This is a genomic window from Ruegeria aquimaris (assembly GCF_025751555.1).
Classification (GTDB): domain Bacteria; phylum Pseudomonadota; class Alphaproteobacteria; order Rhodobacterales; family Rhodobacteraceae; genus Ruegeria_B; species Ruegeria_B aquimaris.
The window spans coordinates 221,536-272,712 of record NZ_JAOWLB010000005.1 but is presented as its reverse complement, the minus strand read 5'-3'; the positions used below and the strand labels follow the sequence as shown (position 1 = coordinate 272,712).

General features: G+C 62.9%; 44 protein-coding genes and 1 pseudogene (1 of these 45 only partly in view). 29 read left to right on the top strand and 16 right to left on the bottom strand.

Annotated features, from left to right (window positions below):
* Positions 1-239 precede the first annotated feature (239 nt).
* Positions 240-1,160 carry a helix-turn-helix transcriptional regulator gene (locus OE747_RS10275; RefSeq protein ID WP_263828509.1) on the top strand — a complete coding sequence of 307 codons (921 nt, stop codon included), beginning with the start codon at positions 240-242 and terminating at the stop codon, positions 1,158-1,160.
* Between the two features lie 125 nt (positions 1,161-1,285).
* Positions 1,286-2,485, top strand: coding sequence for an MFS transporter (locus tag OE747_RS10270; protein WP_263828508.1), 1,200 nt, complete (start codon positions 1,286-1,288; stop codon positions 2,483-2,485).
* A gap of 364 nt (positions 2,486-2,849) precedes the next feature.
* Here the strand turns inward: OE747_RS10270 and OE747_RS10265 are convergent.
* Positions 2,850-3,244, bottom strand: a pseudogene (locus OE747_RS10265) (ATP-binding protein); the annotation flags it as partial.
* A 169-nt stretch (positions 3,245-3,413) separates the two neighbouring features.
* A complete protein-coding gene (locus OE747_RS10260; RefSeq protein WP_263828507.1) occupies positions 3,414-5,696 on the bottom strand; it encodes an adenosylcobalamin-dependent ribonucleoside-diphosphate reductase in 2,283 nt (760 codons plus the stop codon).
* 131 nt (positions 5,697-5,827) lie between these two features.
* Here OE747_RS10260 and OE747_RS10255 point away from each other — a divergent pair, with 131 nt between their 5' ends.
* Positions 5,828-6,259, top strand: coding sequence for a DUF1489 family protein (locus tag OE747_RS10255; RefSeq protein ID WP_263828506.1), 432 nt, complete (start codon positions 5,828-5,830; stop codon positions 6,257-6,259).
* 3 nt (positions 6,260-6,262) lie between these two features.
* Here OE747_RS10255 and OE747_RS10250 read toward each other — a convergent pair whose 3' ends face one another.
* On the bottom strand, positions 6,263-7,135 hold the full coding sequence (locus tag OE747_RS10250; protein ID WP_263828505.1) for a LysR family transcriptional regulator: 873 nt from the start codon (positions 7,133-7,135) through the stop codon (positions 6,263-6,265).
* A gap of 102 nt (positions 7,136-7,237) precedes the next feature.
* Between OE747_RS10250 and OE747_RS10245 the strand changes: the two genes are divergently transcribed.
* The 6 genes from OE747_RS10245 to OE747_RS10220 all read left to right on the top strand — a co-directional run bounded on the left by OE747_RS10245 (position 7,238) and on the right by OE747_RS10220 (position 14,956).
* Entirely contained in the window at positions 7,238-8,689 is a 1,452-nt protein-coding gene (locus OE747_RS10245; protein WP_263828504.1) for an aldehyde dehydrogenase family protein, read from the top strand.
* Positions 8,686-9,666, top strand: coding sequence for a dipeptidase (locus tag OE747_RS10240; protein ID WP_263828503.1), 981 nt, complete (start codon positions 8,686-8,688; stop codon positions 9,664-9,666). Before OE747_RS10245 ends, OE747_RS10240 begins: the two co-directional genes overlap by 4 nt.
* Positions 9,667-9,671: 5 nt before the next feature.
* The gene (locus tag OE747_RS10235) at positions 9,672-11,360 is read left to right on the top strand and encodes a hypothetical protein (protein ID WP_263828502.1); all 1,689 of its coding nucleotides are present in this window, start codon (positions 9,672-9,674) and stop codon (positions 11,358-11,360) included.
* A complete protein-coding gene (locus OE747_RS10230; RefSeq protein WP_263828501.1) occupies positions 11,357-11,989 on the top strand; it encodes a DUF3726 domain-containing protein in 633 nt (210 codons plus the stop codon). The genes OE747_RS10235 and OE747_RS10230 overlap by 4 nt, the downstream gene beginning before the upstream one ends.
* Before the next feature lie 12 nt (positions 11,990-12,001).
* Entirely contained in the window at positions 12,002-13,015 is a 1,014-nt protein-coding gene (locus tag OE747_RS10225; RefSeq protein ID WP_263828500.1) for an Ldh family oxidoreductase, read from the top strand.
* A gap of 105 nt (positions 13,016-13,120) precedes the next feature.
* Positions 13,121-14,956 carry a BCCT family transporter gene (locus OE747_RS10220; protein WP_263828499.1) on the top strand — a complete coding sequence of 612 codons (1,836 nt, stop codon included), beginning with the start codon at positions 13,121-13,123 and terminating at the stop codon, positions 14,954-14,956.
* Between the two features lie 81 nt (positions 14,957-15,037).
* On the opposite strand, the gene pdxR is transcribed toward OE747_RS10220, so the two are convergent.
* Complete coding sequence (gene pdxR / locus OE747_RS10215; protein WP_263828498.1) at positions 15,038-16,447, bottom strand: MocR-like pyridoxine biosynthesis transcription factor PdxR; 1,410 nt, start codon at positions 16,445-16,447, stop codon at positions 15,038-15,040.
* 89 nt (positions 16,448-16,536) lie between these two features.
* Here pdxR and OE747_RS10210 point away from each other — a divergent pair, with 89 nt between their 5' ends.
* On the top strand, positions 16,537-17,244 hold the full coding sequence (locus tag OE747_RS10210) for a GNAT family N-acetyltransferase (RefSeq protein ID WP_263828497.1): 708 nt from the start codon (positions 16,537-16,539) through the stop codon (positions 17,242-17,244).
* Here OE747_RS10210 and OE747_RS10205 read toward each other — a convergent pair.
* A complete protein-coding gene (locus OE747_RS10205) occupies positions 17,241-19,268 on the bottom strand; it encodes a molybdopterin-dependent oxidoreductase (RefSeq protein ID WP_263828496.1) in 2,028 nt (675 codons plus the stop codon). The genes OE747_RS10210 and OE747_RS10205 overlap by 4 nt on opposite strands.
* A gap of 315 nt (positions 19,269-19,583) precedes the next feature.
* Between OE747_RS10205 and OE747_RS10200 the strand changes: the two genes are divergently transcribed.
* Positions 19,584-20,648, top strand: coding sequence for a Hint domain-containing protein (locus tag OE747_RS10200; protein WP_263828495.1), 1,065 nt, complete (start codon positions 19,584-19,586; stop codon positions 20,646-20,648).
* 23 nt (positions 20,649-20,671) lie between these two features.
* Here OE747_RS10200 and OE747_RS10195 read toward each other — a convergent pair whose 3' ends face one another.
* Positions 20,672-22,039, bottom strand: coding sequence for a class I SAM-dependent methyltransferase (locus tag OE747_RS10195; protein WP_263828494.1), 1,368 nt, complete (start codon positions 22,037-22,039; stop codon positions 20,672-20,674).
* A gap of 284 nt (positions 22,040-22,323) precedes the next feature.
* On the opposite strand from OE747_RS10195, the gene rpsD reads away from it, so the two are divergent.
* Both rpsD and rpiB read left to right on the top strand, forming a co-directional pair.
* On the top strand, positions 22,324-22,944 hold the full coding sequence (gene rpsD, locus OE747_RS10190) for a 30S ribosomal protein S4 (protein WP_164133047.1): 621 nt from the start codon (positions 22,324-22,326) through the stop codon (positions 22,942-22,944).
* A 130-nt stretch (positions 22,945-23,074) separates the two neighbouring features.
* Positions 23,075-23,524 carry a ribose 5-phosphate isomerase B gene (rpiB, locus tag OE747_RS10185; RefSeq protein ID WP_263828493.1) on the top strand — a complete coding sequence of 150 codons (450 nt, stop codon included), beginning with the start codon at positions 23,075-23,077 and terminating at the stop codon, positions 23,522-23,524.
* Here rpiB and OE747_RS10180 read toward each other — a convergent pair.
* A complete protein-coding gene (locus tag OE747_RS10180) occupies positions 23,521-23,979 on the bottom strand; it encodes an Lrp/AsnC family transcriptional regulator (RefSeq protein WP_263388809.1) in 459 nt (152 codons plus the stop codon). The genes rpiB and OE747_RS10180 overlap by 4 nt on opposite strands.
* A 103-nt stretch (positions 23,980-24,082) precedes the next feature.
* On the opposite strand from OE747_RS10180, the gene OE747_RS10175 reads away from it, so the two are divergent.
* The 4 genes from OE747_RS10175 to OE747_RS10160 all read left to right on the top strand — a co-directional run bounded on the left by OE747_RS10175 (position 24,083) and on the right by OE747_RS10160 (position 28,427).
* Entirely contained in the window at positions 24,083-25,498 is a 1,416-nt protein-coding gene (locus OE747_RS10175; RefSeq protein WP_263828492.1) for an aminotransferase class V-fold PLP-dependent enzyme, read from the top strand.
* Between the two features lie 66 nt (positions 25,499-25,564).
* Entirely contained in the window at positions 25,565-26,650 is a 1,086-nt protein-coding gene (gene hisC, locus OE747_RS10170) for a histidinol-phosphate transaminase (protein ID WP_263828491.1), read from the top strand.
* Positions 26,647-27,567: a prephenate/arogenate dehydrogenase family protein gene (locus OE747_RS10165; RefSeq protein ID WP_263828490.1), complete on the top strand. Its 921-nt coding sequence runs from the start codon at positions 26,647-26,649 to the stop codon at positions 27,565-27,567. Before hisC ends, OE747_RS10165 begins: the two co-directional genes overlap by 4 nt.
* Positions 27,564-28,427, top strand: coding sequence for an extensin-like domain-containing protein (locus OE747_RS10160; RefSeq protein ID WP_263828489.1), 864 nt, complete (start codon positions 27,564-27,566; stop codon positions 28,425-28,427). The genes OE747_RS10165 and OE747_RS10160 overlap by 4 nt, the downstream gene beginning before the upstream one ends.
* A gap of 9 nt (positions 28,428-28,436) precedes the next feature.
* Here OE747_RS10160 and OE747_RS10155 read toward each other — a convergent pair whose 3' ends face one another.
* Positions 28,437-29,438: a DUF2125 domain-containing protein gene (locus tag OE747_RS10155; protein WP_263828488.1), complete on the bottom strand. Its 1,002-nt coding sequence runs from the start codon at positions 29,436-29,438 to the stop codon at positions 28,437-28,439.
* A gap of 65 nt (positions 29,439-29,503) precedes the next feature.
* Between OE747_RS10155 and OE747_RS10150 the strand changes: the two genes are divergently transcribed.
* From OE747_RS10150 to OE747_RS10140, 3 genes are all read left to right on the top strand, one after another.
* Positions 29,504-30,034, top strand: coding sequence for a gamma-glutamylcyclotransferase (locus OE747_RS10150; RefSeq protein ID WP_263828487.1), 531 nt, complete (start codon positions 29,504-29,506; stop codon positions 30,032-30,034).
* A 71-nt stretch (positions 30,035-30,105) separates the two neighbouring features.
* On the top strand, positions 30,106-31,287 hold the full coding sequence (locus OE747_RS10145; RefSeq protein ID WP_263828486.1) for a biopolymer transporter ExbB: 1,182 nt from the start codon (positions 30,106-30,108) through the stop codon (positions 31,285-31,287).
* Between the two features lie 3 nt (positions 31,288-31,290).
* On the top strand, positions 31,291-33,612 hold the full coding sequence (locus OE747_RS10140) for a peptidoglycan -binding protein (RefSeq protein ID WP_263828485.1): 2,322 nt from the start codon (positions 31,291-31,293) through the stop codon (positions 33,610-33,612).
* Positions 33,613-33,615: 3 nt separating this feature from the next.
* Here OE747_RS10140 and OE747_RS10135 read toward each other — a convergent pair whose 3' ends face one another.
* The 3 genes from OE747_RS10135 to gloB form a co-directional block, all read right to left on the bottom strand.
* Positions 33,616-34,575, bottom strand: coding sequence for a M23 family metallopeptidase (locus tag OE747_RS10135; protein ID WP_263828484.1), 960 nt, complete (start codon positions 34,573-34,575; stop codon positions 33,616-33,618).
* A complete protein-coding gene (gene clpA, locus OE747_RS10130) occupies positions 34,575-36,902 on the bottom strand; it encodes an ATP-dependent Clp protease ATP-binding subunit ClpA (protein WP_263828483.1) in 2,328 nt (775 codons plus the stop codon). Before clpA ends, OE747_RS10135 begins: the two co-directional genes overlap by 1 nt.
* Positions 36,903-37,076: 174 nt before the next feature.
* Positions 37,077-37,844: a hydroxyacylglutathione hydrolase gene (gene gloB, locus OE747_RS10125; protein ID WP_263828482.1), complete on the bottom strand. Its 768-nt coding sequence runs from the start codon at positions 37,842-37,844 to the stop codon at positions 37,077-37,079.
* A 60-nt stretch (positions 37,845-37,904) separates the two neighbouring features.
* Between gloB and OE747_RS10120 the strand changes: the two genes are divergently transcribed.
* Positions 37,905-38,657 (top strand): class I SAM-dependent methyltransferase, encoded by a 753-nt coding sequence (locus OE747_RS10120; RefSeq protein ID WP_263828481.1) that lies wholly within the window; start codon positions 37,905-37,907, stop codon positions 38,655-38,657.
* Between the two features lie 72 nt (positions 38,658-38,729).
* Here the strand turns inward: OE747_RS10120 and OE747_RS10115 are convergent, their stop codons facing one another.
* The gene (locus OE747_RS10115; protein WP_263828480.1) at positions 38,730-40,310 is read right to left on the bottom strand and encodes a calcium-binding protein; all 1,581 of its coding nucleotides are present in this window, start codon (positions 40,308-40,310) and stop codon (positions 38,730-38,732) included.
* Positions 40,311-40,759: 449 nt separating this feature from the next.
* Between OE747_RS10115 and OE747_RS10110 the strand changes: the two genes are divergently transcribed.
* The 6 genes from OE747_RS10110 (at position 40,760) to OE747_RS10085 (ending at position 46,094) form a co-directional block, all read left to right on the top strand.
* A complete protein-coding gene (locus OE747_RS10110; protein WP_263828479.1) occupies positions 40,760-41,320 on the top strand; it encodes a F0F1 ATP synthase subunit delta in 561 nt (186 codons plus the stop codon).
* Positions 41,321-42,859, top strand: a complete 1,539-nt coding sequence (gene atpA / locus OE747_RS10105; RefSeq protein ID WP_234139805.1) for a F0F1 ATP synthase subunit alpha — start codon at positions 41,321-41,323, stop codon at positions 42,857-42,859. It abuts the gene before it with no gap.
* A 15-nt stretch (positions 42,860-42,874) separates the two neighbouring features.
* Complete coding sequence (locus tag OE747_RS10100; protein WP_234139804.1) at positions 42,875-43,750, top strand: F0F1 ATP synthase subunit gamma; 876 nt, start codon at positions 42,875-42,877, stop codon at positions 43,748-43,750.
* A 19-nt stretch (positions 43,751-43,769) separates the two neighbouring features.
* Positions 43,770-45,194, top strand: coding sequence for a F0F1 ATP synthase subunit beta (gene atpD / locus OE747_RS10095; RefSeq protein WP_263828478.1), 1,425 nt, complete (start codon positions 43,770-43,772; stop codon positions 45,192-45,194).
* Positions 45,195-45,206: 12 nt separating this feature from the next.
* Positions 45,207-45,617 (top strand): F0F1 ATP synthase subunit epsilon, encoded by a 411-nt coding sequence (locus tag OE747_RS10090; RefSeq protein ID WP_164133027.1) that lies wholly within the window; start codon positions 45,207-45,209, stop codon positions 45,615-45,617.
* Positions 45,618-45,743: 126 nt separating this feature from the next.
* Positions 45,744-46,094 carry an H-type lectin domain-containing protein gene (locus tag OE747_RS10085; RefSeq protein WP_263828477.1) on the top strand — a complete coding sequence of 117 codons (351 nt, stop codon included), beginning with the start codon at positions 45,744-45,746 and terminating at the stop codon, positions 46,092-46,094.
* Between the two features lie 49 nt (positions 46,095-46,143).
* On the opposite strand, the gene OE747_RS10080 is transcribed toward OE747_RS10085, so the two are convergent.
* Entirely contained in the window at positions 46,144-47,163 is a 1,020-nt protein-coding gene (locus OE747_RS10080) for a ribose-phosphate pyrophosphokinase (RefSeq protein ID WP_263828476.1), read from the bottom strand.
* 107 nt (positions 47,164-47,270) lie between these two features.
* On the opposite strand from OE747_RS10080, the gene OE747_RS10075 reads away from it, so the two are divergent.
* Positions 47,271-47,873, top strand: coding sequence for a 2-hydroxychromene-2-carboxylate isomerase (locus OE747_RS10075; RefSeq protein ID WP_263828475.1), 603 nt, complete (start codon positions 47,271-47,273; stop codon positions 47,871-47,873).
* On the top strand, positions 47,870-48,685 hold the full coding sequence (locus OE747_RS10070) for an alpha/beta fold hydrolase (protein WP_263828474.1): 816 nt from the start codon (positions 47,870-47,872) through the stop codon (positions 48,683-48,685). Before OE747_RS10075 ends, OE747_RS10070 begins: the two co-directional genes overlap by 4 nt.
* 92 nt (positions 48,686-48,777) lie before the next feature.
* On the opposite strand, the gene OE747_RS10065 is transcribed toward OE747_RS10070, so the two are convergent.
* The 3 genes in view from OE747_RS10065 to OE747_RS10055 are tightly spaced (each overlapping or abutting the next) and all read right to left on the bottom strand, a layout consistent with a single transcriptional unit that may run on beyond the window.
* On the bottom strand, positions 48,778-49,815 hold the full coding sequence (locus OE747_RS10065) for a threonine aldolase family protein (protein WP_263828473.1): 1,038 nt from the start codon (positions 49,813-49,815) through the stop codon (positions 48,778-48,780).
* The gene (locus tag OE747_RS10060; RefSeq protein ID WP_263828472.1) at positions 49,815-50,285 is read right to left on the bottom strand and encodes a YcgN family cysteine cluster protein; all 471 of its coding nucleotides are present in this window, start codon (positions 50,283-50,285) and stop codon (positions 49,815-49,817) included. Before OE747_RS10060 ends, OE747_RS10065 begins: the two co-directional genes overlap by 1 nt.
* Positions 50,282-51,177: the 3' portion of a bifunctional riboflavin kinase/FAD synthetase gene (locus OE747_RS10055; RefSeq protein ID WP_263828471.1), read on the bottom strand. Its footprint extends 37 nt past the window's final position; only the last 896 of its 933 coding nucleotides appear in the window; its start codon lies off the right edge, out of view — the gene reads right to left on this strand; the stop codon is at positions 50,282-50,284. Before OE747_RS10055 ends, OE747_RS10060 begins: the two co-directional genes overlap by 4 nt.

Sequence of the window (51,177 nt, the reverse complement as noted above, 5' to 3'; positions counted from 1 at the left end):
TTGCCAAGGCGCCGGTCACGACCGAGGTGGTCCGCTTTTACTCCGCCCAATGGCCGGAAATTGCGCCGCCGTTGACATTTGCGCGGGACATCGTTCCCGAACGTCTTGGGGATGCGGCCTCACCTGATCACACGCCCATGGGCCGCAATACAAGCTCCGCAGCTTGACACGAGATGCGCGGCCCGGGCGCGACCGACCCTGAGCGATCTGGCCGCACTCAACGACAAGAAATCAAAGACATGTTTGCCCAACGTCACCCGGCGTATTACCGTAATGTACCGGCGGTCGGCTTCCGTCCGTCAACAACGGGAAATGGGCGCGCCATGTCGAAAGCAATAGGGGTGGACAGCGTAATCGATGCGCAGCTCGCAAAGGTCGTTGCCACCATTGGCGAATCCGGTTTTTTCGAAAAACTGGTCCGGTTTTGCGAACCCCTTTCAGGATGTTCCTCGACTGTCGTCGCTCAGTTCAAGACCGGCTCACGGCCACGCCATCTGTTCAACACGCTACGCTCACAAGATGAAGTGACAACCGTCAGGCCATATATCGACGGCCCCTATCTGCTCGATCCGTTCTACAGTCTGATGACTGAAGGTGCGCCCGACGGGGTCTACCGACTGTTTGAGATAGCGCCGGACGAATTTTCAGAAACCGAATATTACAATGTGTATTTCCGGCGCACACGGCTGCGCGAAGAGATCGGCCTGCTGATCCGGCTTGATCCGCAATCCCATCTTCTGGTTTCCTTTGGATCTCGGGAAAGCGACGGCAGCGACCCGGATTCGACCACGCTCAAACTACTTGAACCGCTGATCGGCGCCCTGTGCCGCAAACATTGGGAAGTCTGGCGCGCGCGCGAACCAGAGGGAGATGCGACTTTTGCCGCTTCGCTGGACAACGCCTACCGGAATTTCGGGCGCGATCTTCTCACCGATCGCGAGCGCGAGGTGATGATGTTGCTGCTCAAGGGCCATTCCAGCAAATCCATGGCGCGGGTATTGAATATCAGCCCGGAAACCATCAAGATCCACCGCCGAAATCTCTACAACAAGATTGATGTCGGCACGCAATCCGAGCTGTTTTCGGTTTTCCTGGAATCACTTGCGACGATACCGGTCGGGTCCGACGAAGACCCGCTGCAACGATATCACGGTGTTTGATCCCGCCTAACCCTTTGAGGGGAATGTCGAGGCAACCGCCAAATTCTAATCTGGGCCCAATACGCAGCCATGCTCCACAGGAACGGTTGTGTTGCGTACTATCTCGAAAATGGGGAGGAGCCCAAATGACCATGACCCAAACGGACACGCGGAGTTCGACGTTCCGCGACATCAATAAGCCCGCTTTTATGATCGCCGCCGCGGTCATCGTGATGCTGGCACCAAATGGTTTCAATTTCCTGCCGTTCATGCTTGGCGCCGCGGCCGAGGTCTTTGCCCTCACGCCAAGCCAGATCGAAACCATCACGCTGGCGGAACTGATGGGAACCAGCGCCGCCTCTCTGGTGTTTTCGCTTTATTTGATGCGTCGTTCAAACTGGCGCAAGCTGCTCTTTCTGGCTGGCACAGCACTTGTCGTGGGCAATCTCCTGAGCATCTACGCTACCAGCTATTCGGACCTTCTGGCCTATCGTGTGATCGCAAGCCTTGGCCAGGGTATCGGCTATGCGCTCGGCCTTGTCGGCATGAGCGTCACCGCGCATCCAGGCCGAAACTTTGGCCTGATGATGGGCGCGCTCAACATCTGGCTGCTTTTCTGGTTAATCATGGTGCCGGAACTGATGGCCGCCTATGGCTTGACCGCGTTGTTCCTGTTCTACGCCGGTGCCTCGGTTCTGGTGATCATCGCGGCCTATTGGTACCCCGACAACGGCCGGCTTGAACGCGACGCCCAGACCATCGAAGCTAATGACGGCGTAGTGCACACGTTCCGCACCTACATGTTCGGCGCCCTGCTGGTTCTGGGATCCTTCTTCATCTACAGCCTGAGCCTCGGCATCATCTATCCTTATGTCGAGATTCTTGGCGGCGCCATCGAAGGTGTCAACGCGGACAGCATCGGACTTGCTCTGGCCGGCGGCACGATCCTGGCCATTGTCCTTTGCTTCGGCGCGGCATGGCTGGATGAGCGCGTGAACCACGCCGCCTTCATCGGTATCGTTGCCGTCGCAAACGCCATCGTCGCCTGGCAGATGGCCGAGGCGCAGGACGCAACCACCTACTTGGTGATGGCCGGTCTCTATGTCGGTCTGTGGAACCTATACTATGCCCGTGCCTTCACCGCGATCGCGAATGCCGACCATTCCGGCTATGCCTCGTCCTTCGGTCCGGAAATTTCGGCAGCCGGTATCGCAATCGGCCCGATGATCGCCCAGGCCGCGACCATCTCTGGAGATTTCGCAGGACAGGTTATGGTCGGTGTCTATGCCATTGTCATCGGCGGCGTGGTCTGCATCTTCGGTATGACCCGAAAACCGAAAGTCTAAAGCCGGTTTTCACTGCGCCTTGGCTTTCCAAGGCGCAGTGAATTTCTGCGTAAAACTTATTGCTCACGATCTGACACATGCTCACCACCTCTCCAAGCATGGCCATCTTCAACGCCGGAGAATTAGTTGTTTCCTTTTCCAGCAACGCGCCCACGTTTGATGAGAACCAGTGCGATTAATGCCAGAATGAGACACTCTTCAACTCACAGGAGGGTTTCAACGATCCCTTGAATTGGTGGCCGGGGGATGGCCGGCGTGATCCCAATCTTCATCCGAAAGGTCATGCAGGTTGGGCTTCCCTCCGGCAACATGCCGGGATGATCAGCGAGCCAAAGTGTCCGTCAGGACCAAATCAGGTCTGGCTTCAGGAATTCTCTTTGAGCTGTTTTGCCCTGCTTTGCGCCAGGCGGTAGCTGTCACCGTTCATCTCAAGGATACTTACATGATGGGTCAGCCTTTCCAGCAAGGCTCCGGTCAGGCGCTCTGATCCGAATGTTTCGGTCCACTCGTCGAACGGCAGGTTGCTGGTGATCAGGATGGAACCGCGCTCGTATCGCTGAGAGATCAGCTCGAACAGCAGTTCTGCACCGGTCTTGCTGAGGGGCACGAAGCCCAGTTCGTCGATGATCAAGAGCTTCTGTTTTACCAGCTGCTTCTGGAGCCGCAGAAGCTGGCGCTAATCACGGGCCTCCATGAGTTCATGGACGATGGGGCCGCCGTGGTGAAGCGATCGGTCAGCCCCTTCTGGCAGGCGGCCAACTCTTCATGGATGGCCTCGAAAACAGCGCACGAAATCACTTCGCCGAAAGTCGTTCCAATTCAGCGACTTGAAGACCTTTGGCAAAACTTCCCCGGCTTCGTGGCAAACCGAAACCGGGGATTTGGCATAACTATGCCCGTATCGACATCTGGCCTGCCGGTTGGCATCCTAGCCGCACTTGGAATGACCGCAACTGCGGCAGGTCATGCAGCCCTCGATCATGACCATGTCGAACTGGCCGCAGCTGGGGCAGGCCTTGCCGCGCGGCGCATCGCCGTTCACCACCTGCGCCTGCGGGTCCGATTTCAGGCCCATGCCCTCGCCTTCGAGAAAGCCGATGGCGATCAGGTGCTGTTCGATCACGCCGCCAATGGCCGCCAGGATCGAGGGGATGTACTTGCCCTTGACCCAGGCACCGCCGCGTGGGTCGAACACGGCCTTCAGTTCTTCGACCACAAAGCTGATATCGCCGCCGCGCCGGAACACCGCCGAGATCATCCGGGTCAGCGCCACGGTCCAGGCAAAATGCTCCATGTTCTTGGAGTTGATGAACACTTCGAACGGTCGGCGGTGGCCGTTGATGATGATGTCGTTGATGGTGATATAGAGCGCATGCTCGCTGTCGGGCCATTTGATCTTGTATGTGTTGCCTTCGAGATGTTCGGGCCGGTCCAGTGGTTCGGACATATAGATGACGTCGCCACCTTCGAATTCATGCGGGGCATGGGCGCTTTCACCCGGCGCCTTGTCGGAACTTTCCGAGACAGTGAGGACCGAACCGGTCACATCATTGGGCCGGTAGGTGGTGCAGCCCTTGCAGCCCAGATCCCAGGCCTGCATGTAGACATCCTTGAAATCGTCGAACGAGATGTCCTCGGGGCAGTTGATGGTTTTGGAGATCGAGCTGTCGATCCATTTTTGCGCCGCCGCCTGCATCCGCACGTGATCGGCAGGCGCCAGCGTCTGGGCGTTGACGAAGTAGTCGGGCAGGGGGGCGTCGCCGAACTTGTCGCGCCACATCTGCACGGCGTAATCGACCACCTCTTCCTCGGTCCGGCTGCCGTCCTTTTGCAGCACTTTGCGGGTATAGGCATAGGCAAAGACCGGCTCGATCCCCGACGACACGTTGCCGGCATAAAGCGAGATGGTCCCGGTGGGCGCGATCGAGGTCAACAGCGCGTTACGGATGCCGTGTGTGCGGATCGCCTCGCGCACATCCGCGTCCATGGCGCGCATGGTGCCCGAGGCCAGGTATTTCTCGGCATCGAAGAGCGGGAAGGCGCCTTTTTCCTTGGCCAGCTCGACCGAGGCCAGATAGGCGGCGCGTGCAATGGCGTGCAGCCAGTCCTCGGTCTGCTTGGCAGCCTCGTCGCTGCCATAGCGCAGGCCCAGCATCAAGAGCGCATCGGCCAGCCCGGTCACGCCCAGCCCGATCCGGCGCTTGTTCTGCGCCTCGGCAGCCTGTTCCGGCAGCGGGAATTTCGAGGCATCGACCACGTTGTCCATCATCCGCACGGCGGTGGCGACCAGCTTTTGCAGCGCCTCGGGGTCAAGCTCTGCCGCGTCGTCGAACGGGTTCGTCACCAGCCGCGCCAGGTTGATCGAGCCCAACAGGCAGGCGCCATAGGGCGGCAGGGGCTGTTCGCCACAGGGGTTGGTGGCGGCGATGGTCTCGACATAGTTCAGGTTGTTGGCCGCGTTGATCCGGTCGATGAAGATCACGCCCGGCTCGGCATAATCATAGGTGGCCTGCATGATCTTGTTCCACAGGGTGCGGGCCTCGACCGTGTGATAGACCTTGCCGTCGAATTGCAACTCCCACGAGCCATCGGCCTTGACCGCCTCCATGAAGGCATCGGTCACCAGCACCGACATGTTGAACATGCGCAGGCGGGCGGGGTCGGATTTGGCGGCGATGAACTGTTCGATATCGGGATGGTCGCAGCGCATGGTCGCCATCATCGCGCCGCGGCGGGAACCGGCGGACATGATGGTGCGGCACATGGCATCCCAGACATCCATGAAGCTGAGCGGCCCCGAGGCGTCGGCGGCCACGCCTTTTACATCGGCGCCGCGCGGGCGGATGGTCGAGAAATCATAGCCGATGCCGCCGCCCTGCTGCATGGTCAGCGCTGCCTCTTTCAGCATCTCGAAGATGCCGCCCATGCTGTCGGGGATGGTGCCCATCACGAAACAGTTGAACAGCGTCACCCGCCGCGCGGTGCCCGCACCGGCGGTGATGCGCCCTGCGGGGAGGTATTTGAAGTCCTCCAGCGCCTCGTAAAACGTCTGTTCCCAATGGGTTGGGTCTTGCTCTACCTTTGCCAGATCGCGGGCGATCCGTCGCCAGCTGTCCTCGACCGTCTGGTCGATCGGGGTGCCGTCCGCCTGTTTGAAACGGTATTTCATGTCCCATATCTGCTCGGCGATGGGGGCGGCGAAACGGCTCATCGGATGATTCCCTCGTGCTGGAAGAGACATCCAGACTAAACCAAATGTGAGCATGGCCACAACAGCTTGATGCCCGGGTGGGGTGAGCTACAATATCAAGGCGGGACTCTGGACGACTCTGTGGGAAAGCTGTGGATAACTACGTCAATCTGATCAAGCTCAGCGTCGGGACGGAAAGCGTCGACAACCTGGCCGAATGGCAGGCGATGCGGCGGGCGCAGACGCCGGACGGGTTGCCGCGTCATGTCACCCGCATGTGGCCCAAACGCGAGAGCGAGATTCTAGCGGGCGGGTCGATCTATTGGGTGATCAAGGGGGTGATCCAGTGCCGTCAGCGGGTGCTGCGGATGGACGAGGTCACCGGACAGGACGGCACCCGGCATTGCGCGCTGGTGCTCGACCCCGAACTGCATCGCACCCATAGCACCCAGAAACGCCCGTTTCAGGGCTGGCGCTATCTGAACCCCGCCGACACGCCGCCGGATCTGCCCAAGGGGCGCGCGCAAGACGATGCGCTGCCCGAGGACCTGAACCGTGCCTTGGCCGAGATCGGGGTGATCTGAGCCTCAGCCGGTCCAGGGGCTGTGCCGCAGAATTTCGGCGAATTCCTCGACCAGCTGCGGAAACCGGGTTCGGGTGTGGATCAAGAGTGACACGCTGCGCTGCTGCTCCAGCCCGGCGATGGGGCGGAACGCCAGCTCTTTCGGCTGCACCTGCGCGACCGAGCGTGGCAGGATCGTCACCCATTTCCCCGTGCGCACCATCGCCAGCAACGAATGGGTGTTGTGCACGGTGATCCGGGCGCGGGGCAGGGCGGCGCTTATCTCGGGCGCCTCGATCAATGCGCACAGGTTGTTGCGGATGAAGCCCGAGGCAAGGATGGCGTCGATATCAGGCGGCTGTGGCTGTTGCGCCAGCGGATGACCGGGTGCGCAGAGCAGGCCAAAGGCATCCTCGAACAGGATCTCGCTTTCGACCCCGTTCAGAACCGGCCGGCCGGAGACAATGCCAAGATCGGCCTGCCCTTGCAGCATCGCGTCAACCACCCGGCCGCTGTCCATATCGCGCAGCTCCAGCTCCAGCGCGGGGTGGCGTTGCATCATCGTTTCGATCGCGTTTGGCAGCGCCAGGCCCGAGGCCGAGGGGATCGACGCCAGCCGCAGCAACCCCTGCGGTGCCCGCGCCGCCGCCTCGATCGTCTGTATGGTATCGTCGAACTGGCGCAGCTGCTGCTGGGCAAAGCGGAACACCTCTTGTCCCAGCGGGGTCAGCCGGTTCTTGCGCTCGCTTTCGAACAGGCACTGGCCCAGATGTTCCTCCAGCTGTTTCAGGGTCATTGACAGGGCCGACTGGGTCCGCCCCATCCGCATGGCCGCATCGGCCAGATTGCCCGTTTGCGCCACGGTACTGAAACAGCGCAGCATCTCGATCTTGATCATGATTTCAGAAATCCTGAAATTTCCTTAAGCAATTTAAGTTTGACCGATATGACGGGTGGAGTCCACCATGACCCAATTCATTCGAGGAACTGGGCCAGAGGCATGTCGGACGTAAAACTCAATCTCATCGCGGGCGAATGGCTGGCGGGCGAAGCTGAAATCGAAAACCGCAACCCGTCGGACCTGAGCGATCTGGTTGGCATGTTCGCCCAGGCCAGCGCCGATCAGCTTGACGCGACGCTGCACCAGGCCCGGCGCGCGCAGGCGGAATGGGCGACCTACGGGATGGAGCGCAAGCAGGCGGTGCTGATGGCCATCGGCACCGAACTGATGGCCCGGGCCGAGGAACTGGGCACGCTGCTCAGCCGCGAAGAGGGCAAACCGCTGGCCGAGGGCAAGGGCGAGGTCTATCGCGCCGGTCAGTTCTTTACCTATTACGCCGCCGAATGCCTGCGCCAGCTGGGCGAGAATGCCGATTCTGTGCGCCCGGGCGTCGAGATCGACGTGCGCCGCGAGGCGGTGGGCGTGGTCGCGGTGATCAGCCCGTGGAACTTTCCCACCGCCACCGCCTCGTGGAAGATCGCGCCGGCGCTTTGTTATGGCAATGCAGTGGTGTGGAAACCGGCCAATATCACCCCCGCCAGCGCCGTAGCGCTGACCGAGATCATTGCGCGTCAGGACATCCCCAAGGGCCTGTTCAGCCTGGTCATGGGCTCGGGTAGCAGCATCGGCCAGCGGCTGGTGGAAAGCCCGCTGGTCAACGCGATTTCCTTCACCGGCTCGGTGCCGGTGGGCAAGGGTATCGCATCCGCCGCGATCCAGAACCTGACCAAGGTGCAGATGGAAATGGGGTCCAAGAACGCGCTGGCGGTGATGGACGATGCCGATCTGGATCTGGCGGTGTCGCTGGCGCTTGGCGGGGCCTTTGGCGGCACCGGGCAGAAATGCACCGCAAGCTCGCGGCTGGTGGTCCATGCGGCCATCCACGACGCCTTTGTCGAGAAGCTGGTGGCGGGCGCCCAGGCGATGAAGGTGGGCCATGCGCTGGCCGAGGGCACCCAGATGGGCCCGGTGGTCAGCGCCCAGCAACTGTCCGAGAACCTCGCCTATGTCGATCTGGGCAAATCCGAGGGCGCCGAACTTGCCTGCGGCGGTCAGCGGCTGGAGATGCCGCAGGACGGTTTTTACATGTCTCCGGGCGTGTTCCTGAACACCACCACCACCATGCGCATCAACCGCGAAGAGATGTTCGCGCCGCTCACCAGCGTGATCAAGGTCGGCAGCTTCGACGAGGCGCTGAGTGTGGTGAACGACACCAATTTCGGCCTGACCTCGGGGATCGTGACCCGCAATCTGGCGCGTGCCACCCACTTCCGCCGCAATGCACGCACCGGGGTGGTGACGGTGAACCTGCCGACAGCAGGCACCGATTACCATGTGCCGTTCGGGGGGCGCGGTGACAGCTCTTACGGGCCGCGGGAGCAGGGCCGCGCGGCGGCCGAGTTCTATACCACGGTCAAGACGGCGTATATCAGCGCGGGGGCACCACAATGAGCTATCGCATCGACGGCCTGCAATATGCCAACTGGTCGGAAAAGATATTTCGCCAGCTGCGCGCGGGCCATGTCGATGCGGTGCATGTCACCATTGCCTATCACGAAAGCTTTCGCGAGACGGTCCTGAATTTCGAGAAATGGAACCGCTGGTTCGAGCAGTATCCCGACCTGATCATCAAGGGGCAATGGGCCGGCGATATCGACATCGCGCGCGAGACCGGGCGCACCGCGATCTTCTTCGGATTTCAGAACCCCAGCCCGATCGAGGACGATATCGGCCTGATCGAGATCCTGCATACGCTGGGCGCGCGTTTCATGCAGCTGACCTACAACAACCAGTCGCTGCTGGCGACCGGCTGTTACGAGGCCGAGGATACGGGCATCACCCGCATGGGCCGTCAGGTCATCAAGGAGATGAACCGGGTGGGGTTGGTGGTGGACATGAGCCATTCCGCCGACCGCTCGACCATCGAGGCCGCCGAGATATCGGAGCGTCCCATCGCCATCACCCATGCCAACCCGCATGACTGGGCGCCGGCCCTGCGCAACAAGCGTGATGACGTGATCCGTGCGGTGACCGAAAACGGCGGCATGCTGGGCTTTTCGGTCTATCCCCATCACCTCAAGGACAAGTCCGACTGCACGCTGGACAGCTTCTGCGAGATGATCGCGCGCACTGCCGAGCGGTACGGCGTCGACCATCTGGGGATCGGCACCGACCTGTGCCAGGACCAGCCCGACAGCGTGGTGGAATGGATGCGCACCGGGCGCTGGTCCAAGGAGATCGACTTTGGCGAGGGGTCCGCCAGCGCGCCGGGCTTTCCCCCGATGCCGCACTGGTTCCAGGACAATCGCGATTTTGGAAATATCGAGAACGGGTTGCGCGCGACCGGCCTGAGCAAGGACGAAGTGGCCGGGATCATGGGCGGGAACTGGTACAGGTTCTTTGCCCAGAACTTCGTCCCGCAAGGATAAAAGAGATGGACACCGCCCCGAACAGGCAAATCCAGCGCAGGGATCCGGCAACAGTCATGCGGCTGTCGCGGCTGGGGTCGTTGCATCAATGCCGCCTCAGCTTCATGCGCATCCTGACCCGGCGCATGGCGCACGAGAACTGGAGCTTCTCCCGCCCCGTGTTCCGCATCGACGCGGCGGGCGTGGGGTATGCCGTCTATACCGCGCAGGGGCCAGATCGCGCCTATTCGCTGGTGGCCTTTGCCCATGACCTGCCGCCGGAAATGCGCTCGGACCGGGTGATCGCAACCGCCTGGGATGCCACATTTACCCTGTTCGACGGGATCCCGACCGAGGACGACATCAACCGGCTGTCGCAGAACGTGCCGCTGCAAGAGGCGGGCCGGGTCAGCGAGTGCGAGATTTCGGTCAGCCGGGCCAACCGGTCTGTGCGGCTCTGGGCGCATGTGGTCGACGCGCTGGCGAGCGGGCAACAGCCCGACCGCGCCGAGATCGACAAGGTGGGCTATCTGATGCGCACCACCGCCGTCTATGGTTCAGGCAAGCTGGGCGCGGCGGATCGCGAGCAGATCGCCGACCGCCCCGAAATGCAGGTGCCGTTTCAGGCCGAGATGCTGTCGGTCTATCTGACCCGTGTCTTCGTGCGCGATCTGGTGCAGCACATGGCGCGGGCCAAGGGCGGCGAGGGCGCGGTCGATCTGGATCCGGAGCTGGCGCGGCGGATGGGGATCGGCAATTCCACCGGTCTGGGCATGGCGCCCTATATCGTCAACCACCCGGTCCTGTTCAACAACTGGGTCATGGCCCGCGAAGAGGCGATTGCACGCGTGCGCGGCGTCGCCACCGCCAGCCCAGACGCGGCCGCGCAGTTTCGCCAGATGCTTCGGCGCAGCGAGGTGTCGCTGGGCCAGTGGCGCTCGGAACACCCGATTCAACTGGCGAAACTGGGTGACCTGCGCCGCGACATGGAGGTGCTCTCGCGCCATGTGGCGGGCGACGACCTTTTGAACGATCAACCCTGGGACCGGCTGATGCGCTGGGCCGAGGGCGCGCTCAGCGAGGAGGGGCAGGAACTGATCGCCTCGCTGATCCTGGAACCCTATCCAGATCTGGTGGACGGTCTGGCCAGCTGCATGGCCGATGGCAATCCGGGTGCGTTTCGCATCGACGGTGCCATGCCGATCTCGGAACTGCGCGCGCTGATCGCGGCCAGCTACGCCTGGGCCTTTGACCTGGACTGGTCGGCGCCCGAGAATTGCGCCCGCGCCTGGTATGTGTCCGAGGAGAAGCTGGAGCCGCGTCTGGGTGAGCGGTTCGACGAGCCGATCGCCGAGTATGAACAGCCGCTGGCCCCGGCCCGCGATGCGGCGGCGGCCCATGCCGCGCTGGCCGATTGGGACGGTGCCCGTCCGGTGGCGGAATTCCTGCTGGCCCATCCCGAACACCGCCACACCGTGCGCCGTGCTCAGATGAGCCGAGTGGCCCCCTATGGCGAGATCCACGACAACACGATCAGCGCCTCGGTGCTGCCCATCAACATGCTGCGGGCGAAACTTGCCTTCTTTGGCGCCATCCATTTCGACCCCCGTTCGGATCGCTGGGTGCGGATCTGCATGTATGCGGGTGCGCCATACCCCGAGGATCTTTCGCCCGAGACCGCCGATGACTGGGTCTATCCGGAGGTTCCGGCATGAGTTTCTCTCTCAACGAGATCGAGGCCACCGCCAAGCGCGCCACGCGCGGCGCGGGCTATCCCTGGGGTCTCGCCGAAGAGGCCGCCAAGGCCACGCGCTGGCTGGCTGCCCATGATCTGGATGCCTGTGCCGAACTGGCCGCGCTGCTGACCCGGATCGACGGGGTGCCGCTTGCCGATCTTTCTCCCTTCCCAATGGGCACGACCTGGGTCGCGCCCGGCGGCACGCTCTGCCCGCTGGCGTCGGGGGCGGCGCTTTCGGACCGTGCGGCAGAGCTGTCCGATGCAGGGTTTCGGCTGGAACAGGTGGTCCGGCCCGCGCTGCTGGTGCCCTTTGCCGCGCTGATCGCACAGCAGAACCGTCGCCCGGTCACCCTGCGCTGGCAGGGCGGCGGTGCCGTCACCGACGGCACGGCGCTCGACCTTTGCGGCACGGCGCTGGACCTTGCGCCTCTGGTCGAGGTGACACCGGGCGGCCAGATCGACGTCGCGACACCGATCCGCAGCCGCGCCCAACCCGCGCCCGAGGCCTGGGCCACCCTGAACCGTTTCGCCCATCGCACCTATGCCCCCGCAACCGAGGAATCCCGGTTGAAGGGCGCGGGCGCGGGGCTTTCCGACAATGACTGAAGCGAGGACGCCATGACAGCAACCAAGACCCTGAGCCTGGACGAGATCGAAGATCTGAGCTTTCGCGCATTGGTGGCCGCTGGCACCTCCGAGGCCAATGCCCGGCCATTGGCCGTGGCCACCGCCGCGACCGAGGCCGACGGTATCGCCAGCCACGGGTTGCTCTATATCCCGATCTATTGCGAGCATGTGCAATGCGGCAAGGTCGACGGTCAGGCCGAGCCCCGGCTCGACCGTCCCGCGCCCTCGGCGTTGACCGTGGATGCGGCGACCGGCTTTGCCCATGCCGCCATCGACCTCGGCTTTGACCAGTTGATGCCGCTGGCGCGCAGTCAGGGCGTTGCCGTTCTGGCGGTCCGCAACAGCTATAACTGCGGTGTGCTGGGGTATCACACCGCCCGTCTGGCCCGCGAAGGGCTGGTAGGGCTGGGCTTTACCAACGCGCCCGCTTCGATCGCGCCCTCGGGGGGCTCGAAACCGGTGGTCGGCACCAACCCGTTCTCGCTGGCGGTGCCGGGCGCGGATGGCGAACCGGCGATCCTGATCGACCAGAGCGCCAGCACCATCGCCAAGAGCGAGGTGATGAAACGGGCCCGCGAGGGCAGGCCGATCCCGGTCGGCTGGGCGCTGGATGCCGAGGGCAACCCGACCACCGACCCCGAGGTCGGGTTGAAAGGCTCGATGGCGCCGTCGGGCGGTTACAAAGGTGTGGGGGTGGCCTTGCTGGTCGAAACCATGGCCGCCGCGCTGACCGGTGCCACACTGGGAATCGACGCTTCGCCGTTTTCCGGCACGGCGGGCGGGCCGCCGCGCACCGGCCAGTTCTTTATCGCGATCGACCCGGGGGCAACCTCGGGCGACCGGTTTGCGCCGCTGGTGGCGCGCCTGTGCGACGCGGTACACGGTCAGGACAACGCCCATCTGCCAGGCGATGGTCGGCGGGCACGCCGCCTCCACGCACAGAGTCATGGGGTCTCCGTCAACTGTGCCACGTTGGAGCGGATTGAGAAGATCATCGAGGCATAAGCTGCATTTCAAAGTCGCATATGCGCTGAAAACCATCGGTCCTGTGTCGCTCTGACCGCTGTGGGACCGCTAAGACAACCAAATTCTTGCGTCAGGGAGGGCTGCATGTCAATAAAACCACCGTTTACCGAGATCGAGGTCAAAAGGGCCGCGTCCGGTTTCTATCAGGGGCACAGCGTCGAAATTGCTCTGCTCTCAAAAGCGATCATGGTCGGTCTGGTGCTCTGGGCCCTGGTCTGGCCTGCCAATGCCAATGGCGTCCTTGGCAGCCTGAACTGGCGCCTGCTGGAGGATTTCAACGTCTTCTACATCGTCATTGTTGGCTTCTTTGCCGTGTTCCTGTTCGTTCTGGCGGCGCTGCCGCAGACCGGCAAGCGGATCATGGGACGGCCCGGCGAGGGCACCGAGTTCTCGAACTTTTCGTGGTTCTCGATGATGTTCGGGGCCGGTCTGGGCGTTGGCCTGATGGTGTTCGCCACCGCCGAACCGCTGGGCCTGTGGGGATCGAACCCGGTTGTTATCTCGGGCGCGGTTCAGGGCAATACCGAGGACGCGCTGCAATCGGCCTATCGCTACACCTTTGCCCACTATGGCTTTCATGCCTGGGCGATCTATGTGGTGACCGGGCTGGCGCTGGCCTATTACGCCTACACCCGTGACATGCCGCTGACCATCCGCTCGGCGCTGACTCCGCTCTTCGGTCCCTTGATGAACGGGATTCTGGGCCATGTTGTCGACGTACTGGGCGTGGTCGCGACCATCCTGGGCGTATCGGTGACCATCGGCTTTGGTGTCTCGCAGTTCATCGATGGCATGTACGCGATCACCGGCATGCAATGGATGATGGACATGACCGGCGAAGCGCCTGCACCGGGCACTGTCGGCCTGATCGCCGGACTGTTGGTGATCATGGGACTGTCGATCGTGTCGGCGGTGTCGGGCGTGGGCCGTGGGGTGAAATACCTGTCGAACCTCAACCTGGTCCTGTCGTTGGTCCTGCTCTTCACCTTTGTGCTGTTCGGCTCGTTCCTGTTCGCCATGACAACCTATGCCTCGGCGCTGGTGGACTATCTGATCCACTTCCTGTCGATCAGCTTCGGCGCCTATGGCCCGCAGGATCCGGCAGCATTCGCTGCCGCCCTGCCGGCCGAGGCCGCCCCCTATGCCGATGCGCTGCGCGGCGGGGCGACCAATGCCTGGGGCTCGTTCGAAGGGTTCAAGTCGGGTCTCGAAGGTGAAGCCGCCGCGCTCTCCGACGAGGTTCTGGCCGCGGCCTATGCCGCGGGTGAGCCGGGCCGTCAGTTCGGCTGGCAGGCCGGCTGGACCACCTTCTACTGGGCCTGGTGGATCGCGTTTTCGCCCTTCGTGGGTCTGTTCCTGGCGCGGATCTCGCGCGGTCGCACGGTGCGTGAGTTCATCGTCGGCTGCCTGTTCGCCCCGGCGCTGGTCTGCTTTGCCTGGATGACCATCCTGGGCGGTACCGCCATTGATCTGGAACTGACCGGCGGCGCCAATGGCGCCATCATCGGCGCGTCCAACACCGCCAAGCTGTTCGTGACCCTGGGCCAGATGCTGTCGGGCGGGTTCCTGTCGGCGATCACGGTGATGTGCGTGGTGCTGATCATGACCTTCCTGGTCACCTCGGCGGACTCGGGCATCCTGGTGATGAACACGATCATGTCGGGTGGCGATCAGGAAGTCGGCAACAAGCACAAGATCGTCTGGGGCGTGATCCTGACCGCGGTGATCGGTACGCTGCTGATCGCGGGTAAGACCAATGGCGGCGCCGACCCGATGGAGGCGCTGAAGAGCGCGATGATCATCGGTGCTCTGCCCTTTACCGTGGTGATGGGGCTGATGTGCGTGTCGCTGGTCAAGGCGCTTTATCGCGATGGAAAACGTGAAAAGCTGGGCCTGACCGTGGGCAAGCCGGCCGAGTAACAGATAAACTGCCGGGCGGTTCGCCGCCCGGTCGTGGTCAGAACAGACGGGCCTGCGCCGCATCGGTGCAGGCCCGTTTCGCTATCTGGGACATGCAGCCGCCAACAGGTCGCGCAAGGTGGTTAGGGCCGGGGCCATCTCGATCTCGGTAAAGGCGCAGAACCCGAGGACCAGCCCGTTTGTTTCCGGCTTCCCGGTGGAATAGCGCGACAGCGCCTCTACCGTCAGGCCCGCCTGTGCTGCCCGGGTTGCGATCTCGGTGTCGCGGCAGCTTTCGCGCAGATGAAGAACCGCCTGCATACCGGCCTGGTGGTCGACCGCATGACCATAGGGTTCGAACTCACGCGCCAGCCGGTCAAACAGATAGCGCCGACGTTCGGCATAGATACGACGTACCCGGCGCAGGTGGCGGTAGAACTCTCCCGAAGTCATGAATTCGGCCAGAACCTGCTGTGGCATTGAACTCGCGTGCAGGCCAAAGCGGCGGAGTGTCGCGCGGAACGGGTCGATGAGTGTCTCCGGGACGACAAGATAGCCAAGGCGAAGCGCGTTCGAGAAGATTTTGGAGAAGGAGCCGACATAGATCGTGCAGCCCAGCCTGTCACCCCCGGCCATGGCGGGTATAGGTCGACCGGCATAGCGAAACTCGCTGTCGTAATCATCCTCGACAATCCACCCGCCCGAGGCATGCGCCCAGTTGACAAAGGCACGGCGCCGGTTGGGCGACATGGCCCCGCCAAGCGGATACTGATGCGAAGGCGTCAGAATGGCCAAACGGGCGTTGGCGTCAGGGTCGGGCAGGGCGGCGCCTTCGACGCCAACCGGCAGCAGGACAGACCGTAGACCCTGGGCCGCGGCAAACGCCGCCAGCGGTGGATAACCGGGCGATTCGAGGGCGATGCAATCGCCCGGTTCCGCAAGGGTCCGCATGCACAGCTCCAGCCCATCCGTGGCCCCGGCTGTCACGATCACCTGATGTGGCCCCGCATCGATACCACGCCAATCCCGCAGATGAGCGGCAATGGCGTTGCGCAAGGCGGGGTTTCCAAACCGGTCCCCGGCGCTGAACATTGCCTGCGGGTTCGAGCGGCACAGCCGGGCCACGGTCTTGGCCCATTGCCTGTAGGGAAACAACCGCATGTCCGGAGTCCCGGCAACAAAGGGGCGCGGGTCCGCCGAAGTCTGTAGGGTGGACACGGGGGGCGCACTTGGTCGGGCCGACAGTTCGACCTCGCCCATGGCACAGACCAGATAGCCCGATCCTTGCCGCGCCTTCAGGTAGCCCTCGGCCACCAACTGGTCATAAGCGGTGACCACGGTCGACCGTGACACGCCCAGTTCCGTGGCCAAGGCCCGCGTCGGCGGCATCTGGCTGCCGGCCGGCAACTGGCCGGAACCCGCGCGGGACCGGATCGCGGCGCAAATCTGCTCGAAGATCGGCAAGGGGTTCTGACGGTCGATGGATATGGCGGGCCAGGATGTTTGCGGCATGAAATTGGTCAGCTGATTTGATTTGATACTGGATGTTAACGGAGGGCCGATTTGCCTGCAAACAGGACAAAACGAGATGAAGGTGGAACATGGATCACAGCATCAATCATCTGGGCCAGCCCATCGGGTTTGCCCTGCCCGAATGGCAGGCGTGCCCGCGCCCGGACCGGCGGGTGCTGGCGGGGCGCTTCGCCCGGCTTGAGCCGCTGGATGCCGCGACGCATGGCAACGACTTGTGGAGCGCCTTTGCCGCCGATGCCGAGGGTCGCTGCTGGACCTACATGCCCTTTGGTCCGTTCGACGAGCAGGCGGGCTTCACGGCGTTTCTCGCGGCGATGAGCCAAGGTGACGATCCGGTCTATTACGCCATTGTCGACCAAGCGCGTGGCACGACGGTTGGAATCGCCAGCTTCATGCGTATTCAACCGGAACATGGGGTAATCGAGGTGGGCGGCATCGCCTATGCACCCGCGCTGCAAAGGACGCCCGCAGCGTCCGAGGCGATGTTTCTGATGATGGCGCATGCCTTCGACGATCTTGGCTATCGCCGCTATGAGTGGAAGTGCGACGCGCTCAATGCGGCCTCGCGCAGGGCCGCGGCGCGCTTGGGGTTCAGCTATGACGGTCTGTTCGAGCAGGCCATCATCTATAAGGGACGCAACCGCGATACCGCCTGGTTTTCGGTCCTCGACCGGGACTGGCCAAAGGTGAAGCGGGGCTTTGAAACCTGGCTCTCGCCGGAAAACTTCGATGCCGCTGGCACGCAGCGGCGCGGACTGGAGGCATGCCGGGCCTAGGCCCGGCGCACCTCGACGAAGGTTTCATTGTACACCGCCCCACGCTCGATATCGGCGCGCAGGTCGGCCGGGATCAGCGCATTCACGGTCAGGCCGGTGGCAGAGCTTTGCCGCCATGTTCCCTTTGGGCTGTAGAGTACGCCGGGGCGGGTTGCATCGGTCACCGAGAGCACCAGTTCAACGGCGCCACGGGCGTTGCTGACACGCACCCGCTCGCCATCCGACAGACCAAGCCGCCCGGCATCCTCGGGGTGCATCTCGACCTGTTCGGGGCCAAGGCTGTCAATGTGACTGCCAAAGGTCGCATTGGTCCGTTTTGTCGAGCTGGGGCTGATCAGGGTAAAAGGCAGATCGGGGGTAGCGGGCCGATAGACCGGCAGGCCGCATCCGAACCGCTGTTCCAGGTCCTGGCTGAACAGCTCGATCCTGCCCGAGGGCGTTGCCGGCAAGACAGTGTCGCACATGATCAGCGGCGCGCCGTCCCGACGGCCCATGTCCAGCGCGCGATCGGTGGGCAGGGCGCTGGGCGCGATACCTTCAAGCCGAGGGTCGGCGCCATTCATCGCCTGATCCATCAGCGCCTCATCCGTGTCCCGGAACTCTGGCTCGTCATATCCGAACCGCGTCGCCAAGCGGCGGAAGATCTCGGTATTGGGAAGGCTCTCGCCCACCGGCGGAATGACCGGCTCGGCCCGTTGCAGCCATGTCTGGCCATAGGCGCCATAGATGTCGGCGTACTCAAAATGGCTCGCGGCGGGCAGAACGACGTCGCAACAGGCCATGCTGTCGGTCATCACCACATCCGCGCCAACGATGAACAGGTCCTCGCGCTCCAGCCCGCGCAACAGGGCGGTCTGGTCGGGGTGGGTTGCGACCGGGTTGTGATTGTAGATCATCAGCGCCTTGACTGGCGGGTCCAACGTCTCGTCGAGCAGCTTCTCGGCGACGTCCACGATATTGAACACGCGTGTCCCGGGCCGCTTCAGGTGGTCGCCGTGCAGGCGCGCCGTGGTGCGCGGAAAGGCCGAGCCCGGCTTGGCGACGACGCCCGCGCCGGCTCGCCCGTGCTGGCCCATGAGCGCGTTGAGTGCCATCGCCGCGCGCAATCCCGAACCGCCGGAACAGCCGCGCTCGATCCCGTTTCCCAGCGAGGTCGCCATGTTTCGCGCCCTGGCGATCCAATCCGCCAGCATGTGAAACTGAACCGCGGTCAGCCCACAGGCATGTTCGACCTCTGCCACGCCAAAACCGCGCGCCTGCTCCAGATAGAGATCGGCCCCGGCCACCCATTGGTTGATGAAGGCCATATCCAGCACCTGACGCCGCTCCAGCTCGGCGGCCAGCGCCAGCGCCAGGACCACATCGGTGCCGGGGTGGATTTGCAGGAACAGGTCGCATTGCTCGGCCAGCTTGATCCGCTTGGGGTCGATCACCACGACCCGGCCACCTGCCGCCCGGACCTGTTTCAACACCCGCATCAGGTGAAGGTTGGAGACGGTGACATTGTTGCCCCAGACCAGAACCAGATCGGCCTGCGCCGCCTGTTCCGGCGGCATCCCCGGGGCAGGGCCGAACAGGCTGGCATAGGCGGTACCGCGGACGCCGCCACACAGTGGCCCGCGATCCAGCATCGTCGCGCCCATCCGGTAAAAGAACCGCCGGTCCATCGAGCCGCCGGCCAGCTCGCCATGCGGGCCTGCATAGTTGAAGGGTAGAACGGATTGCGGCCCGTGCTCGTCGATCGCGCGGGAGAAACCATCATGGACCAAATCCAGGGCTGTGTCCCAATCGATTGGCTCGAACCTGCCCGACCCGCGTGGGCCGATACGCCGCAACGGCCGGGTCAGGCGGCTCTTTCCATGAACGAAATCCGGATAGTAGCGCGCGACCTTGTTGCAGATCACGCTGGCGGTATACGGGTTGGCGCCGCTTCCCGCCACCTTTGTTATCCGCGCGTTTTCAACGGTGACCGACAGGCTGCATGTGTCGGGGCAATCCAAGGGGCAGACAGAGGGCAATTTCATCAAAATTGTGATCCTGAGTTTGGGTATCTGTAGGTGGAACCGGCTTAAGTGGATGTTACCGGAAGAGGATTGCCAGAAAACCGCCAGTATGAGTTAAAATGAGCAGACCAATTTTCGAAAACTTGCCATTTGTCCCTGCAAGGATGAAGCATTCCGGACCCCTAAGGCAGTGGTGAACCAAGGGTCAGACCGCCGGAGCACCCCGGGTGAGACTTCAAGAACACGTTTTAAGGGATTGGAAACATAGTTCTTCCCCTGAGTCGGAAAATTTGTTAGACCGACGTCAATAATAAAAATGAGGCAGGCAGTCGGTAAATGAAAACGGGCTTTCGTGGCACGTTCGTCATTTCCTGGTCGCAAACAGATCTAGATGGACTTGAGGGGGCTCCTCTTGACGCGCTGACCGCTGGGGCGGTCTGGTCTTGGCGCGGTGAGGCCGTTCAGGTGGATGGACCCAATGGGCTGTTGCGGCTGGACCGGGCGGACGGAGAGGATGCGTTGCGCAGACGCGCGGCGCGCAAGGTTAGGCGATTGGTTGGCGCAGCGGTTCAGAACCGAACCGACATAGATGCGGTCGAGGTGGACGATCCATTGATGGATCAGAGCTTTGTCGTCACGAATGGTGCGCGCAGCTATACCGTCACGCTGATCGAAACCGGAAACGGCTCGCTTCCGTTGCTGATGTTTGTCGATGACATCCCCCCTCGGAGTACCGATCTTTGGGTCGTGCATTGTGGCCTGAACACAGGCGAGCCCAAGACGGTGGAGCGGCAGGCGGGCGGCGTGATCTGTTTTACCCCGGGTACAAAGATCGCGACCCCGACCGGCCCGCGGTTGATCGAGGAGTTGCGCGAAGGCGACAGGGTGCAGACCCGCGACAGCGGCCCACAACCTATCGAGTGGATCGGGCAGCGGCGAATGACCGGCGCGCGGCTGTTTGTGATGCCGCATCTGCGACCGATCCGCCTGCGAGTCGGAGCGCTGGGCATCGACCGGCCTGACGCCGAGTTGCTTGTGTCGCCGGAACACCGGATGCTGTTGCGGGGGCCGGTGGCGCAGGCCCTGTTCAACTCCAGTGAAGTGCTTGTCCCGGCCCGGGATCTGGTCAATGACTCGACCATCACCGTCGATCTGATGTCGCGTGAAGTGACATATATCCATCTGCTCTTGCCCAGCCACCAGATCCTGTGGGCAAACGGGATCGAGACCGAAAGCTTCCATCCGGCCAATGCCGCCCTGTCGGCCCTGACCGAGACGGATCGGCGGCGATTGCTGCGCCAGAAGCCAGAGCTCGAGACTGATCCCTATGGATATGGCGGCTTTGCGCGCCGGAATCTGACGCCGACCGAGGCCGCGTTGCTGATGTACGAAGCGGCCTGAACACTTAGGTGGCCGCGTGCGGGTCAAAGCCCTAGACGTTCAAGGCCTGCCTTGTGCGCGGTACTGGCGTTCTCGGGCTCGGCAAACGCGCGGACATCCGAAGGTTTCAGGCAGACCGGGCAACCCAGGCTGGGAGAGGCGATACCCGGCAGCCGCATCCCATCACGATGCCGGGCCCGTAACACCTGATGCAACCGGGCGACCGGTTGCGCGTTTCCATTGTGCTCTGGCGCGACGATCCGCACCTGTTCGCGCGCCACGCTCAGCAGAATGGCTTGCAAGGCCTTACGATTGTCAAAGCCTGATTTGGTGACGAAATCGCCAAGCGACATCGGCCCATTGGAAAGGACGTCGCTCACTTCGCGATTGATATCGGCGGTGAGCGGAAAGTCGTCCCTGCTTTGCGCCACATCGTGCTCTTCGTCGAGAAGCGGTGGCCAAAAGGCGACTGTCATCGCTTTGAGGCGCCTGTTCCGCTCGGCCCCGCTGAGCCGTGGCGCGCCGCGTGCGAAGAGGTCCGCCCGGAAGCTGCGCTTGGATGCCAGATCGCGGGCGGTCTCCCCCCAACCGGCCTTGGCCGCCTCGGTGACAAAGGTGAGCACCTTGTCGCGAAACCGCAGGATGTCGAATTGTTCGGCCAGATCGCAGGGTGTGGCAAAGGTCAGTTTGGCCGGGGCGAGGGCCGTCTGTAGATCCGACAGCCAGACCGGGCGGCCGTATTCCGCCCCAAGATCATGTGCAAGGTAGAGATCCGGCAGCGACGACAACAGGCCCCACATCTTGGTCACGCCCGGGGGTTCAACCGCCTCAAGCCACTGTGTCACGGCATTGCGGGCGGCATCGTAACCGGCCGCGCCCGCCAGCTTGGGCACCGTGCGGAACAGGTGGCGTATCGGTTCGGGGGCGGCCCAGCCAGCGGCGGCGGCATATCCGAAATAGGCAATACCGCCGGGTTTCAGCCATCGGCCCAGCACCTCGACCAATTCGTTCTGAACCTCGGGGGCCACCCATGTCCACACACCGTGCAAGGCGGCATAGTCAAAGGGTTCGGGATCTTTCTCGCCGAGCAGTTCGCCAAACGCGGCCTCGCGGATGGTGATGTTGTTCAGGCCCGCGTCCTCGATCAGCGCGCGGGCGGTCGCGACATGTTCGGGCATGAAATCCACGCCCAGAAACTCTGCCTCGGGGTGCAGGGCCGCCAGCAGGATCAGATTGAAGGCAGAGCCGCAGCCGAATTCGACATAGCGGAACCGGTCGCCGTTGCGTGGTGGTCGGTAGCCCGCGACGGTCAGCGAAAGGTCCATCATGGCGGGCGCTGCATTGGGTTGCGCGGTGTCGAAATAGGCCGCCCGCGCCTGATATCCGCGGGACCAGTCGGTTGAGGTTGCCAAGGTCGCTCCGGTTCACATATCTGGATCGTGCCGCCGGTACTCAGGTGGAATACCTGTTTGCGGACATGGCACATGGCCGCAGCCTAGCACGGTTTGGCGGACCTGTCACAAAAGCGCAAAAGCCCTGAACATCACGTGTTGACTCGGATCGGCGGACGTATATAAGCGCGGCTTCATTGGTGTTGGTGGCTCCCGCAAGGGATCGCCTGTCATGCCGCAAGGCAAGAGGACAACGCCCTTCATAGTGGCCCATTGGGCCTCGACCATAACGAAGGAGATCAGCCGTGACCAAACGCACGTCTGCCAAGTACAAAATCGACCGCCGGATGGGCGAAAACATCTGGGGTCGTCCGAAATCCCCGGTCAACCGCCGCGAATACGGCCCCGGCCAGCACGGCCAGCGCCGCAAGGGCAAGATGTCGGACTTCGGCCTCCAGCTGCGCGCCAAGCAGAAGCTGAAAGGCTATTACGGCGACCTGACCGAAAAGCAGTTCCGTCGCATTTACGGCGAAGCCGAACGTGTGAAGGGTGATACCGGTGAAAACCTGATCGGCCTGCTCGAGCGTCGTCTGGACGCCGTCGTCTACCGTGCCAAGTTCGTGCCGACCGTCTTTGCCGCCCGTCAGTTCGTGAACCATGGTCACGTTCTGGTCAACGGCAAGCGCGTGAACATCCCCTCCTACCGCGTGAAAGAGGGTGACGTGATCGAGGTGCGTGACCGCTCCAAGCAACTGGCCTCGGTTCTCGAAGCCGTGTCGCTGGCCGAGCGCGACGTTCCGGATTACCTGGAAGTCGACCACTCGAAAATGACGGCAACTTTCGTCCGCACCCCCGGCCTGGGCGATGTGCCCTACGCGGTGGTGATGGAACCGAACCTGGTCGTCGAATACTACGCCAAGAACTGACCTGTTCAGTTTCTGCAAATTCCGAAAGCCGCGCATATTCTGCGCGGCTTTCTTTTGTCCGGGTTGACCCTTTCGGTCGCTGTGGGTATCGCGCAGTCCAAGCCCTTTGCGCAATTCGGAGCCTGCCGCCATGACCGCCAGCAAACGTATCGTCCTGTCCAGCGATCACGCCGCTATCGACCTGCGTCGCGCGGTTGCCGACCATATCTCGGCCCAGGGCTGGGATGTGGTCGATATCGGCCCGCAAACGCCCGAAAGCACCCATTACCCCAAACATGGCCGCGCTGCGGCAGAGCGGGTCGCCTCGGGTGATTGCCGGTTGGGAATCATTCTCTGCGGTACCGGGCAGGGCATCATGATGGCCGCCAACAAGGTCGTGGGTATCCGGTGCGGTGTCTGCTCCGATACGTTCTCGGCCCGGATGATCCGCATGCATAACAATGCCAACATGCTGTCGCTCGGCGCGCGCGTGGTGGGCGAGGGGCTGGCGCTGGATATCGTCGATGCGTTTCTGTCAGCGGAATTCGAAGGCGGCCGCCACGCAACCCGCGTGGACATGATCGAAACGCCCGAGGGCTAAAGCGGCAACGGCCGCCCCTCGGCAATCGCCTCCATCGCGAAATAGCTGGTGACGCTGTCCAGTTCGACCTTTTCGATCAGCCGCTGATAGACCTTGTCATAACTGGCCATGTCACGCGTTACCACCTTGAGTTGATAGTCGTAATCGCCCCCGATGCGGTGGAAATCCACCACTTCGGGGATTGTCAGCACGTGGGTGCGGAACTTTTGCAGCCACTCCGCCGAATGGTGGCGGGTCCGCAGCATGACAAAGACCACCAGATCAAGCCCCAGTTTCTCGCGCGCGACGCGGGCGGTGGAGCCTTTGAGCACCCCGTCATCCGTCAGCGCCTTCAACCGTCGCCAGCAGGCGTTTTGTGACAAGCCGACCTGCTCGGCCAGTTCACGTTGGCTGAGCGAGGCATCGCGTTGCAATGCCTTTAGAATGTTCGTGTCAATGTGATCTATTTTTCCCATGCTACCTATCAAATGACACAAGAATTACGAATTTCAAGCAAAGAAAGGGTAAGTTATCCCGGAATCGAAAGATCATATTGCTTCTGCAACCAGGAGCCAGAACATGACCCTTTCCCAGTTCCGCCAGTCGATCGAAGCAGATGTAACCGCCGGATGCCTGTCCGCGGGCCTGATCGGAGAGAATGTCATGATACCGGGGCTGAACGGTAATGTGCCGCTGGTTTATGCCGACTATGTCGCCTCGGGCCGCGCGCTTAGACAGGTCGAGGATTTTGTGGCCGGGCAGGTGCTGCCGTTCTATGCCAACAGCCATACCGAGGCGTCCTATTGCGGATCCTACATGACTCGTCTGCGCCGAGAGGCGCGGGACGAGATCGGCCGGTGTGTGGGTGCCACGGAAGACGATGCGGTGATTTTCGCCGGGTCGGGTGCCACCGCCGGGTTGAACCGGCTGGTCAGCCTGTTTGGGATTGGGGAGGCTGACCGGCCGGTTGTCTTTATCGGACCATATGAACATCACTCCAATATCCTGCCCTGGCGCGAGAGCCGGGCAAAGGTGGTCGAAATCCCCGAGGCGCCCGAGGGCGGCCCGGATCTTGAGGCGCTCGAAGCGGCGCTTTTGACCCATGCCGACAGCGACCTGAAGGTCGGTGCGTTTTCCGCCGCCTCGAACGTGACCGGGATTGTCACCGACACGGTGCCGGTGACCCGGTTGCTCAAGGCGCACGGTGCCCTGTCGGTCTGGGACTACGCCGGCGGCGGCCCTTATCTGGCCATCGACATGGGCGAAGGAGGGGTGCGCAAGGATGCGGTTGTCGTCTCACCGCACAAGTTCCCGGGGGGACCCGGCGCCTCTGGCGTGCTGGTCGTGAACAAGCACGCCGTGCGCCGCAAGGCGCCCAGCTGGCCGGGGGGCGGTACCGTCAGTTTCGTGTCGCCCTGGCGGCATGATTACAGCGCCAACCTGTCCGCGCGGGAAGAAGCCGGTACCCCGAACGTGATCGGCGATATCCGCGCCGCGCTGGCCTTTATCGTCAAGGATGCGGTCGGCGCCGATGAGATCGCCCGGCGCGAGGCGCGGTTCAACGCGATGGCGCTGGAGGGGTGGGGTGACAATCCGCATCTGACCCTGTTGGGCACCGACAAGGCGCATCGCTTGCCGATCTTTTCCTTTCTGGTGCGGAACCGGGCAGGGCAGCCCGTGCATCAGCAGCTTTTCACCCGGATGCTGAGTGATATCCACGGCATTCAGGCCCGGGGCGGCTGTGCCTGCGCGGGGCCCTATGCGCACCGCCTGCTGGGGATCGACCAAGCGGCCTCCGAGGCGCTGCATGACGACCTGGCAGCGGGCCGCGAAATGCGCAAACCCGGTTGGGTGCGCCTCAACTTCTCCTACCTCATGAGCGAGGAGACGGTGCGCTTCATCATCGGGGCCGTCAACGAGCTGTCGCGCCGAACCGAGGATTATGCGCCGCTCTACCAGGCTGATCCGGCGACCGCGCGTTTCAAGGCCGCATGAGGGAATTGCGGCTTTTCTCAGCCGGATGAGACCGGTATGAGGGGCTAGTCTTCAGGAGCGCCCCTTATGAACCAGTTCACACCGCAACCCGGCATCATGGACATCGCCTTGTACCAGGGCGGAAAGGCCCATGTCGAAGGTGTGGCCAATGTCATCAAGCTGAGTTCGAACGAGAACCCGTATGGCCCCAGCCCGGTCGCGGTCGAGGCGATCCGGGCCACGGCGGGGCAGGCGCATCGCTATCCCAGCACCGAACATCTCGAACTGCGCGCCGCCATCGGTGAGGTGCACGGGTTGGACCCCGACCGCATCATCTGCGGTGTCGGCAGCGACGAGGTGCTGCAATTCGTCACCCAGGCCTATACCGGGCCGGGGGACGAGGTGATCTATACCGAGCACGGGTTTTCCATGTACCCGATCCTGGCGCGGATGGCGGGGGCGACCCCGGTTCAGGTGCCCGAACGGCAGCGCGTCGTCGATGTCGACGCGATCCTGGCTGCCGTCAATGACCGCACCCGTCTGGTGTTCCTCGCCAATCCGGCCAACCCCACCGGTACCATGCTGTCCGAGGCGGAGGTGATCCGGCTGGCCGACGGCCTGCCCGGGAATGTGCTCTTGGTGCTCGACGGCGCCTATGCCGAATTTGTCGAGGGGTTCGATGGTGGCGCCGGGCTGGTCTCGGCCCGTGGCAATGTCATCATGACCCGCACCTTTTCAAAGATCTACGGGCTGGGCGGGCTGCGGATTGGCTGGGGTTATGCGCCGCGCGAAATCATCGACGTGCTGAACCGCATCCGCCAGCCCTTCAACCTGTCGACCATGCAGCTGGCCGCCGCCGAGGCAGCGGTCCGCGATCAGGACTGGGTCGCCCGTTGCCGGTCCGAGAATGCCAAATGGCGCGGCTGGATGGCGGAACGGCTTGCCGAGCTTGGCGTACCTTCGGACGTGTCCTGCGCCAATTTCATCCTGGCCCGTTTTGCCGACCGGGCCGAAGCCGAGGCCTGCGACCTGTTCCTGCAATCGCGCGGTGTGATCGTGCGCCGGGTGGCGGGGTATAACCTGCCACAGGCGCTCAGGATCACGGTGGGAGATGAGGCCGGATGCCGTGCCGTCGTCGATGCCGTACGCGCCTTCAGGGAGGCACAAGCATGAGTCCGGTCTATGATCGCGTCGCGCTGATCGGCCTTGGCCTCATCGCCTCTTCGATGTTCTGGGCGATCAAGCGGGCCGGACTGGCGGGAGAGGTGACGGGCTATGCGCGCTCCGAGGCGACCCGCGACACCGCGCGCCGGATCGGTCTGTGTGACCGGGTCTGCGATAGCGCCGCCGAGGCCGCGCAAGGTGCCGACCTCGTGGTGCTCTGCGTTCCTGTGGGCGCAATGGCTGCGGTGGCCGAGGAAATCGGCCCGGTGCTGAAACCCGGTGCCACGGTGTCGGACGTCGGTTCGGTCAAGCGGCATGTCATCGACGCGGTCGGCCCGCATATCCCCGAAGGCGTGCATTTCGTTCCGGCCCACCCCCTGGCGGGAACCGAACACTCTGGCCCGGAATCCGGGTTTGCCGAGCTGTTCGACAACCGCTGGTGCCTGATCGTGCCCGTCGAGGGCAGCGACCCGGCCGCGGTGACCCGTTTGCGTACCTTCTGGGAGGGCATTGGATCGAACGTCGACGAGATGGAGGCGGACCATCACGATCTGGTTCTGGCTGTCACCAGCCACGTACCCCATGCCATCGCCTATACAATGGTGGGGGTGGCCGACCATCTGAGGCGTGTGACCGAAAGCGAGGTCATCAAGTACTCGGCAGCGGGCTTTCGCGACTTCACCCGGATCGCAGCCTCGGATCCCACCATGTGGCGCGACGTTTTCCTCACCAACCGGGAGGCGACGCTGGACATCCTTGGCCGGTTTGCCGAGGAATTGTTCGTGTTGCAGAGGGCGATCCGCATGGGCGATGAAAAGTACCTGTTCGATTATTTTACCCGCACACGTGCCATCCGGCGCGGCATCATCCAGGCCGGTCAGGATACCGCCGCCCCGGATTTCGGCCGCAGCAAGGTCAAACCATGATCAGGCGTGGAACGTTGATTGCGGTTCTCGGACTGGCGCTCTGGGCATTTCCGGTTACTGCGAATGCGCCTTCCAGTTCCCTGCGGCCCCATGAGCGTCCGGGCGCGCCGACTGATCCGGTGGTAGACGCGGCGGTGCGGCTTGCGGCGGCGGATGCTTCGGCATCCGTGGCCGTATCCCGCTTGCGCCCGACCGTTCGTCCGCCGTCGGAACAGGAGATTCTGGCCGCCGCGCGCATGCCCGCGCCACAGGATGCGGGACCCGAGCACTCCAGCCGCCCCGAAGCCCGCCCCAGGGAGGTGGAGGAACGCGCCCTCTTCGGGCGCAAGAAACGGCTCAAGGGTTCAGTCTGCGGTAATCCGGACATCCAGGGAGAACCGGTGGGCAAGGTGTCGGGCAAGATCAAGGGCTGTGGGCTCAAGGATGCGGTGCGGGTGACCTCGGTATCGGGGGTACGGCTTAGCGTTCCCGCGACCATGGACTGTACCACGGCGGAATCGTTGAACCGCTGGGTCGATCGCAGTGTAAAGCCCACGTTCCGTCGGCGCGGACCGGTGGTGGAGTTGAAAGTGGCGGCCCACTATGCCTGCCGTACGCGCAACAACCAGCGCGGCGCCAAGATCTCGGAACATGGCCGCGGCCGGGCCATCGACATTTCTGCCTTTACCATGAACGACGGCGAAGTGATCACGGTTGCCGAAGGCTGGAAACGCGGCGCGACGCGCAAGATGCTGCGACAGGTCTGGAAAGAGGCCTGCGGTCCGTTTGGCACGGTTCTGGGGCCGGAGGCGGACAGATATCACTGGAACCACCTGCACCTGGACACGGCCCGCCATCGCGGCGGACCCTATTGCCGGTAACCTGGCCGCCTATCGCAGGAACAGGCGCGGTGCCGGTCCCAGAGGGATCGGACCCAAGGTTACGTAGCCACCCCGGAACCCAAGTTCCAGATCCAGCGCCTCGGGGTTTCCGCCGAGCCCTGCCAGCATGTTCAGCACTTTTGTCAGCGGCTCCGCCGCCCGAACAGGCAGTGCGCCCGACTGCTGCGCCATCGCAACCATCTCGCGCCAGTTCTCGGCCTTGAGCGCAACCTCGCCCGTGGGAACGCCATAGTCATCAACAGAAACCTTTCCAGCCGCGAAAAGGCGCAGCTCGCCCCATGCCGCTTCGGCCAGTTTCAGGTCTATCTCCCGGGGTTGCGGGCGCCTGTCCTCCAGCGCGGTCCTGTCCCAGGTCTTGTCAAACGCGACGTCAAGATCGAGTTCCAGCCGGTCAAAGCTGCGTGGCAGTTCTTCGGCCCCTCCCAGCAGGCGCCGGATGTCCTTTCCAGGGGCAAGGTCTGAGGCTTCGGCATGGATGCGGTAGGTTTCCGGTTTTACCTGCTGCTGCATCGAAACGGAGAGGGCGTCTGCATCCGCCCATATTTCGTCCCCACGAAACACGGACCATTCGCCGGCGGTCAGGGCCATGGACCTGAGTGTCAGCGCATTTCCGGGCGCCAGGTCCAGATCGGCGCGCATCGCCTCGGCCACAATCACCAGCGTCTGGTCATAGTAAGACAGGCGTTGCGCGGTCTCGGGAAAGTGAAGCGTCTGTCGACCGGGCCAGATTGCCGGGCTTTCCAGCGCAAGCCAGTCGGCGCGCCAGGCGGTTCCGGTGGCGGGATCGGCCAGCGCCGGGGTGTCGATGGTGATCCGGTGCCGCAGCGGGAAACCGGAAAGGCTGATCTCGGAATACTCCGCCTGCCAGCCCCGTTCGGCCTGTGCTGCGAACCAGTTTGTGACCGAACTGCGCAAACCGAAGCCCGCAATGGCCCAATACCCTGACCACAGCACCGCCGCCAGAAGCACGACCCGCACAAGGTTCAACATTGCCTGCCCCTTTTGTCTGCTCTCGTTTTCCTGTTTATAGGCCGAAACGGGCAAGGACCAGTACGATGACGATGTGGGTATTCGGATACGGATCGCTGATGTGGAACCCCGGTTTCCCGGTGGCGCGGCGCGAGTTGGCGACGCTGCATGGATGGTCGCGGTCCTTTTGCATGAGTTCGATTCATCATCGCGGAACCGAGGAAAGCCCCGGGCTGGTTCTGGCTCTGGACGCGCATCAGGGCGGGCATTGCCGTGGTATCGCCTTTGCCGTCGAAACCGGGCACGAAGACCGGACGCTGGACGAATTGCGCGAGCGCGAACTGATCTCGTCTGCTTATCTGGAACGTCTGCTGGATGTGCAGCTGGATCGGGGCGAACAGGTAACCGCCGTGACCTATGTGATCGACCCCCATCATGAGCAGTATTGCGGGGGCATGCCGCTGGAGCAACAGGCACTGATCATCGCCAATGCGGTGGGCGGGCGAGGTCCGAACACCGAGTATCTTTACAATACAGCCGCTCATCTGGCCGAAATCGGGCTCAACGACCCGGAACTTGATTGGCTTTCCGCCCGCGTGCGGCAAATCACGGCATAAACCCTTGGCGTTGCGAACAAGTTTTCGATAGGTTCGGAACAAGAGCAGTGACAGGTTCAGGAAGACCGCGCATGGCGCAGCCAGACCGAGAAGCGAGACCGCAATTCTCGCAGCCGATCCGTCAGATCCTGATGATGCTGATCGTCATTGGACTGTCCGGTTTTGGCACGTTTGTCGCCATGCCACGGGTGCTGCCGGTGTTCGAGGCGAACCCGTACCTGAACGGGTTCATCCTGATGGTCTTTGTCATCGGCGTGGTGACCTGTTTCTGGCAAGTGATCCAGCTTATCGGCTCGGTGCGCTGGATCGAGGATTTTGCCGCCGGGATGGAGCGCGACGGCACGCCGGCGCCGTCCTTGCTGGCGCCGCTGGCCTCGCTGTTGCGGTCGCGTGCGGCCCGGATGCAGATTTCGTCGACTTCGACCCGGTCGATCCTCGACTCGGTGGCCGAACGGATCGAGGAAGAGCGCGAGATCACGCGCTATATCACCAATGTGCTGATCTACTTGGGTCTTCTGGGCACCTTCTTTGGCTTGGCGACGACGATTCCGGCCGTTGTCGATACCATCCGCAGCCTCAATCCGCAGGAGGGCGAAGAGGGGCTTGCCGTCTTCAATCGGCTGATGACCGGGCTTGAGGCTCAACTGGGCGGTATGGGCACGGCCTTTGGTTCGTCCCTGCTGGGTCTGGCGGGGTCGTTGATCGTCGGGCTGCTGGAACTGTTCGCGGGGCATGGCCAGAACCGGTTCTACCGCGAGCTTGAAGAATGGCTGTCGACCATCACCCGGGTCAGTTTCTCGTCGGGCGAGGATGGCCATTCGGAAAGCGGTGTGATCGTGGCCGTACTGGACACCATGGCCGAGCAGATGGATGCCTTGAAGGCCATGTTTGTCGCCTCGGAAGAGGGGCGGAGCGAGATCACCGGCCGCCTCGGGCAACTGGCCGACGCCATTTCCGAGATGAACATGCGCGACGCCGAGACGGAGAGCATTACCGCGTCGCTCGATCGGGTGGCGTCGGGGCAGGAGGCTTTGCTGGACCATTTGCGCACCCATGGGCTGCACGAGGGCATGGATGCCGAAAGTCGGATGCGGCTGCGCTCCATCGACGTTCAGATGCTGCGCATTCTCGAAGAGATTTCCGCCGGGCGACAGGAAAGCATGGCGGAGCTGCGAACCGATATCGAATTGCTTGCCAAGGCGCTGTCGGGCACCCGTAGGCCGCTGCGTGGCGCCCCCCGGGACGAGGTGTAACCCATGGCCCTGTCGCGGCGCACCGGCCACAGGTTCCAGGGATCGGTCTGGCCGGGTTTCGTCGACGCGATGACTGGCCTCCTGATGGTACTGACCTTTGTGCTGACCATTTTCATGGTGGTGCAATTCGTGCTGCGCGAAACGATCTCGGGGCAGGAGCACGAGCTGGACGCGCTGGCGGACGAGGTTGGCAGGCTGGCGCAGGCTCTTGGATTGGAAGAGCGTGCCAATAGCCAGTTGCAGGCCCGGCTGGGGGCGTTGAACGCGACCTTGAACGACACTCAGGACGATCTGACTCAGGCGCAGGCGTTGATTGCCTCGCTCACCGTCGAACGCGACCAGCAGCGCGCGGCGCTGGATGATGCGGCGACCCGGATCACCGCCTTCGAAGCACAGGTCGCCGCGCTGCTCTCTGACCGGGAACAGGCGCTTGGCACGGTCGCGGCGCTCGAAGAGCAGCGTGACAGCCTGTTGACAGAGCAGGAGGCACTGAACCTCGCCCTCGCACAGGCCCGCAGCGAGATCGACGGTCAGACCGAGGCCGCCCGCCTCGCCGCTGCCCGGCGTGAGGCGCTGGAAGCCATGATCGCCGATCTGGAACGCGAAGGGGACCGGAGCGCCGCCCGGATCGGGACGCTGGAGCAACAGCTGAGCGAAGAGGAAGCCGCAAGGCTGGCCGAAGCGGCGGCAGCCGAGGCCTTGCGTGACAAGCTCAAGAACGCCGATGCCGAGCTGACGGCGATGACCCTGGCGCTCGAGGCGCAGCGCAAGCAGGCCGAAGACACGTTGACCTTGCTGGCCGCTGCGGATGCCGCCAAGGCGCAGCTGGATGAAAAGCTCTCCGAGGTGCTGGCCGAGATCGAAGCGGCACGGGCGCAGCTGCACGAGCGGGACGAACTGGCCGAACGTCTGACGCGGGTTCTGGCTCAGATGGAGGTGGCGCAATCTGAAAGCCAGGCGCGGGTGAATGCCTTGTCGGCAGAGTTGGATCGCATCCGTGCCGAGGGCGAGCAGACCCGGACAGACTTGGCCGCTGCCCGTGCCCGTGCCGCCGATACGCAAAGCGCGCTCGAGGCTGCCCTTGCCGAACAGCGCGCCGCCACGGTTGCCACCCAGTCGCAATACCAGGACGAACTGGCACGGCTTCAGTCAGAGTACGCCGCCGCCCGTGCTGCTCTGGAAGGGGAACTGGCCGACTTGCGCACCCAGGCGGATGCTGCACGAACAGCACTTGAGCAACGGCTGGCCCAAACCGAAGAAGATGCAGCCGGGACCAAGGCGGCGCTGGAGGCCGAGTTGGCGCGCGCGCGCGCGGATCTGGCGGCGGCGCAAAACGCGGCGGTTTCGACAGAAGAGGATCGCGCGTCGGTAGAGGCGCGCCTGCTTGCGGCGCTTGAAACGCTGGAGCGGGCGCAGGCGGCCGCATCCGATCAGGAGGTTCTGCAACAACGCCTGCTGGCCGCCCTGACTGCCCAGACCGAAGCCGAGGCCAGCGCGGCCGAGCAACGCACCCTGGCCGAGCAACGCGCCGATCTGCTGGCGCAGGCCCGCGCGGCACTGGGCGAGGAACAGGTGATATCGGCCGAGGCTCAGCGCCAGACCGCGCTCTTGAACCAGCAGGTGGCGGCGCTGCGGTCCCAGCTTGGCAGCCTGCAAGCCCTGCTTGACGACTACAAAAGCCGGAACGAGGCCGCGCAGGTGCAGGTGCAGACATTGGGTCAGGATCTGAATGCGGCTCTGGCGCGGGCGGCATCCGAGGAACGCAAGCGCCGCATCCTGGAGGCAGCCGAACGCAAGCGGCTGGAGGCCGAGGCCATCCGGCTGGCCGAGGAAGCCAAGGCGCTTGAAGCACAGGCCAAGGACCTGGAGCAGTATCGCTCGGAATTTTTCGGCAGGTTGCGTGGCCTTTTGGGAAATCAGGAGGGCGTCCGCATCGAAGGTGACCGGTTCGTGTTCTCGTCCGAGGTTCTGTTCGATCCTGGCAGCGCCGATCTGTCACCTGCGGGGCAATTCGAAATCGCCAAGGTGGCGCGTATCCTGCGCGGGGTGGCCGCCGAGATCCCGCCTGAGATCGATTGGGTGATCCGGGTGGATGGTCATACAGACAACGTGCCGCTGTCGGGGACCGGGAAATTCGCCGACAACTGGGAACTCAGCCAGGGTCGTGCGCTTTCGGTCGTGCGCTACATGGTCGATTTCCTGGGCATCCCGCCGGATCGGCTGTCGGCCAACGGGTTTGGCGAGTACCAGCCGATCAACCCGTCGGACACGCCCGAGGCCCGCGCACAGAACCGCCGGATCGAACTTAAGCTGACCGAGAAATAGGGATCATCTCACGGCGAGGATTGTGGTGATCCGGTCGACCTCCTGACCTTCACGCAAGAGTATGATTTCGCCGGAGTAGGTGCCTTCAGGCCAATCGCCGCTTCCGGCCCTGCGTCCCGAGGCACGAAACAGCCGCGCCTGATCGCGGTCCAGTTTCATGTCCTGTGCCATGAAACGACCATCGGGCCCGTCGATAGTCAGACGCAGCGTGTCACCCGCGCGCGCGCCATAGGCCAGAACGAACAGCACGATTGCAGCGGCATCAGGCGGCAGGTGTTCGGTCGCTGCGGTGCCCTCCTGAACCGCGTCGAATTCCGGCACCTGATCCGTAAACCCTGCGTCGATCAGCCCCCCTGGAACATAGGCGATCGGATCTTGCCAAAGGTTGGTTCCGACTTGATCACAAGCCGCATCAGGCCCGGTATCGAAGGGATCCACCACCGCACCGTCCCGGCGGACCGAGAGATGGACATGGGGAAACTGCGCCTTGCCGCTGATCCCCACCTGGCCCAGGATATCGCCCCGCGCGACCCGGTCGCCGCTGCGCACCCGGACCGACCCCTGTTTCAAATGGCAGTATTGGGTCTCCCACCCGTCCTCATGCACCAGCACGACGCCATTGCCGCATTCGCGGCCCTTGACCGCATCGGCGTTGTCGGGGCCGTAGACCCGGTCCTCGACCCCGTCGCGCACGCCTCGGACGACACCGGCCGCCGAGGCGATCACGTTGACACCGGCGCGCATGGCCTCGAGCGTCGGTACCGCAAAATCGGTGCCCTTGTGACCGTCATAGCTGAGCGTGCCGCAGGTGAAATCGCGGGCGCCTTCGCCTGGGTCTCGATCGACATATTGCTGAATGTAGCAGGTTTCGCCCAGGGTACAGTCGATGGGCAGGCCCAGAATGGGATCGCTCGCCGCAGGATAAGCGGCGAGCGACAATAGAGCCAACAGGCCCGTGCGCATCAGTCAGCCGTCAGCAACGGCGGCTTGTCCCCCGAGATACGCGGCCGGTCCGGGCCATCGATTTGCAAGACCAACTCGCCCTTCTTGACGCTGACGCGGACGACACCGCCTTTGGCCAGTTTTCCGAACAGCAATTCCTCGGCCAGGGGCTTCTTGATGTGTTCCTGGATCACACGCGCCAGCGGCCGGGCCCCCATCTTGTCGTCATAGCCCTTGTCGGCCAGCCATTCGGCGGCCTGCCGGGTCAGTTCGATATGCACATGGCGGTCCATCAACTGCGCTTCGAGTTGCAGCACGAACTTTTCGACCACCTGGAGGATCACCTCCTTAGGCAGCGGTGCGAACGAGATCACGGCATCCAGACGGTTGCGGAACTCGGGCGTGAAGGTCCGCTCGATGGCGGCGGTGTCCTCACCCTCGCGCCGGTCGCGCCCGAACCCGATGGCGGTTTTCGCCTGTTCGGCGGCGCCCGCGTTCGAGGTCATGATCAGCACCACGTTGCGGAAGTTGACGGTGCGGCCGTTGTGGTCGGTCAGTTGGCCATGATCCATCACCTGCAACAGGATGTTGTAGACATCAGGATGCGCCTTTTCGATCTCGTCCAGCAGCAGCACACAATGCGGATGCTGGTCGACGCCATCGGTCAACAGCCCGCCCTGATCAAAACCGACATAGCCAGGGGGCGCGCCGATCAGGCGGCTGACCGCATGTTTCTCCATGTATTCTGACATGTCGAAGCGCAGCAGTTCCACACCCAGCGTATCGGCCAGTTGCTTGGCGACCTCAGTCTTGCCGACACCGGTTGGCCCCGCGAACAGGTAGTTGCCGATGGGTTTCTCCGGTTCGCGCAGGCCTGCGCGCGCCAGCTTGATGGCACTGGACAAGGCCTCGATCGCCTTGTCCTGGCCAAAGACCACACGTTTCAGGCTGGCTTCGAGATCCTTGAGAACCTCGGCATCGTCCTTGGTGACGTTCTTTGGCGGGATGCGGGCGATCTTGGCAACCACCGCTTCGATCTCCTTGACACCGATGGTCTTGCGCCGCTTGCTCTCGGCCACCAGATGCTGCGCCGCGCCCGCCTCGTCGATCACGTCGATGGCCTTGTCGGGCAGTTTGCGGTCGTTGATATAACGCGCCGACAGTTCGACCGCCGACTTGATCGCATCGGCGGTATAACGCACCTCGTGATGCTCCTCGAAATAGGGCTTCAGGCCCTTGAGGATCTTCACGCTGTCCTCGACCGAGGGTTCGTTCACGTCGATCTTCTGGAACCGGCGGCTCAGCGCGCGGTCCTTCTCGAAATGCTGGCGGAACTCCTTGTAGGTGGTCGACCCCATGGTACGCAGCTTGCCGCCCTGCAACGCGGGCTTGAGCAGGTTCGAGGCGTCCATCGCCCCGCCCGACGTGGCGCCAGCGCCGATCACCGTATGGATTTCGTCGATGAACAGCACCGCGTCGGGGTGCTCCTCCAACTCGTTCACGACCGATTTCAGCCGTTCCTCGAAATCGCCGCGGTACCGGGTGCCAGCCAGCAGCGCGCCCATGTCGAGCGAATAGATGGTGGTGTTCGACAGCACCTCGGGGATCTCACCGGCCACGATCTTGCGGGCAAGCCCCTCGGCGATGGCGGTCTTGCCCACGCCGGGATCGCCCACCAGAAGCGGATTGTTCTTGCGGCGGCGGCACAGCACCTGGATACAGCGCTCGACCTCGTGATCGCGTCCGATAAGCGGGTCGATATCGCCGGCGCGCGACTTGGCGTTCAGGTTCACGCAGTACTTGGACAGCGCGCTTTCTTTCTGCTCGCCTTCAGCCGATGACGTGGCGCGGCTCTCTTCCTCGCCGCGTTCGGCGCCGGTTACGGGTCGGTTTTCGCCATAGGCAGGGTCCTTGGCGACACCATGAGCGATGAAGTTCACCGCGTCATAGCGGGTCATGTCCTGTTCTTGCAGGAAATAGGCGGCGTTGGATTCACGTTCGGCAAAGATCGCGACCAGCACATTGGCGCCGGTGACCTCGGTGCGCCCCGAGCTTTGGACATGGATCGCGGCACGCTGGATCACGCGCTGAAACGCGGCGGTTGGCACCGCCTCGGAGCCGTCGATATCGGTTACCAGATTGGCAAGATCCTCGTCGATGAACTCGACCAGAGTGCTGCGTAATTCGGTCAGATCGACACTGCATGCCTTCAGTACCCGCACCGCATCCGGTTCATCGAGCAGCGCCAGCAACAGATGTTCCAGCGTTGCGAATTCGTGTCGCCGTTCGTTTGCCGCCGCCAGGGCTGCGTGAATGGCCTGTTCAAGTGTGCTCGAGAATGAAGGCACAGGCGTGCTCCTCTGTCTTGGGTCGGGAGGGGGTCGAGTTGCGGTCGGACCCCTCTGCCAACCATGTCCTCATACTATTAGAGTTTGGTTGATGTGAGCGCCGCTTCAAGGGTTTTCTTTTGTTTCCGGCTCACATTTGTCGTGACTGGTGGCGCGAATGTTGCATTTGCGGCATCAGAACCGGTCCTTGCGGCCGCGAATTTCGGCAAAGACCTTTGCCGGGTCGGCGCCGGACAGACCCAGATGCGCCTGGATGTCCGGGTCGGCAGCCCGCAGAAACGGGTTTGTCGCCTTTTCCACCCCCAGCATGCTGGGAACGGTCGGGTGTCCTGCTGCTCTGGCTTGATCTATTTCCGCCGCCCGCTTTTTCAAGGTATCGTTGCCGACGTCGATTGTCAGGGCGAAGCGCGCATTCGATTGCGTGTATTCATGTCCGCTGCACACAACCGTATCGTCGGGCAGGGCGGCAAGTTTGGACAGCGAGGTCCACATCTGCTGGGGCGTTCCCTCGAAGAGGCGGCCACACCCCAGCGCCATAAGGCTGTCAGCGGTGAAAACCGCGTTACTTTCCGGCAGGTAAAAAGCCAGATGTCCGACGGTATGACCGGAGACATCCAGTACCTCGACCGGTTCACCGCCAATGTCGAACCGGTCCCCCTCGGCCACCGCCATGTCCAGGGGCGGCAGCCGATGCGCATCGGCTGCGGCACCGATGACCCGTGCGGGATGGGAAGCCAGAATCTCGGGCAGGGCGTCGACATGGTCCCAATGATGATGCGTCAGCAGCACATGACTCAGCCGCCAGTCGCGCGTCGCCAGTTCGGTCAGGATGGGGCCAGCCTCGGGGGCGTCGATCAGCGCGGTTTCACCGCTGGCCGCATCATGCGCGAGATAGGCGTAGTTGTCGCTGAGACAGGGTATGGTGACGATTTCAAGAGGCATGGCCTTTTGCCTTTTCATTGCTAGACTGCCCCAGCCAAACAGATCGGGCGAGCGGCTGCAATGCATCTGGACGTGCAGGACCTGAGGAATTTCTATTATCGCAGCACGCTGGGGCGGGCGGCGCAGGCGGCCGTGCGGGGGCGTCTTCTGGGGATCTGGCCCGAGGCCAAGGGCCAGACGGTCGCCGGGTACGGCTTTGCCGTGCCGTTATTGCGGCCCTATCTGAACGACGCCCGCCGGGTCATTGGCCTGATGCCGGGGCCGCAGGGGGTCATGCCCTGGCCCGCGGGCCTGCCGAATGTCTCGGTCCTGTGCGAGGAAACGCTGTGGCCCATCGAAACCGGGCATGTGGACCGGTTGGTGGTCATGCATGGGCTGGAAACCTCGGAACACCCATCCGCCGTTCTGGACGAATGCTGGCGGGTGCTGGGACCGGGGGGTAGGGCGATCTTTGTCGTGCCGAACCGCGCCGGGTTGTGGTCGCGGTCCGACAAGACGCCCTTTGGCTTTGGTCGTCCCTATACGCTGGGGCAGTTGGAAACTCAGCTGCGCAAGCATCAGTTCCTACCGGAGTTTCATTGTTCCGCGCTGTATCAGCCGCCATCCTTCAGGCGTTTCTGGTTGAAATCGGGCGCCTTGCTGGAAAGAACCGGAACGCGACTGCCGACGATCATGGCGGGCGGTGTGTTCATGGTCGAAGCGTCCAAGCGCGTTCACCCACCACGCCGGAAAGGGGCGCAGGACAAGGTGCGCGTGCTCAACCCGCTGGGTGTGCTGAACCCGCAACCGACCGGCAAGGCCGAACCAGTGTAACGACGCACGGCGCTGTTTTGGCTGCCGCCAAAAGGCGCCCCGCCCGCCGTCCCCGGCGCGCTGGCTCGTGGCTCAGGTTCGGATCACCACCGCGTCGGGTGACATACCGGTCACGCCATCCAAGCGGATGATCACAGAGCCGGGAGATTGCGCGTAGATGCTGGACACATTGACCAGCACATCCGTATGGCTGCCATCCGAGGCCTCGCTCAGGGTGACCGAGTCGATGGTTTCCGAATCTCGGTTCCACAGTTCAACCTCAAGAGCATCTTCGGAGGGATCGAAATCGGTGATCCTGAGATAGGATTCGGGATCCGGGGCATTTGCTCCGCGTATCGCCAGGCTGTAGGTATCAGCGCCATCGCCACCGGTCGCAACTGCGCTTTCCGGGGCATTTTGAAACTCGTACATTGTGAACAGATCGTCACCGTCTTCACCAAAAACCATGCTGCCCGCGCTCAGCTGAAGATGATCATTGCCGACGCCGCCATGGCCCCTGGCACCATTCTCGACGGACAGGAAATCGTCGCCTTCGCCACCATAACCGGTGGCGTTGACGCCGCTGACAATGATTCTGTCGTGTCCCGCACCACCATCAACATCAAGTGGCAAGCCCGGTTCCAGTACCGTTTCGAAGGTATCCCAGCGGTTTGTCCAACTGGAGTGGTCTTGATCATTTCCGGCGTAGACTGTGTCATTGCCCTCGCCACCCATCGCCTGGCCGCTCCCGTAGGCGTGGATTTGGTCGGCACCGGCATCGCCTGTGATCACCATGTCATGACCGCTGGCGTTGATCGTGTCGTTGCCCGCCCCACCGCTGACAGAGTTACCGTTGCTGTATGCAATGACCAGGTCATCGCCGTCACCCGCACGAATTCCGGTGTCATCGACCTTGGTCGTTACCAAATCGTCGCCGCCCCGGGTTTCGACGACAAGCGCGGTCGGCGCGCCTTCTTCCACGGCAAACCAGTCGGTTTCTTCTCCCCCAGTCACGTTGTCGGTCACAGCGGTCGCGGCAACGCCATTGTAGGTCGGGACGTAATCTTCGGGCAGGAAGAGCGACAGGTCGTCACCATCTGTCACCGCCTCAAGAAAATATGATTTTGTTGGCGCGTTCGCCTCGACCTGATCAAGTGCGTCCAGACCCAGATCAATCAGGGCAGGGTAGGTGGGTTGCGCGTCAGGCATTAACGGCAACAGGTCAATGGTATGGATCAGTTCTAGGCCAAGCGTTTCTTCCAGAGCCGCCAGATCGTACGCTCCGGTTCCATTGCCTGCAACGAATGCGTCATATCCGGGAATCCCGGACGATGATGCGGACGCTTTTTGCGATAAATCGGTTCCTTCCGGTGCAAGATAGATCCGGGTTTCGAACTCGGTGTAGAAATTGGAACTCTCTCCGGTGTCCTCGGAATCCAGATAGATCAGGGATAGAAGGCTACCGGTTTCGTCCTCACCCAGTTCAACCTGAACCGTGCCGTGTTCGAGCGTGGTAACCGTTGCGCCGGTGTCTTGCGCGCCCTCCTCTTCGGGGGTTTCCGGTGTCTCATTCACCTCGTCCGGTGTTTCGCCTTCCGGGTCGTCCGATGAGTCGAACAACCCACTCAACGCGGCAAACGCGCCGAGACCCAGCAAGGCTGCAGGAATACCCATACAAGAACACCCTTTGGAAAAATCGCCTGACTCTATATCGCGTCAGTTCATCGGTGCCAGTCAAGAGACGGGATGCGGGACGCCGATGCATCGGCCGAAGGCGTCAGGGCTGCTTGCAGGGCCGCTCCCGGCAATGGCGGTCCTGTGCGCCCTTGTAGGCATTCGTCCGTGGCGCGGGTGCAGTTTTGAGTCACAGGAATCGCGAAAACCTGCAATCGGGTAACATTTTTCAAGCACTTATGGGGGTCCAAAGGGTCGCAGTTTCGTTAACACATTGAAAACACGCGATTTGGGTGCCGGACCGTTATCGCTATACTATATTGCGACATAAGTAACGCTCTGCTACATCCCCGGTGATTTCGATGCCCCGCCGTCACGGCGGGGTTTCCTCACGCCCCCGAGGTCGCGCAAACGGCGCGTTCGGGGCCAATAATATCGGAAGGGTGGACGTGTCCGAACCAGCTTCGATTTCCGCAGGCATTGCCGCGCGCTATGCCACCGCGATTTTCGAGATCGCGAAAGAGAATAATGACCTGAAAGGTCTGGAAACCGGCATCACTGATCTGGCTGCCGCCCTGGCCGAAAGCGCCGACCTGCGTGGTCTGATCGCTTCGCCGCTGGTTTCCCGCGCAGAACAGGAAGCCGCAATCACCGCGATTGCCAAGAAAATGAAACTCGGCGCGGTGCTGGCCAATTCGCTGGGCCTCATGGCACAGAAGCGCCGCCTGTTCGTTCTGCCGCAAATGCTCAAGGCGCTGCAAGACGCGCTGGCCGAGGAGCGCGGCGAAGTGACCGCCGAGGTCACATCCGCCAAGGCTCTGACCAAGACCCAGATCGAAAAGCTGACCAAGACCCTGAGCGAGCAGGTCGGCAAGTCGGTTACCATCAATGCGACCGTGGATGAAACCCTCATCGGCGGTCTTGTCGTCAAAGTTGGCTCGAAGATGATCGACAGCTCGATCCGCTCCAAGCTCAACTCCCTCCAGAATGCAATGAAAGAGGTCGGATAAATGGGTATCCAAGCTGCAGAGATTTCTGCAATCCTGAAGGACCAGATCAAGAATTTTGGTCAGGAAGCAGAAGTGGCCGAAATCGGTCGCGTGCTGAGCGTCGGCGACGGTATCGCCCGCGTCTACGGCCTCGACAATGTTCAGGCCGGTGAAATGGTCGAGTTCCCGGGCGGCATCATGGGCATGGCGCTGAACCTGGAAAGCGACAACGTCGGCGTCGTGATCTTCGGTTCCGACCGGGACATCAAGGAAGGCGACACCGTCAAGCGCACCAACTCCATCGTGGACGTGCCGCAGGGCGAAGCGCTGCTGGGCCGCGTTGTCGACGGTCTGGGTAACCCGATCGACGGCAAAGGTCCGATCAAGGCCGAAAAGCGCGGCGTTGCCGACGTCAAGGCGCCCGGCATCATCCCGCGCAAATCGGTGCACGAGCCGATGGCGACCGGCCTCAAGGCCGTCGACTCGATGATCCCGATCGGCCGTGGCCAGCGCGAGCTGATCATCGGCGACCGTCAGACCGGCAAGACCGCAATCGCGCTCGACACCATCCTGAACCAGAAATCCTATAACGATGCCGCAGGCGACGACGAGAGCAAGAAGCTCTACTGCGTCTACGTGGCTGTTGGCCAGAAGCGATCGACCGTGGCCCAACTGGTCAAGAAGCTGGAAGAAAACGGCGCGATGGAATATTCCATCGTTGTGGCCGCCACCGCGTCCGACCCCGCGCCGATGCAGTTCCTGGCCCCCTATGCCGCAACCGCGATGGCGGAATACTTCCGCGACAACGGTCGTCACGCGCTGATCATCTACGATGACCTGTCCAAACAGGCCGTGGCCTATCGCCAGATGTCGCTGCTGCTGCGCCGTCCGCCCGGACGTGAAGCCTATCCGGGCGACGTTTTCTACCTCCACTCGCGTCTGCTGGAGCGTTCGGCCAAGCTGAACGAGGACTTCGGCGCCGGTTCGCTGACCGCTCTGCCGGTGATCGAAACCCAGGGCGGCGACGTGTCGGCCTTTATCCCGACCAACGTGATCTCGATCACCGACGGTCAGATCTTCCTGGAAACCGAACTGTTCTATCAGGGCATCCGCCCCGCCGTGAACACCGGTCTGTCGGTTTCGCGCGTGGGCTCCTCGGCCCAGACCAACGCCATGAAGACCGTTGCCGGTCCGGTGAAACTGTCGCTGGCCCAGTATCGCGAGATGGCGGCCTTTGCCCAGTTCGGTTCCGACCTCGACGCCGCAACCCAGCAGCTGCTGAACCGTGGCGCGCGTCTGACCGAGCTGATGAAACAGCCGCAGTACTCGCCGCTGACCAACGCGGAAATCGTCTGCGTCATCTTTGCTGGCACCAAAGGCTATCTCGACAAGATTGCCCTCAAGGATGTCGGCCGGTGGGAAGCGGGCCTGATCGCGCATATGCGCGGCAAGCGGGCCGATGTTCTTGAGTGGATCACCAAGGAAGATCCCAAGATCAAGGGCGACGCCGAGGACAAACTCAAGGCAGCGATCGACGAATACGCCGCCACGTTCGCATAAGGAGAGAGTTGGGACATGCCTTCTCTCAAGGACCTTAAAAACAGGATCGAGTCGGTCAAATCGACCCGCAAGATCACCAAAGCCATGCAAATGGTCGCGGCGGCAAAGCTCCGCCGCGCCCAGGAATCCGCTGAAGCGGCCCGCCCCTATGCCGAACGGTTCAATGCCGTGATGGCGGGGCTGGCGGCCTCGGTCGGCGGCAGCGACAGTGCGCCGCTGCTGCTCCGTGGTACAGGCAGCGATCAGGTGCATCTGCTGGTCGTCATGACGGCCGAACGCGGTCTGTGCGGCGGGTTCAACTCGAACATCGCCAAACTGGCCCGCACCCGCGCAAACGAGCTGTTGGCCAAGGGCAAGACGGTCAAGATCCTGACCGTCGGCAAGAAAGGCCGCGACGCGCTCAAGCGTGACTTCGCCAAGCATTCGGTGGGTCATGTCGATCTCAGCGGTATCAAGAGCATGGGCTATGCCAACGCTCAGGATATTGCGCGCGATGTTCTGGCTCGGTTCGACGCCGGTGAATTCGACGTTGCCACGATCTTCTACGCGAAGTTCGAGAACGTCGTGACCCAGGTGCCGACCGCGCAACAGATCATCCCGGCGGCCTTCGAGACCGACGGCGAGGGCGACGAGGTTGCGCTGTTTGACTACGAGCCCAGCGAAGAGGCCATTCTGGCCGACCTGCTGCCGCGTGGTGTGGCGACGCAGATCTTCTCGGCGCTGCTCGAAAACGGGGCCTCGGAACAAGGTGCCCGGATGTCGGCAATGGACAACGCGACCCGCAACGCGGGCGAGATGATCGACAAGCTGACCATCGAATTCAACCGCTCGCGTCAGGCCGTCATCACCAACGAGCTGATCGAAATCATTTCCGGCGCCGAGGCGCTGTAAGACTATCCGGAGACGAAACATGGCGAATGCAAAAGGCAAAGTCACGCAGATCATCGGGGCCGTCGTCGACGTCCAGTTCGATGACGCCCTGCCTGAAATTCTGAACGCGCTGGAAACCGAGAACAACGGCAAGCGCCTGGTTCTCGAAGTGGCCCAGCACCTGGGCGAGAACACCGTCCGCACCATTGCAATGGACGCGACCGAAGGTCTGGTGCGCGGCGCCGCGGTGACCGACACCGGCGGACCGATCTCGGTGCCGGTTGGATCGGCCACCCTGGGCCGCATCCTGAACGTGATCGGCGAGCCGGTGGACGAAAAGGGCCCGGTCAACGCGACCGAGACCCGCGCCATCCACCAGCCCGCACCCGAGTTCGAAGAACAGTCGACCGCGACCGATATCCTAGTCACCGGCATCAAGGTCATCGACCTGCTGGCCCCCTATTCCAAGGGCGGCAAGATCGGCCTGTTCGGCGGCGCCGGCGTGGGCAAGACAGTTCTCATCATGGAACTGATCAACAACATCGCCAAGGTGCACTCGGGCTTCTCCGTGTTCGCGGGTGTGGGTGAACGGACCCGCGAGGGCAACGACCTCTACCACGAGATGATCGAATCCAACGTTATCAAGCCCGATAACCTGGAAGAGTCGCAGGTGGCGCTGGTCTACGGCCAGATGAACGAGCCTCCGGGAGCCCGTGCCCGAGTCGCCCTGACCGGCCTGACCCTGGCCGAGCAGTTCCGCGACCAGTCCGGCACCGACGTTCTGTTCTTCGTGGACAACATCTTCCGCTTTACCCAGGCCGGTTCCGAAGTGTCCGCTCTGCTTGGCCGTATCCCTTCGGCCGTGGGTTACCAGCCGACGCTGGCCACCGACATGGGTGCGATGCAGGAACGCATCACCTCGACCAAGGCAGGCTCGATCACCTCGATCCAGGCCGTCTACGTGCCCGCGGACGACCTTACCGACCCCGCGCCCGCAACCACCTTTGCGCACCTCGACGCAACCACCGTTCTGTCGCGTGCGATCTCGGAACTGGGCATCTACCCGGCCGTGGACCCGCTCGACTCGTCGTCGCGTATCCTCGACCCGCAGGTTGTCGGCGAAGAGCACTATCAGGTTGCCCGTGACGTTCAGGGTATCCTCCAGCGCTACAAGTCGCTTCAGGACATCATCGCCATTCTCGGCATGGACGAACTGAGCGAAGAGGACAAGCTGACCGTGGCCCGCGCCCGGAAAATCCAGCGTTTCCTCAGCCAACCCTTCGACGTGGCCAAGGTGTTCACCGGTTCGGACGGTGTGCAGGTTCCGCTCGAAGACACGATCTCGTCGTTCAAGGCGGTTGTGGCCGGTGAATACGACCACCTGCCCGAGGCTGCCTTCTACATGGTTGGCGGCATCGACGAAGTGATCGCCAAAGCCGAGCGTATGGCCGCCGCAGCTGCCTAAGGAGTATCCCTGATGGCAAACACAATGCAATTCGACCTCGTCAGCCCGGAGCGCCGCCTTGCGTCGCTCCAGGTGACTGCGGTCCAGATTCCCGGTGCGGACGGGGACATGACGGCAATGCCGGACCATGCCCCGACGATCACCACGCTGCGTCCAGGGATCCTCAAGGTCGAAGGACCCGAAGGATCTAGCGAATATCTGGTGACCGGCGGGTTCGCCCAGATCGGTGCCGACACCCTGTCGGTGCTGGCCGAAAAGGCGATCCCGGTAACGGAAGTCACCCGCGCGCATCTGGACGAGCTGATCGCCGAAGCGCGTGCGTCGCATGACGCGGCCAAGGCACAGGAGCATCACAGCATCGTTGACGATGCGGCGAAGCTTCTGGCCGATATGGAGGCCCTTGGCACCCATATGGGGCTCTGAGCCTCTGGCATAGCGCGCGAACAACAGGGGCCAGCCGGGCAACGGGCTGGCCCTTTTGCGTCAAGGTTTGGCCCGATTGAACGGATATGACGTAATAACCATAACGTTTTGGCTAGGTTTCGAGCGATGAAGCTATTTTCTTCTCATCCTGTCGCCATTCAGCAGGGCGACGAGGCGATGTTCTCGGATTTCGAGAATGGTGGCGACATGTGGACCGGGTCGGGGACCCGCGAAAGGCGCAAGCCCATCTTGTTCAAGAAACCTTTTCACTCCGCCCCTGCGGTGATGGTCGCCATTTCGCTTTGGGATGTGGATACGGGTGCCGCCGTCCGCGCCGAGCTGAAAGCCGAGGAGGTCACACCCGAAGGCTTCGATCTGGTCTTTCGCACGTGGGCCGATACCCGCGTTGCGCGCTTGCGGCTCAGCTGGACGGCAATCGGAGAGATGAGAAACGAAGACGACTGGGACGTGCCCTGAGCTCTTGGGCACAGAATATCTTCCGGTTCAAGGGAACCGGAAGATTGCGTCAGTCCATATGATAGAGTGACTCGTAAATCGGCCGCAGGGTCTTGTCTTCGAAGAGGGACGAGACCGACGTGCCGTTCCAGATGTTCAGGATCGCCTGGGTAAAGATCGGCGCCGTCGGCACCACCCGGATGTTCGGCGCTGCCAGAATCTCGGGCGTCGGCTGGATCGAGTCAGTGATGACGAGCGATTTCATCACTGAATTCTTCACCCGCTCGACCGCCGGGCCGCTCATCACCCCGTGTGAGATGTACGAATGCACCTCCTTGGCGCCGTTGTCGAGCAGAACCTGCGCCGCCTTGCACAGGGTTCCGGCTGTGTCGCAGATGTCATCGACGATCAGGCAGATCTTGTCGGTCACGTCACCGATCACGGTCATTTCGGCGACTTCGCCGGGCTTTTCGCGGCGCTTGTCTACGATCGACAGCGGCGCGTTGATCCGCTTGGCCAGTTCGCGCGCACGACCCACGCCGCCCACGTCCGGCGAAACCACCATCAGGTCGCCCATCCGGTCCTTGAAATGGGTCCGGACATCCAGCGCAAAGATCGGTGAAGCATAAAGGTTGTCAACCGGAATATCGAAGAAGCCCTGGATCTGGGCTGCGTGCAGATCCATGGTCAGGATACGCTCGATCCCGGCGCCGGTCAGCATGTTGGCGACCAGCTTGGCACTGATCGGGGTGCGCGCCTTGGTTCGGCGATCCTGCCGGGCATAGCCGAAATAGGGGATGACGGCGGTGATCCGTGCCGCCGAGGACCGCCGCAGCGCGTCCGCGATGATCAGCAGCTCCATCAGGTTGTCATTGGCGGGGTTCGATGTCGGCTGGATGATGAACATATCCTCGCCGCGGACGTTTTCGAACACCTCGACAAAGATCTCGCCATCGTTGAACCGTTCGACACGGGCGTTGACCAGACCCTGGTCGACACCTCGATACAGGCTCATACGGCGCGCTATCGACTGGGCCAACGGAAGATTGGCGTTCCCAGAGATGAGCTTGGGTTCGGTGAGTGACGGCATGACGGATATCCCCAGGCAGCACTGTCTGTTGTGACAGATTCGTGATGTTGACACCGCTTAGCATGGGCTTACGGTCCAGCAAAGGTAACGCTGCGGAGAAAGTGAACATGGCCGATATCGACTACTTTTTTGCGACACTCTCGCCCTTTTCCTATCTGGCCGGGATGCGACTGGAGGAGGTGGCCGCAAAACACGGGGCCAGCATCGCCTACAAGCCCGTGGATATCCTTGCGCTGTTCAGCCGTACCGGCGGCGTGCCCCCGAAGGATCGGCACCCCTCCCGCATCGAATACCGGGCCCAGGAATTGCAGCGTCAGGCTAGGAAGACCGGTTTGCCGTTCAACCTCAAGCCCGCACATTGGCCGACGAATGCCGCGCCCTCCTCTTACGCCATTATCGCGGCGGTCAGGGATGGCGGCGGCGATGTCGGCGCGCTCTGCCATTCCATCCTGCGCGCCTGCTGGGCCGAAGAGAAGGACATCGCACAGGACGAGGTGATCCGCGATTGCCTGGAACGGGCCGGGTTTGACCCGCGCCTCGCGGACAGTGGCCTGCTGATCGGGGCGGAAACCTATGCCGCCAACCTAGAGGAGGCGGTCGATCGCGGCGTCTTCGGCGCCCCGTTCTACATCACGTCGGATGGTCAGAGGTTCTGGGGCCAGGACCGGCTGGACGATCTCGACGCGCATCTGGCGGAGATGAAGGGGTGAGGGGTACCTCCTCTTTACCGCAACCCGTCCACGTCAGCCATTTCGGCCATGGGCCGCGACAGGTGTTGGCGCTGCATTGCACCATTGCCCATTCGGGCGCGTGGAAAGGGCTGACCCGCATCCTGGGTGACGAGGCCCGGTTCACCGCGCCCGACATGCTCAGCCATGGCCGCAGCCCGGATTGGGACGGGCAGGGCTGTTTTCAGGATCGCATCCTGGAGAATGCGCAAACCTGTCTCGACAGGCGCATGGATGTGATCGGCCATTCCTTCGGCGCCACCGTGGCCTTGCGGCTGGCGGTCGAACAGCCGGAGCTTGTTCGCAGCCTGACGCTCATCGAGCCGGTGTTCTTCGCCGTGGCCTGCCGGGACGCGCCCGAGCTGATCGAACAGCATGCCCAGGACGCCCGACCCTACATCGCGGCCCTGGAAAGCGGCGACAAGGCCCTGGCCGCGCGTCTGTTCAACCGGATGTGGAGCACCGCCGACAGCCCGCGCTGGCCGGACCTGCCCGAAGCGACCCGTGCGGCGATGATCCGGGGTATCCACATTGTGCCAACGGTGGACGAGGCGCTGTTCAATGACACGGCCGGGCTGCTGGCGCCCGGGCGGCTCGACCGTGCCACGATGCCGGTTCTGCTCTTGCGGGGAGCCTTGACCCATCCGGTGATGCAGGCGATCTCAAGGGGTCTCATGCGGCGTCTGCCCGATGCAACCGAAGAGGTCATCGCGGGTGCCGGTCATATGCTGCCCATCAGCCACCCGGCAGAGACGGCCGTACATATCCGCGCGCTCTGGTCGCGGACGGTCTGAGCGCTCCAAACTCCTTCATTTCGCTGGAAATACTCCGGGGGAGGTGACAAAATTCTCCGAATTTTGCACCGGGGGCAGCGCCCCCAACCCCCTCAGAGCAGCGACAGGAAGCGGTCGATCTGATCCGTCCCGATCGACCAGTCGCAGACCATGCGGCAGGCCAGCATCTCGCTCTCGTCCTCGCCCTCCAGTTCGGCCCCCCACAGGTGATAGGACGCGCCCGCACCCATCAGGCGCCGATGGGTCGCGCGTGGGAAACTGGCAAAAACGATATTGGCCTGCGGCTCGTGCAGGAAGGTGGCCCCCGCCGCCCGCAGCCCCTCGACCAGTCGGGCGCAATTGTCATTGGCCCGCCGCGCCGAACGCAGCCATAAGTCACCCGTCAGATAGGCATCCATCTGCGCCGACAGATAGCGGTGTTTCGAGAAGAGATGCGCGCCGCGCTTGCGGCGCAGCTCGAACTCCCAGGCATGTTTCGGGTCGAAGAAGATCACCGCCTCGACACCCATGCAGCCGTTCTTGGTGCCGCCAAAGCTGACCGCGTCAACGCCGGCCTTCCAGGTCATCTCGGCGGGTGAGGCGTTGAGGGCGACCAGCGCATTGGCAAAGCGGGCACCATCCAGATGCACCGGCAGACCGTACTCCCCAGCAACCGCGCAAAGCGCCTGCAACTCGGCGATGGAATAGACGCCGCCGCGTTCAGTCACCTGGGTGATCGAGACCGGGCCACGCTGCGGCCCATGCACGCCACGGGTCTCCTCGCCCGTAATCGAGGCGCGCAGCGCCTCTGGCGTCATCCGGTCGCCGCCGGGCACCAGGGTCAGCTTGGTGCCGCCCGAATAGAATTCGGGCGCGTTGCACTCGTCCTCGTGGATATGGGCCACGGGTGAGCAGAAGATGGTCTGCCAGGGCTGTGACAGGGTGGCCAGCGCCAGCGAGTTGGCCGCCGTCCCGGTTGCCACCAGATAGACCGCCGCCTCGGGCGTCTCGAAAATTTGACGAATTTTCTCGCGTACCGCCTGCATCTGTGCATCCGCCCCATAGGCCATGGCATAGCCTTGGTTGACCTCGGTCAGAGCAGCCAGGATCTCGGGGTGGACGGGGCCGGAATTGTCAGAGGCAAAGAACATCAGATGGGCTCCTCGATGATATGGTCTTCCCAGTCTTCTTCGGGGGTTTCAAACTCGGACACGGTGATGCCGCGCACCGAGACGCCTGCCCGGTGCACGCTTTCGGGATCGCCCGAGATCAGCGGATGCCAATCGTATAGCGGCTTTCCCTCCCACAGCAGCCGATAGGCGCAGGTGCGGGGCATCCAATAGGCGTGGCTGTCCAGGTTGTCGGGCGTCAGGACGATGCAATCGGGCACGAACTGGTGCCGAATCGGGTATTGGGTGCAATGGCAGCTCTCGTCATCCAGCAGCCGGCAGGCGACCCGGGTGAGTTCGACCTCGCCGGTATCCTCATCCTCAAGCTTGTTCAGGCAACACTTGCCGCAGCCGTCGCACAGCGCCTCCCATTCGGTCTTGCTCAGCCGCGCCAGCGGCTTGCGCTCCCAGAACCGTGGGCGCAGCCCGTTGCGCTTGATCGGATCCTTCATGGCGCCGCCAGGATCTCGCGCGCGCGGGCGCAATCGGCGTCCATTTGCGCGATAAGGGCGTCCAGCCCGTCAAAGGTCATCTCGGGGCGCAGATATTCGACCAGCCCGACACTCAGCGTTGCGCCATAAAGATCGCCGGAAAAGTCGAACAGGAAGGTTTCGATATTGGGCTGCTCGCCCTTGAACATCGGTCGCACACCCACCGAGGCGGCGCCGTGATAGCTGCCCTTGTGCGGGCCGTCCAGCACATCGACCAGCACCGCATAGACGCCGAACCGGGGCGGGTGCAGCCCGTCGATGGACATATTGGCGGTGGGAAAGCCCAACTCACGCCCGCGCTGCTCGCCGCCGATCACCTCGCCTTCGATCCGGTGCCAATGGCCCAGCATCGCGGCGGCGTCGCGCGGGCGGCCCTCGCTTAGCGCGGTGCGGATCGCGGTCGACGAGATCACGCGCTCGGTCTGCTCCAGGAGCGGTGCGATGGTGACGCCGAACCCCATCTGCTGACCGAACCGGACCATGTCGGCGGCGTTGCCGCTGCGGCCCTTGCCGAAACAGAAATCGGCGCCGATCACCACATGGGTCAAGCCCAGCCCGTCGCAGATGACACGGCGCGCGAACTCTTCCGGCGTCAGCCCGGCCAGCGCGGCATTGAAAGGCAGTTCATAGAGCCGCTCGACCCCCAGCTTTTCCAGCCGGTGCGCGCGCGCCGGGCCGCGCATCAGGCGAAAGGGCGGGCTGTCGGGGGCGAAATACTCGCGCGGATGTGGCTCGAAGGTCATCACACCCAGCGGCACATCGGGCGCGGCCTGCCGGGCCAGTTCGATCACCGAGCGGTGGCCGATATGCACGCCGTCGAAGTTACCGATGGCGACGCTGGCGCCCCGGTCTG

What these genes read in the sequence shown, in the direction of transcription:
- OE747_RS10275 (WP_263828509.1), top strand. Translation starts at nt 240, where the DNA reads ATGTTTGCCCAACGTCACCCGGCGTATTACCGTAATGTACCGGCGGTC.
- OE747_RS10270 (WP_263828508.1), top strand. Translation starts at nt 1,286, where the DNA reads ATGACCATGACCCAAACGGACACGCGGAGTTCGACGTTCCGCGACATC.
- OE747_RS10260 (WP_263828507.1), bottom strand. Translation starts at nt 5,696, where the DNA reads ATGAGCCGTTTCGCCGCCCCCATCGCCGAGCAGATATGGGACATGAAA.
- OE747_RS10250 (WP_263828505.1), bottom strand. Translation starts at nt 7,135, where the DNA reads ATGATCAAGATCGAGATGCTGCGCTGTTTCAGTACCGTGGCGCAAACG.
- OE747_RS10245 (WP_263828504.1), top strand. Translation starts at nt 7,238, where the DNA reads ATGTCGGACGTAAAACTCAATCTCATCGCGGGCGAATGGCTGGCGGGC.
- OE747_RS10240 (WP_263828503.1), top strand. Translation starts at nt 8,686, where the DNA reads ATGAGCTATCGCATCGACGGCCTGCAATATGCCAACTGGTCGGAAAAG.
- OE747_RS10235 (WP_263828502.1), top strand. Translation starts at nt 9,672, where the DNA reads ATGGACACCGCCCCGAACAGGCAAATCCAGCGCAGGGATCCGGCAACA.
- OE747_RS10230 (WP_263828501.1), top strand. Translation starts at nt 11,357, where the DNA reads ATGAGTTTCTCTCTCAACGAGATCGAGGCCACCGCCAAGCGCGCCACG.
- OE747_RS10225 (WP_263828500.1), top strand. Translation starts at nt 12,002, where the DNA reads ATGACAGCAACCAAGACCCTGAGCCTGGACGAGATCGAAGATCTGAGC.
- OE747_RS10220 (WP_263828499.1), top strand. Translation starts at nt 13,121, where the DNA reads ATGTCAATAAAACCACCGTTTACCGAGATCGAGGTCAAAAGGGCCGCG.
- pdxR (WP_263828498.1), bottom strand. Translation starts at nt 16,447, where the DNA reads ATGCCGCAAACATCCTGGCCCGCCATATCCATCGACCGTCAGAACCCC.
- OE747_RS10210 (WP_263828497.1), top strand. Translation starts at nt 16,537, where the DNA reads ATGGATCACAGCATCAATCATCTGGGCCAGCCCATCGGGTTTGCCCTG.
- OE747_RS10205 (WP_263828496.1), bottom strand. Translation starts at nt 19,268, where the DNA reads ATGAAATTGCCCTCTGTCTGCCCCTTGGATTGCCCCGACACATGCAGC.
- OE747_RS10200 (WP_263828495.1), top strand. Translation starts at nt 19,584, where the DNA reads ATGAAAACGGGCTTTCGTGGCACGTTCGTCATTTCCTGGTCGCAAACA.
- rpiB (WP_263828493.1), top strand. Translation starts at nt 23,075, where the DNA reads ATGACCGCCAGCAAACGTATCGTCCTGTCCAGCGATCACGCCGCTATC.
- OE747_RS10180 (WP_263388809.1), bottom strand. Translation starts at nt 23,979, where the DNA reads ATGGGAAAAATAGATCACATTGACACGAACATTCTAAAGGCATTGCAA.
- OE747_RS10175 (WP_263828492.1), top strand. Translation starts at nt 24,083, where the DNA reads ATGACCCTTTCCCAGTTCCGCCAGTCGATCGAAGCAGATGTAACCGCC.
- hisC (WP_263828491.1), top strand. Translation starts at nt 25,565, where the DNA reads ATGAACCAGTTCACACCGCAACCCGGCATCATGGACATCGCCTTGTAC.
- OE747_RS10165 (WP_263828490.1), top strand. Translation starts at nt 26,647, where the DNA reads ATGAGTCCGGTCTATGATCGCGTCGCGCTGATCGGCCTTGGCCTCATC.
- OE747_RS10160 (WP_263828489.1), top strand. Translation starts at nt 27,564, where the DNA reads ATGATCAGGCGTGGAACGTTGATTGCGGTTCTCGGACTGGCGCTCTGG.
- OE747_RS10155 (WP_263828488.1), bottom strand. Translation starts at nt 29,438, where the DNA reads ATGTTGAACCTTGTGCGGGTCGTGCTTCTGGCGGCGGTGCTGTGGTCA.
- OE747_RS10150 (WP_263828487.1), top strand. Translation starts at nt 29,504, where the DNA reads ATGACGATGTGGGTATTCGGATACGGATCGCTGATGTGGAACCCCGGT.
- OE747_RS10145 (WP_263828486.1), top strand. Translation starts at nt 30,106, where the DNA reads ATGGCGCAGCCAGACCGAGAAGCGAGACCGCAATTCTCGCAGCCGATC.
- OE747_RS10140 (WP_263828485.1), top strand. Translation starts at nt 31,291, where the DNA reads ATGGCCCTGTCGCGGCGCACCGGCCACAGGTTCCAGGGATCGGTCTGG.
- OE747_RS10135 (WP_263828484.1), bottom strand. Translation starts at nt 34,575, where the DNA reads ATGCGCACGGGCCTGTTGGCTCTATTGTCGCTCGCCGCTTATCCTGCG.
- gloB (WP_263828482.1), bottom strand. Translation starts at nt 37,844, where the DNA reads ATGCCTCTTGAAATCGTCACCATACCCTGTCTCAGCGACAACTACGCC.
- OE747_RS10120 (WP_263828481.1), top strand. Translation starts at nt 37,905, where the DNA reads ATGCATCTGGACGTGCAGGACCTGAGGAATTTCTATTATCGCAGCACG.
- OE747_RS10115 (WP_263828480.1), bottom strand. Translation starts at nt 40,310, where the DNA reads ATGGGTATTCCTGCAGCCTTGCTGGGTCTCGGCGCGTTTGCCGCGTTG.
- atpA (WP_234139805.1), top strand. Translation starts at nt 41,321, where the DNA reads ATGGGTATCCAAGCTGCAGAGATTTCTGCAATCCTGAAGGACCAGATC.
- OE747_RS10100 (WP_234139804.1), top strand. Translation starts at nt 42,875, where the DNA reads ATGCCTTCTCTCAAGGACCTTAAAAACAGGATCGAGTCGGTCAAATCG.
- atpD (WP_263828478.1), top strand. Translation starts at nt 43,770, where the DNA reads ATGGCGAATGCAAAAGGCAAAGTCACGCAGATCATCGGGGCCGTCGTC.
- OE747_RS10090 (WP_164133027.1), top strand. Translation starts at nt 45,207, where the DNA reads ATGGCAAACACAATGCAATTCGACCTCGTCAGCCCGGAGCGCCGCCTT.
- OE747_RS10085 (WP_263828477.1), top strand. Translation starts at nt 45,744, where the DNA reads ATGAAGCTATTTTCTTCTCATCCTGTCGCCATTCAGCAGGGCGACGAG.
- OE747_RS10080 (WP_263828476.1), bottom strand. Translation starts at nt 47,163, where the DNA reads ATGCCGTCACTCACCGAACCCAAGCTCATCTCTGGGAACGCCAATCTT.
- OE747_RS10075 (WP_263828475.1), top strand. Translation starts at nt 47,271, where the DNA reads ATGGCCGATATCGACTACTTTTTTGCGACACTCTCGCCCTTTTCCTAT.
- OE747_RS10065 (WP_263828473.1), bottom strand. Translation starts at nt 49,815, where the DNA reads ATGTTCTTTGCCTCTGACAATTCCGGCCCCGTCCACCCCGAGATCCTG.
- OE747_RS10060 (WP_263828472.1), bottom strand. Translation starts at nt 50,285, where the DNA reads ATGAAGGATCCGATCAAGCGCAACGGGCTGCGCCCACGGTTCTGGGAG.